Here is a 43,567-nt window from a genome sequence, read left to right as displayed (position 1 = left end):
CCTTCCCCCTTCCCCCTTCCCCTTTCCCGAGAGCGGCGGCCTAATCGAGCAGGCGCGACAAAGCAGGCGGAAGCCCCGCGTTGGGCTTGCGCGGCGGGCGGGCGAAGCTGCCCTCGCGCGCGCTGCCGGCTTGCAGCGCCACCAGCGATTCGCAATGCCGCACGGCGCTGCTGACGCCGTCCACCACCGGTACCGGAATACGGCCCTTGAGCGAGCGGGCCAGTCCGGCCAGCGGCGCGCCGGCCACGATGATCACGTCAGCGCCGTCCTCGCGCACAGCTTGCAGCGCGAGTTCTTCCAGACGTGCCGAGTGGTCTTCCTGCACGCTGCCAATATCGCGCAGCGGTTCCTGTAATGAGCGGATGCTGGCCAACCGGTCGCCCAGGCCATTGGCCGCCACGCATTCGCGATACCACGCCTGAATGCGGTGTGAAATTGCGATGATGGAGAAACGCTGCCCCAACAGGCAGGCGCTGGCCAGCGCGGCTTCCGTCATGCCTACCACGGGTACGTCGAACAACTCCTTCAGACCGGCCAGGCCGGGGTCGCCAAACGCGGCCACGATCAGGCCGTCGAACTGGCCCGCGTGCTCGGCGGCGGCGCAGGCGGTGGCGTAGCCACCCACCAGCGCTTCGAAGCGCGTCTCGATATAGGCCACGCCGAACGGGGCGGTTGCCATCGTGATGCGGGTGTCCGGCGACGCGGTGCGCTTGGCTTCGGCGTGAATCAGGTCGGTGACCGACTCACTGATATTCGGATTGACGATGAGCAGGTTCATGGCGAATCAGATCTCGGGTTGTCCAGCTTCGAGGAACTTGCCGCGTCCAGCCGCAGGCTCCAGGTACTCGCCATTACGCACGATCAGTTCGCCGCGCGAGAAGGTAGTCATCGGCCAGCCGGTGACCTCGATGCCTTCATACGGCGTGTAGTCCACCGCGTGGTGCAGGTTGGCGTTGGCGATGCGCACCTTGCGCGTGGGGTCCCAGAGCACGATGTCCGCATCGGCGCCGACAGCAATCGTGCCCTTGCGCGGGTAGAGCCCGTAGATCTTGGCGGGGCGGTACGACGTGAGTTCCACGAATTGGTGCAGCGAGAGCTTGCCGCGCGCCACGCCGTCGAACAGCAACGGCAGGCGGGTTTCGATGCCCGGCACGCCATTGGGGATGTGGTCGAACGGCTGTGCCGTGCCGCCCAGCTTTTTGCCTTCCGGATCGTCGTAGTTGAACGGCGCATGGTCCGACGAGAACACGCTGAACACACCATTGGTCAGCGCACGCCAGACGGCGGCCTGGTTCTCCGGGTCGCGTGGCGGCGGGCTGCAAACGCACTTCGCGCCTTCGTAGCCGTCGTCGCCGCCCATGCCCATGTCCTCGGCGGTCAGGTACAGGTACTGCGGGCAGGTTTCCGCCAGTATCTTCATGCCACGACCCTGCGCCCAGCGGATCTGCTCGATGGCTTCCTTGCCGGAGACGTGCACGATCAGGATCGGCACGTCCACCAGTTCCGCGAACGTGATGGCGCGATGCGTGGCCTCGCGTTCGACGGCATCGGGGCGCGCCAGCGCGTGGAAGCGCGGCGCGATGCGGCCTTGCCCCACGAGCTTGTCGGTCAGCCACGAGATGCAGTCGGCATTCTCGGCGTGCACCATGACCAGCGCATTGTTCTGCCGCGCCACGTCGAGCACGGACAGCATCTCGCGGTCCGACAGCTTGAGGTCGTCATAGGTCATGTAGACCTTGAAGGAGCTATAGCCCTGGCGGATCAGTGACGGCAGTTCGTCCTCCAGCACGGCGGGGGTGGGGTCCGCCACGATCAGGTGGAACGCGTAGTCGATCACGGCGCGGCCATCGGCGCGACGGTGATAGTCGTCCACGGCCGCCTTGAGCGAAGCGCCTTTCTCCTGCGCGGCGAACGGGATCACAGTGGTCGTGCCGCCGCACGCGGCCGCGCGCGTGCCGGTGAAGAAGTCATCGGCCATGCGCATGCCGTCGGGCATCGGCTGGTCCAGGTGGCAGTGGCCGTCTACGCCGCCGGGCAAGGCCAGCAGGCCGGTGGCGTCGACTTCGCTGGCAGCCGGCGGCAGGTCGTGGCCAAGTGCCACGATGCGGCCGCCGCGCACGCCAATGTCGCAACGGTAGCGGTCGGAGGCGGTGACCACGTCGGCATTGCGGATCACCAGGTCGAGATTGTTGTCTGCGGGCATGGTCGTCACTCCGAGGGGTTGCCGGTCATTCGACTTCGCGGAACAGGCGGCCCCAGCCCTGCAGCGCGCGGGTATCAACACCGGCCAGACGCAGCGACTTCCACACCACGGTGGCGATCGTGTCGTAGACCGGGATGCCGGTCTCGGCCTCGAGCGCTTCCACCAGATGCGCGGCACGCAGGTTGGTGCAGAACGTGGTGATGGCCTGTGGCTTTTCGGCGGCCAGCTCGCGCACCATCTTGCGGACGGTGTCCTCGTCCACTTCGGCGAAGCTGTAGTTCACATGCAATCCCAGGTGGCGCTCCGTCGAACAGTCGAAACCGCTGCGCTGGTAGTTGGCGACGATGCGCTCCTGCACATCGTGCAGGTACGGCGTGGCCAGGCCGAAGCGGCGTGCGCCGGTCTTTTCCAGGATTTCGTTCAGGGCCAGCACCGAGGTGGTGGCGGGGATGCCCGTGGCCTCGGTGATCTGGCGGCACAGCGCTTCATCCTTGTCGAAGCCGAGCCAGCCCGACGACGTGCCGTTCCACGCGATGACGTCCACGCGGGCATCGGCCAGCAGGCGAGCGGCAGCAAGGATCTTCTCCAGATCGAACTGGCCGAGCGCCTGATCGCGCAGGGAAATCTCGGTCACGGTGAAGCGCGAAAAATGCGCGCTGACATTGGGCAGGCCGCTGACCATCGCGCTGGTGATGGGTTCGAGCGCGGTGTTGGAGGACGGCGTGAGCATGCCGAGGCGAATCTGTCTGGTCATGATGGGTATTACTCAGGAGTTCAAACGGGCGCCGTCCGCAGGGGCGACGCCTCTGTATTCGTGTGGAATTCGGGGTTCCAGCGCTGCGGCGGTACCGTCAGACCGGAATTTTCTTTTCGTAGTCGATGTTGGTCGACGCCAGCAGCAGGCCGATGCCGCAGGCGGCAAAGAACATCAGTGCCAGGAAGTACGAGCCGGTGGCCTGGACGATCAGGCCGACGATGATCGGCACGCTGATGCCGGCGATGTTGCCGCCCAGGTTCATCACGCCGCCGAGGAAGCCCACCTTGTTGCGGGTGCCCAGCATCGACGGGACGGACCAGAACAGGCCGCACCAGCGCAGGAAGAACAGGGTGGAGGACAGCAGCACCACGACCGCTACGGGGTCGGTGACGTAGGCGACCGAGAAGATCGACACCGTGGCCACCACCGCGGCGATGCCGAACAGTGTGCGCATCACCACGTTCGGGCGTCCGCCGGCTTCTTTCCACTTGTCGGCGATCCAGCCGCCGAGCAGCTCGCCGACGAATCCGGCGAAGAAGATGATGAAGCTCGCGCCGCCCATCTGCTTCAGGTCGAAGCCGCGGGCCTTGCTCAGGTAGGTGGGCATCCAGGTCAGCAGGCCGTAGAACACGGCGTTGAAGCACATCCAGCTGATGGCCATGCACCAGACCGAGCGGTACTTGAAGAAGTCCAGCGAGCGGCCGCTCAGGTTGGTCGGCTCCTCGCTGTGCTCCAGGGCAAGCGCGTCCTCGATATGACGGGCTTCTTGTTCATTCACGCCGAGGTGTTCGCGTGGCGAGTTGCGGATGTACCACCATGCCACGAAGCCGGCCAGAACCGTGCCAACGCCGGCCACCACGAACGACAGGCGCCACGAGCCCAGTTCGCTGATCAGCCCGGCAATGATGAGCGAGCCGAGCGCCGCGCCCAGCGGCGCGCCGCCGTCGAGCAGCGTGGCGCCACGGCCGCGTTCGTTCTTCGTCATCCAGATGGCATTGAGTTTGCCGCCGGCCGGGTAGATCGGGGCTTCCGCAGCGCCGAGCCCCAGCCGCGTCAGCAGCAGCGAGGTGGCATTGGTGCAGACCGCTGCCAGCGCCTGGAACGCGCCCCAGAACACGGTAGCCGTAGCGATCACGATGCGCGGCTTGTACTTGTCGGCCAGCATGCCGCCCGGCACCTGCATGACGGCATAGGTCCAGAAGAACGAACTCAGGATCAGCCCCTGCATGGCGGGACTCAGGTCGAATTCCTTCGCGATCAGCGGCATGGCCACCGACAGCGATGCGCGGTCGATGTAGTTGATCGCCACGAGCAGCAGCATCATCAGGAAGATCTTCCATCGCACGCTGCTGCGGGGAACCGCGAGCGAGGCTGCGGCGGGGCTTGTGGATTGCATGACGGGTGTCTCCTTGTCCTTGATGCCTTCGATGAGGCGTTTGGTTTAGTGTGTCGCGCAACTGGACGCAGTATAGGATACGTAATCTGTAATTACAACATCTGTAAGTCATTGATTTATATAGACGACGAATGCACAGATTAGGTGTGTGGTAGCCTCCTGATGGTGCAAATTCCCCAACCTGGTGATGTCTGTGACACAAGCGCTTCCCAAAACCGCCCGGCTCCGCACGCTGGGCATGTCCGCCGAGATCGCGGCGCGGTTGCGCACGATGATTCAGGAAGGCGAGCTGCCGCCGGGCGTGCGGATCGACGAGAAGGCCTTCTGCGAGGCCTTCGATGTGTCGAAGACGCCGTTGCGTGAAGCACTGAAGGTGCTGGTGGCCGAGGGGCTGGTCCTGCATCGCCAGTACATCGGCTATCGCGTTGCGCCGCTCGATCTCGACGAACTGCGCGCCACATTCGAGACGTTGCATGGGCTGGAGGCACATGCCGGGGACCTGGCGGCGCAGCGGCTCAGCGATGCGGCCGTGACCAAGATCGAACGTCGCCATCAGGCCATGATCGACGCGCACGACGCCGGACGCCGCACCGACTACTTCCGCATTAACCAGGAAATCCACCAGCTCATCATCGACGGTGCCGGCAACGCCGTGCTGGCCGGCATCTATGCGATGCTGATGAGCAAGGTCCACCGCGCCCGTGGCGCGGCCAACGCGGATATGCTGCGCTGGCAGGAATCGCATACCGAGCACGAGGAGATCATCGCGGCGCTGCGCGAGCCGGGGCGTCCGCGTCTGGCCGACGTGCTGCGACGGCATTCCGAGAACACCGCGAAGGAAGTGTTGCGCGTGGTCGAGCAGACGCTGGCCGAGCCTGCGGCGCGCGCGGCGGGTGGCGGGCGACGCTGACAGGCACTGACGATTTCTCTCCGGGCCTGAGGGACCTGCCGTTTTTCCGATGGATCAACATTGCTCTTCAGGAATAGTGAAGACGGCTTCACCATTTGTGGCTGGCTCCGCCGCCTGGCGGTACCTATAGTCCACGCCAGCGCGGCTTTCCCCAACCGCGACGACAATGGAGACATAAAACATGATCAGGACATGGGTCGGCGCGTGTGCTGCGGTTGTGACGCTGTTCGCCTCGACCGCTCAGGCCGAGGACATCCGCGTGATGACATCGGGCGGATTCACGGCTGCCTACAAGATCCTGGGTCCGAAGTTCGCCGGGGAGAGCGGCAACACGCTGGAGACGACGCTTGGGCCGTCGATGGGGCAATCACCGGAAGCCATTCCGAACCGGCTGGCGCGCGGCGAGCAGGCCGACGTGGTGATCATGGTCGGCTACGCGCTCGACGATCTGATCAAGAAGGGCGTGGTCGATCCGAAGTCGCGCGTCGAACTGGCCGATTCGCGCATCGGCATGGTAGTGCGGCAGGGCGAGGTGGTGCCCGATATCCGTACCGTGGACGCGCTGCGTCACGCGCTGATGCAGGCGAAGTCGATTGCCTATTCCGATAGTGCCAGCGGCGTGTACGTTCAGCGCGAGCTGTTCAAGCGGCTCGGTGAGCCAGAGGCACTGAGCGCCAAGGCGAAGAAGATCGAGAAGACCCCTGTGGCCTCGGTCGTCGCCAATGGCGAGTACGAGATCGGTTTCCAGCAGGTGAGCGAGCTGTTGCCGGTGTCTGGTGTGAGTTTCGCCGGACGCATCCCCGAGGACGTGCAGTCGATCACGCGTTTCGCCGGCGGGATTCCTGTCAACGCTGCACACCCCGCGCTGGCAAAGGCATTGCTCGACTACATGGCTGCGCCGGCCGCCCAGACGGTTGTGAAGGAGACGGGCCTCGATTCCGTCCCCCACTAGGTTTTTCGGAGACTGCAGTACTGCCCCGGGGCCGGCGTTTGCCGGCCCTTTTTCATTGGGTGTGGATCTGGGCGATCACCACGAGGATGACCGCCGCATTGCCGGGCTGCTGGAAATGCGAGGAGATCGTCCGCGCATGGCCAGCCCTTGCGCCCAGCACATCCACGAGCAGATCGGAGGCGCCATCTATGACCGCCGGCTGCTGCAGCCAGCCTTCCGCGCTGGCGACATGGCCCTCCACCCGCACGATGTGATCCAGGCGGTCGAAGCCACCCAGGTACGCGTGGATCTGGGCCAGTACGTTGAGCGCGGCCAGCACGGCGGCTTGCCGGCCTTCTTCCAGGGTCAGGTCCCTGCCGACCTGCCCCTGCCAGACGACCTTGCCGTCGGCCAGCGGCAATTGTCCAGAAATAAAGAGCAGATTGCCTGCCTGGCTGACGGCGGTGTAGTTGCCCAAAGGCCTGGGCGGATCGGGCAGCATCAGGCTGCGCGCCGCGAGCCGTTGCTGCGCGAGGGTATCGAACGAGTTGGCATGCATCATGAGCTGGCTCCGGTGTTGATCACGGGGCGATGACGGTTGGGGCAGGGGCCTCCGTCGCTCGCAAGGGGCGCGGCGACGGCGGCACAAGACCATTCAGCGGCCGGCGCTGTAGCCGCCGTCTACTGCCAGCACGGTGCCGGATACGAAGTCTGCCTTGGCGAGGTAGAGCACGGCGGCGTTGATCTCGTCGATGCGGGCGATGCGGCCCAGTGGATGCAGGCGACCCAGCGCGTCGTGAGTTTCCGCTGCGTGCATCGGGGTATCCGTCACGCCGGGCGCGACCGCATTCACGGTGACGCCGAACGGCGCCAGTTCCAGCGCCAGGGCCCGGGTGGCCTGATTGAGACCGCCCTTGAGTGCCACGGCCAGCAGAGCCGGCACGCCGGCGTGCGGCTGCAGCGCGATCGATGCGGTGATGTTGATGATCTTGCCTTGCCGGCGCTCGCTCATGTGCCGCGCGGCTTCCTGCGAGGGATACAGCGTGCCCTTCAGGTTGGTCGCGATCTGTAGCTCGATTTCTTCGGGCGTGAACTGCACGAAAGGTTTGGCGGTGAAGATACCGGCGTTGTTGACCAGCACGTCGACATGACCGAAGCGCGCAACGGCCTGCGCGAAGACTTCGCGTGCTGTGTCCGGGAGCCCAATGTCGCCAGCCACGCCAACGAAGCGCTCGCCGGCGCCCAACTGCGCGGCCGTGGCTTGCAGGCGTTCCTGCGAGCGGCCGGTGCCGACCACGTTGTACCCGTCCTTCAGAAAGGCCTCGGCCAGACCCAGGCCGATGCCGCTGGTGGCGCCAGTGATGATGACGGTGGGATGTGTGTTGCTCATGATGTGCTCCAGAGAGATAGGTGACGGGGACCGGCGTCGCGTTTGCAGTGCCGCCTCCGGTTGAACACACTCTATTCCGGCATCAGAGAGCAAAAAACGGGGTTGTGTACACTTGTCCTGTTACATGAGGTAATAAATATGCATAGGCACTTCGACGACGTCCTGCTCGGCAGCATCGAACTGTTTTGCCTCGCGGCCGAAGCAGGGAGCTTCACCGCCGCAGCCAACACCGCCGGGGTCACGCCGGCGGCCGTAAGCCGCTCGATCTCGCGGCTGGAGAAGCGCCTGGGCGTGCGCCTTTTTGTGCGGTCCACGCGCAGCATCCGGCTGACCGAGGGCGGCAGGAGCTACTTTGAGCAATGTCGTGGCGCGCTCAACCAGTTGATCGAGGCCGAGCGCAAAGTCACGGGCGAGCAGGTTCAGCCTTCGGGCACCCTGCGTATCAGCGCGCCGACGACTTACGGGCACTACCGGCTGCTGCCCTTGCTGCCCGTCTTGCGCGAGCGGTTCCCTCTCCTCAGGTTCGAGATCCAGATCGGCAACCGCAATATCGATTTCCACGAGGAGAACTTCGACGTGGCGATCCGGTTCCGCGCGCAGCCGGATTCGACAATGGTCTCGCGGCATCTGGAGGATGCGGAACTGGTGGTGGTGGCAAGCCCTGGATATCTGAAGCGGGCCGGACGGCCGCAGGCGCTCGAGGATCTGCAGCGGCACGAGTGCATTCAGTTCGATCTGCCCAGCAGTGGCCGGCCGATTGCGTGGCTGTTCATGGATGGCGGCCGTGAACGGGAGGTGCTGGCCACGGAAAGCCATTATCTGTGCTCCGAGGACGTGCTTGCCGGCGTCACCCTGGCCAAGTCCGGTGCCGGTCTGTTCCAAACCTACCGCTTTATCGTCGAACGGGACTTGGTCGACGGCACGCTGGTCGAGGTCCTGCAGCCATTTGCCGGCCGGTCACGGCCGGTCAGTCTGATGTACCCGCACGGGCGCCTGCTGCCGTCGCGGGTCCGGGTGTTCGTGGATTTTCTGATGGAGCATGCGGCGGCCCTGGCAAGTGCGCGGGGGGCGGGGAAGCCTGCCCGGGGCTAGCGAATGAGCGAATGGCCGGGCGGCGGCTGTTTCGCAAGTGGCCGTGAAAAAAAGAGTCGGCCGAACCTTCTCACCCTCCTTTCTTAGGGAAATCGTCTCTATCTTGTAACGAGGTCAACCGATAATATTTCAAGACGTTACGAAATATTACGAGACCAGGCCTGCGTTCCCCACATCACATTTCAATGAGACGGGCCGGCTCGAAAGCCTCAGCGCATGTATCGCATGAGGCCAGGGTTGAATCCGCGCACGCCAAGCCCGAGCCAGGGCGGTGTGTGCCATACAAGGGGAGCAGTCAGTCGTGCATGAACCAGTGTCGTACTTGCAGGGGCTCGTCCACGTCCGTGCGGGGGGGCTTGTTGACCTTTATCCGGCGTATTACCTGCGATATCTCGCCTCCGTGGCGTCGATATCTGCCTTCTGTTATCCGGCGGGCAGCCGCAAGTGGCTGACGCGGCGTGCCAAGCTGATTGCGCTGTCGGCCGTGCGGGCCGGTTCGGCCCGGTCGTGGCTGCGCGCCGCAGCGTCGTCGCCGCTGCTGCAGCGGGTGGTGGTGGCGCGGCCGTTGATGCTGGAGAAGCCATTCCGGCCGCTTGGCGCGCTGGGTCTGGGCTTTGGTGACCGGGCGAGGTTGGTGGTGGACCACTACGTGCTGGCCGAAGCCGCACTGCCCGTTTGCGTCTGCGATCGAATCTATCTGTCCGGCGGACTCCGGTGGATGTCCGAGGATGGGCGCTACGAGCTTCGCCTGGCCGATTCCGGCCCAAATCCCAAGGAAGGCGAGCTGGCTTTCTACTGGACCGATATCGAGACCGGGGTTTGCCTGACGCAGCTGAGCTTCTATCTCAGGCGTGGCGACCACGGTCCGGAAATCTATGTCGGCGGCCTGCAGGGGCCGATGGGCGAGCAGAGCCGTGAATGGATTCGCCTTGCCACCAAGGCCAGCGAAGGCCTGCGGCCCAAGGATGTCGTGATGGAGGCGTTGCTGGCGTTCGCCGCACACGTTGGCGCCCGGCGTGTGGTGGGGGTGTCCCGCGCCAATCACGTCAGCCGGCAGCGCAACACGCCGCGTGAAATCCTGGCGGACTACGAAGGCTTTTGGGCGGAGTACCACGGCACGTCGCTTGCGGATGGCAACGTCGATGTGCCGATCTGCCAGCCACAACGCGATATTGCGGAGATTCCTTCCAAGAAGCGGTCGGCCTGGCGCCGCAAGCAGGCATTTGCCGAAGCGGTGCGCGCGACGGTGGCGGACTGGCTGCGTGCCGACGCGGTCCCCGCCGGCAACGATCCCCAACTTCCTGTTGCCGCAGCTGTCGCTGCCTGATCGCGTATGGAAGAATCTGGTCGTGGTAAACCCTAGTAGTCTAGCTACCTAGACTTTTAATAGAGTCCGATATCGACTTGGCGCGCCGGCTGAATGCCGGCGCGTTTCGTATGCCGGACGCCAACGACCTCCTCTCTCGCAGCCGCGAACCTGTCTATCTACAGCTGGCCACGATCTTTCGACGACAGATCGAAAGCGGCGCGTGGCGGCCAGGTGAACAGATTCCTTCCCTCGAAGCGCTCTGCCGTCAGTACGGCGTGGCGCGCATGACCATGCACAACGCCCTTTCCCGCCTGGACGAGGAAGGGCTGGTCGAGCGCTCGCGTGGCCGGGGGACGTTCGTCAAGGCGGGCGGCCGTGAATGCCGGCGAATGGCGTTGCCGATCAACTGGAACCAGGCCGTGGCCGTGGGCGACAAGCTGTCCACGGAGGCCATCGTCGAATCCACCGCCGATGTGCCGCTGCCTGATGACCTGGGCATGCCCTGCGACGGCCGTCGCGCCGATGCCTACCATTTCCTGCACCGCGCTCATCGCACCGATGGAAGACCGTTCGCCGTGGGCGAGGTCTATATCGCCGCCGATGTCTTCGCGCGCGACCCCGAGGCTTTCCGCCACGGCGCGTCGGTGCCGGTGCTCGACCGATTTCCCGGCCTCAAGGTCAATGCCGCGCGGCAGCGGCTGTCGATCGTTCCGGCCGGTGCCGAATCCGCCAGCGCGCTCGAACTGGCCGTGGGCGCCCCCGTGGCCGAACTGCGGCGTTTTGCCTGCGTCGACGACGTGATCGTTTATTACGCGCGGATTGAATTCCCGACCGAGTATGTCTGCCTGGATTTCGATCTGCTCGCCCCCCATTCCTGACAACACCCACCCAATACGGAACCTGCAATGGAGACTCAAGACACGATGAATGGCGCGGAAAGCCTGGTGAAGACGCTGCTGGCTTGCGGCGTCGATACCTGCTTTGCCAACCCCGGCACCAGCGAAATGCATTTCGTGGCGGCGCTGGACCGGATTCCCGGCATGAAATGCGTGCTGGGCCTGTTCGAAGGCGTGGTCACTGGCGCGGCCGATGGCTACGCGCGCATGGCCGACAAGCCGGCCGCCACGCTGCTGCACTGCGGCCCGGGGCTGGCCAACGGCCTGGCCAATCTGCACAACGCGCGCCGCGCGCAGACGCCGGTCATCAATATCATCGGCGATCAGGCCACGTATCACCGCCCGCTCGACGCGCCGCTGACCGCGGATACCGAAGGTTGGGCGCGCCCTGTTTCCGTCTGGACGCGTACCGCTACCCATGCGGCGTCGGTTGGTGCCGATGCCGCCGCGGCGGTGCAGGCCGCGACTTCCGCACCGGGTGGCGTGGCAAGCCTGATCTTGCCATCGGATGTTTGCTGGGATGCGGGTGGCAAGGTGGCCGCGCCGCTGCCGGCGCTGGCCGTGCCGAAGGTGTCGCCCGATGCCGTGCAGAACGCCGCGCGCGTGCTGCGCAGCGGCCAGCCCACGCTGATCGTGCTGGCGGGCAACGCCTTGCGCGCTGGCGCTCTGGCTGATGCGCACCGGATTGCCGCCGCCACCGACGCGCGACTGATCACGCCGATGTCGAATTCGCGCGTGACACGTGGACGTGGCCATCTGGCTGTTGACCGTATTCCGTACTCCGGTGACGTGGCACGCCAGAAGCTGGCGGGTATCCGTAATGTGATCCTGGTCGGCGCGCCCGCACCGGTGACGTTCTTCGCCTATCCGGGCAAGTCGCCGCGTCCGTACCCCGAGGATGCCGTCATCCACGTGCTGGCCCGGCCCGAAGAGGATCTGGGCGAGGCATTGGCCCGCCTGTCGGACGAACTGGGCGCGCGTAATGCTCCGCTGCCGGCCTCGGCCCATATCACGGCGGAGCCGGCAAAGGGTGCGGTGACATCCGAGGCGGTGGCGCAGACGCTGACCGCGCTGTTGCCAGAACAGGCCGTAGTGGTGGAAGAGAGTGTGAGCTTCGGCCGCGCGTTCTATCCCGGCACGGTCCATGCCACGCCGCACGACTGGCTGCAACTGACCGGCGGCGCCATCGGCGCTGGCCTGCCGCTGGCCACGGGCGCTGCAATCGCGGCACCGGACCGCCGCGTGGTGGCGTTGCAGGCCGATGGATCGGGCATGTACACGCTGCAGTCGCTGTGGACCATGGCGCGTGAAAAGCTTGACGTGACGATCGTGCTGCTGGCCAATCGCAAGTACGCGATCCTGCTGGGCGAGCTGGCTGGTGTGGGTGCCAATCCTGGCAAGACCGCGCTGGATATGCTCGACCTCGGCAATCCGGATCTGGACTGGGTCAAGATGGCCAACGGTATGGGCGTGGAAGCTGCGCGTGCGGAGAACATGGAGACGTTCGCCGACCTGTTCCGCATGGCCAACCAGCGCAAGGGCCCGTTCCTGATCGAGCTGGTGATCTGAGGGGCATTCCTCGCAGATTGACGGCGCCCCTCTCCCGCTTGGCGGGAGAGGGGCGCTAACCTTCCTTCAACCTTCCACTTCCGCCCAGCCAGCCATTGCCTGGCCGCCGGCATCGTCGCCGGTCCACAGAATCACCTTCCCGGGTGTCTCCGCATCGTCCATACCACCGACGGTGACCGTATCCAGATGGAACAGCGGCGCAAGCCCGCGGAAGCCGAAGCGCTTCACGCGCGCGTCGGGGCGCTCGTGCCGCAGCAGTTCAAGCATCAGCATCGCCTGCATCGGTCCATGCACGATCAGGCCCGGGTAGCCCTCCACGTCGCGCACGTAGTCGAGATCGTAGTGAATGCGGTGGCCGTTGAACGTGAGCGCCGAATAGCGGAACAGCAGCACCGGATCGGCCTTGAGTGACCGGCCGAACTGCGCGGTGTGCGCCAGTCGCGGACGCGGCGGTTGCGGCTGGCCGCGCTCGGGCATGGCGCGATAGACGATGTCATGACGCTCGTTCAGCGCGGTTTCGCCGTTGACGCTGAGCTCATGATCGACGGTCACGAACCAGAGTTCGCCGGTGCGGCCAGACTTGTGCTGGACATCGGTGATGGTCGATGTCTTCGTCACGGTTTCGCCCACGCGCAGGCCGCGTTTGAACGTCACTTCGCTACCGGCCCACATGCGGCGCGGCAACGGTACCGGCGGGAGGAAGCCGCCAAGCGCGGGATGTCCGTCCACGCCGATTTCGTGCTGCGGCGCGCGCGGCAGGAAATAGAGCCAGTGCCACAGCGGTGGCAGCGGCTGGCTGACGAGCGCGTCACCATCCAGGTCGAAGGTGGCCGCCAGCCCTTGCACCGGTTCCGCGGCGAGCGTTTCGGTGCGGGATTCGGTGCGGCCGATCCACTCGCGCAGTTCTTCGAGGGTAGGGGTGGTCATGTGGATCTCGCAGGCTCTCGTGGTAATCAGCGGGCGGCGGGCAGCCAGTCGTTGACGTTGGCTTCGCGGTCGAGCTGCCAGACGCGCGCAATGATCGCGCGCATCTCGGCTTCGGTCGCGCCGTGGCGGAACGCGCCGAGCTGGATGGCCTTCGCCTCGAGTTCGGGACGCGACAGCGTGTTGTCGGGGTCACCCTTGGGCACGTCGACACGCGCCTGCAGCGTACGGCCGTCAGTGGTGCGCACCGTCACGCGGCCGATCCACTGGCGCGGATAGGCGGTGTTGATTTCCTCGTCGAGTTCCATCGTGACCTTGTCGCGGAACGCCGAGACCTGCGCATCCTTCAGCGAATGCTGCTCGAACTCGCCCAGGCCGGCATGGGCGTGCACGGCGACCAGGCCGAGCACCGTGCCCATCGAGAACTTGGCCTGATGGATCGTTGCCGGGTTGACCACCGGGCCAAGCACGTCGATCGCGCCCTGATGGACGTGCGCCGTGACGGCGGCGATCTGGTCGGCTTGCAGTCCTTCGCGCAGCATCAGCGCCTTCAGCGCGTCCGCGGCCGGATGCGTGTGGCGGCACGAGGCGAAGAACTTGAACGACGTTTCCGCCGTGGCCCAGCGCGTGCCGAGGCCATCAGTCAGCGCCGCCGGATTGGCGTCGCTGGACATCCCCGCTGCCATGCCCTGCGCGCCTTCCAGGATCTGGCGCGCGCCGGTGAAACCCGCGCGTGCCAGCCAGGCGGACTGCAGGCCATCGGCGGCGGCCTTGGCCGTGTGCAGTTGCTTCGAATCCGCGGCGTCGCGCAGGAATTCCCACAGGCCAGCGGCCTGTGTGCCCGCGGAACCCAGTGCCTGGTTGATACCTTCGGCATCGAGTCCGTACAGCTTGGCTACTGCCGCCGCAGCGGCCAGCGTGCCGACGGTGCCGGTGGTGTGGAACACGCGGTAGTGCGAGCGGCCCATGAACTCGCCGATGCGGATGCCTGCTTCGTAGCCGGCGATCGAGGCCAGCAGCACTTCCGCGCCGGTTTTGCCTTCCGCCTGCGCGGCGGCAACTACGGCCGGGAACACCACCGCGGCGGGGTGGAGCACCGAGCCGTTGTGGACGTCATCCTGCTCGACCACGTGTGACGAGGCGCCGTTGATCAGCGCGGCGAAATAGGGCGATGTGCGACGGCGGTCGACGAAGACCTCGGCCTGGCCGGTGGCCGGGCCCATCGCGGCGGCGAACTCCTGGATGCGTCGCACGGCGGGCGCGTCCTTGCCGGCGATGGCCGATGCGATCCAGTCGAGGAACAGATCCTTGGTGCGCTCGATGACGGGCGACGGCACATCGGCGAGCGTGAACCGCGCGAGAAACTCGCAGAGCTGGCGGGTCGGATAGCGGGTATCGATGTCGGACATGGTGGGTATCAGAACGAGCGGGGCAGTTCGAGAACGTGTTCGGCGACGAACGACAGGATCAGGTTGGTCGAGATCGGCGCCACCTGGTACAGGCGCGTTTCACGGAACTTGCGCTCGATGTCGTACTCGGCGGCAAAGCCGAATCCACCGTGCGTCTGCAGGCAGACGTTGGCCGCTTCCCATGAAGCATCGGCGGCCAGCAGCTTCGCCATGTTGGCTTCCTTGCCGCAGGGCTTGCCTGCATCGAACAACTGGGCGGCCTTGTAACGCATCAGGCTGGCGGCTTCCACATTGACGAATGAACGCGCGATCGGGAACTGCACGCCCTGGTTCTGGCCAATCGGGCGATCGAACACGATCCGCTCGCGAGCGTAGCTGCTGGCGCGTTCGACGAACCAGTAGCCATCGCCGATGCATTCGGCGGCGATCAGGATACGTTCGGCGTTCAGGCCGTCGAGGATGTACTTGAGTCCCTTGCCTTCCTCGCCAATCAGGTTTTCCGCCGGGATTTCGAGGTTGTCGAAGAACAGCTCATTGGTTTCGTGGTTGACCATGTTGCGGATCGGCTGGACCGTCAGGCCGTTGCCAATCGCTTCGCGCAGGTCGACGACGAACACCGACAGACCTTCGGACTTCTTCTTCACCTGGTCCAGCGGCGTGGTGCGCGCCAGCAGCAGCATCAGGTCGGAATGCTGGACGCGCGAGATCCAGACCTTCTGGCCGTTGATCACGTACTTGTCGCCGCGCCGCACGGCCGTGGTCTTGAGCTTGGTGGTATCGGTGCCGGTGGTCGGTTCGGTCACGGCCATCGACTGCATGCGCAACTCGCCTGAGGCGATGCCGGGCAGCCAGCGCTGCTTCTGCGCGTCGGAGCCGTGGCGCAGCAGGCAGCCCATCACGTACATCTGACCGTGGCACGCCCCCGAGTTGCCGCCGTTGCGGTTGATCTCCTCCATGATCACGGAGGCCGCGGTCAGCGGCAGGCCGGAGCCACCGTATGCCTCGGGAATCAGCGCGGACAGCCAGCCGGCGTGGGTCAGCGCCTGGACGAACTCCTCCGGAAATGCGCTGTGTTCCTCGATGCGTTGCCAATAGGCCGAATCGAATTGCTTGCAGAGGTCACGTACGGCCTCGCGGATTTCCGGGTAAATCAGGTCTTGGTCCTGTGCAGCATGCATGGCAATGTCCGTCAGTATCGAGTAGGCGCATTATTCCCGACCGGTCGGAGCAGTGACATTCGCATTTGCGGAAGCGCGGCTTCGGTTCCGGCTTAGGGATGTCCCAGGGGTGTGACGGGGGGCGCGGACTGGCGCGGATGCGGGTTATCCCGCGACTTTTTCATGCCCTCGCCCCCCCTTCGGCAATGCCGAATTGTGCCGCCGGGTCAGTGGATTCACCCTGCGCGCTACTCGAATCCCAGAAACCAGACGCGTATGACACGCGCATTCAGGAGACAGCGTATGACCTCATTCCCGCAGTTGCCAGCGATCGGTACCAGCAAGTGGCGAGGCATGACGTGGGCGGCACTCGCGCTAGCAGCCGTGGCGGTGGCCGTTCCCGGCCAGGGCCGCGCGAACGATGCCTACCCGTCCAAGCCCATCGTGATGGTCGTGCCGTTCGCGGCAGGTGGCCCGACTGATGTCGTGGCGCGCTCGGTGGCGGCGGCGATGTCCAAGACGCTGGGCCAGAGCGTGGTGGTGGAGAACCGTCTGGGTGCCGGCGGCACGGTGTCCGCCGCGTACGTGGCCAAGGCCGCGCCGGACGGCTACACGATCCTGATTCACCATAACGGCATGGCCACCGCGCCGGCGCTCTACTCGAAGCTGCCGTACAAGCCGCTGACCGACTTCAGCTTCGTGGGCCAGGTGGCGGATGTGCCGATGACGCTGCTGGGACGCCACGACCTGCCGCCCAACAACCTGCCCGAGCTGGTGACCTACATCCAGAAGAACCAGAACAAGGTGAACCTGGCCAATGCGGGCCTTGGCGCGGTGTCGCAGCTGTGCGGGATGCTGTTCCAGAAGGCGATCGGCGTGGATGTGCAGACGATTCCATACCAGGGCACCGCGCCGGCGATGACTGCGCTGCTGGGTGGTCAGGTGGATGTGCTGTGCGACCAGACCACGCAGACGCTTACCCATATCAAGGCTGATAAGGTCAAGCTGTACGGCGTGACCACGGCTGAGCGCATTCCCGCGCTACCGAACGCGCCGACGCTGCGCGAAGGCGGCCTGAAGGGCTTCGAGGTCAAGGTCTGGCACGGGATCTACGCGCCCAAGGGCACGCCGCCTGCCGTGATCAACAAGCTCAACGGCGCGTTGCGCGCGGCGCTGAAGGACCCGGCCGTTGCGGCGCGTATGCAGGATCTGGGCGCGGTGATCGTGCCCGAGGACAAGCAGACGCCGGAAGGGCTGCGCACGTGGCTGGCCTCGGAGATCGACAAGTGGTCGCCGATCATCAAGGCCGCTGGCGTGAAGGCGGATTGAGGAGGATTGAGGCGGACTGAGGCGGGTAGCGCCAATTGTTTTGTCCCCTCGCCCGCATGGCGGGAGAGGGGGAAAACACCTACACCGGCTCCCGGGCCGCATCCACCAGATACTGGATCAGCGTTTCCGCGAACTGGGGCAGTTCCCGTCCCGGCCGGCGCACGAGTTGCAGCTCGCGCCGCGCCCAGTCGTCTTCCAGCCGGATGAAACGCAGTACCTTGCGGCTGGCGTAGCGCCGCGCGCAACTGTTCGGCACGATGGCGATGCCGGCGCCGGCTTCCACCATGCGGCACACCGCGTCGAAGCTGCCCACCTGGATGCGCAGGCTGATCCGTTTGCCCATGCCGCTGGCGATGCGGTCCAGGAATGACTGGATCGCCGACGACTGATTCAGCCCCACAAAGCGGCAACTATCGAGCAGTTCGGCGAACCGCAGTGTCTTGAAGGCTGGCAGCGGATGGTTGACAGGGGCGATCACGATCAACTCGTCGCTGCAAAGCTGCATCGTGTCCAGGTCGGCGGTGGCGACTTCTCCCGCGACGATACCGAGGTCTGCCGCCCCGTTGCCGATGGCCGAGACGATGTCGGCCGAGAGGTGCTCCTCCAGCTCGATGTCGACGTCCGGGTTCTCCGACAGGAAGCGCGACAGCGCGTGGGCCAGGAACGAGTTGGTGGCCGTGGTGTTGGCCAGCAGGCGCACGCGGCCCTTGACGCCCTTGGCATAGGGGCGCAGGTCCGAATGCAGGCATTCGAGTTCCCGGAACACCTCGCGCGCGTGGCGCAGCAGGGCGTCGCCCGCCGGTGTGAGGCGTACGCCTTTCACCTGGCGGATCAGCAACTGGGTCTGAAACGCCTCTTCAAGCTGCTTGATGCGGGCGCTGGCTGCGGGCAGCGAGAGAAAGCTGCGCTCGGCCGCGCGTGTGATGTTCTCTGTTTCTCCCACGTTTAGAAACAGCCGCAAATCGGTCAGGTCGTAGTGCATGGCTTCGGCGGGCACGAAGCCCACTTTTGTGATTCATGAATTCCAAAGTTTCGGCCGCCAATTTATCGTATCCAGCTCTGCAATAAAACGGGCAGGCTTCCCTGTCCGTGCAGACAGCAAGCCAATGGAGGATACGATGAGCGGAATGATGGAAGGCAAGGTAGTGGTGGTAACGGGCGCCGGTGGCGGCATCGGACGAGGCATCGCCCTGGGCATGGCGGCGGCCGGTGCGCGTGTGGTGGTCAATGACCTGGGCGTGTCGATGACCGGCGAAGGCGGCGATGCCGGCCCCGCGCAGCGCGTAGTCGAGGAAATCCGCGCGGCCGGCGGCCAGGCCGTGGCCAATACCGATTCCGTTTCGACCTGGGCTGGCGGCAACGCCATCGTGCAATGCGCGCTCGACACCTTCGGCCGCATCGACGCCGTGGTCAACAACGCCGGCAACCTGCGCGATCGCATGTTCTTCAAGATGAACGAGGAAGAATGGCGCTCGGTGATCGACGTGCACCTTCACGGCACCTTCTTCGTCAGCCGTGCGGCAGCCAACTATTTCAAGGATCAGGAGAGCGGCGCCTACGTCAACATGACGTCGACGTCGGGGCTGATCGGCAACCTGGGGCAGGCCAACTACTCCGCGGCCAAGCTGGGCATCGCCGCGCTGTCCAAATCAATCGCGCTGGACATGGCCCGTTTCAATGTGCGTTCGAACTGCATCGCGCCGTTCGCCTGGAGCCGCATGACCAGCTCGATCCCGGCCGAGACGCCTGCGGAGAAGGAGCGCGTGGCCCGCCTGCAGAAGATGGAAGCCGGCAAGATCGCTCCGGTGGCCGTGTTCCTGGCCAGCGACGCGGCCAAGGACGTGAACGCCCAGATCTTCGCGGTGCGTGCCAACGAAATCATGCTGATGAGCCAGTCGCGCCCGGTGCGCTCGGTCCATACCGGCGAAGGCTGGACGCCGGAGACCGTCGCGGAGATCGCCATGCCCGCGATGCGCGGCAGCTTCTTCAAGCTCGACCGCTCGCCCGACGTCATCAACTGGGACCCGATCTGACCGAGTCCCGAGGCCGGCCCGGATCCAATTCAGGCTGATCCCGGGGCCGGCCAGCCTTCCGCTTTCCGTCGATGCTGCATTGCAGCGCGACGCGTCCATACATGCGTGCCCGATGTGGCACGCATTCTGCTCACTCCTTCATCGTTAATGCCGGCGTCAGGGCGCGCGCACTTGGGAAGTGCGTGACGATTGCTGCTGGTGATAGCGAAAACACTGAACAGGTGCATACGCGCGATGCGCCGATATGTCGCACGTCTCTTGCCGGCGTCGGTTAGCACTCATCATTCGAAAGTGCTAATGCGGAAAACGTTGAACGAAAGACGCAGCGGTATGTCGCAGCGATAATCGTCAACGCGTTGCGAGGCGGCGATGATCGTGACCCTGCTGGCCGCGTGGACATGGTCTTGCTGTGCGCGCAATCATTGCTCGCGATGTGTCTGACGCGCGCGATGGGTGCGTTGCACGAAGGCGTGCGAAGGCATTGTTGTGTCGATGCCGAACGCGTTGCGCGAAGGTATTGGTCGTAACGATATTGGGTGGGCGAGTTACACACCGCGTCGTGCACATAGTGCGGGAAAGGTGTAAGGTGTGTCACAAGCATGGTCAATGGCCCGTCGCTGCGGAATAGGACGACGAGGTGTCCGGTAATAGTGAGCATGACGATGACGTACAACGCCATCACCGGACAGACGATATCTATCGTCAACTCGCGGTCCACGTTCGCCGTTATTTGACTATGATGAAGTAAAGATTTCGCAACATGGCAGCTCCGCCATGCCGGGGTGGTGGAAGGCAAGATTGCCGCGAAGTCTTTCGGGGGGAGCAGCACTGCCTTCGCCTCGGAGTGTTTCTCAGACGGGAGTGAGGTATGGACATTTTTGGCCACTACGCCACACGCTTCGAGGCACGCAAGGAAGAGGAATACAGCATCCAGGAATACCTGGAGATCTGCAAGAAGGATCCTACTGCCTACGCGACCGCTGCCGAGCGAATGCTCTCCGCGATCGGACAGCCCGAGCTGGTGGACACCCACCACGATCCGCGCCTGTCCCGGCTTTTTTTCAACAAGGTCATACGGGTCTACCCGGCGTTCCGCGACTTCTATGGCATGGAGGACACGATCGAGCAGATCGTCTCGTTCTTCAAGCACGCAGCGCAGGGCCTGGAAGAACGCAAGCAGATCCTGTATCTGCTCGGGCCACCCGGAGGCGGCAAGTCGTCGCTCGCCGAGAAACTCAAGGCGCTGATGGAGGAGATCCCCATCTACGCGCTCAAGGGCTCACCGATCCATGAATCGCCGCTCGGGCTGTTTTCAGCCGATGAGGACGGCAAGATCATGGAGGAAGACTATGGCATTCCGGTCCGCTACCTGAATACCATTCCGTCGCCGTGGGCAGTCAAACGACTAAACGAATTCAATGGCGACATCACCAAGTTCCGCGTGGTGAAGCTGCGCCCGTCGGTGCTGGCGCAGATCGCGATTTCCAAGACCGAGCCGGGCGATGAAAACAACCAGGACATCTCGTCGCTGGTGGGCAAGGTCGATATCCGCAAGCTCGAGGATTTTCCGCAGGATGACCCGGATGCCTATTCGTATTCCGGTGGCCTTTGCCTGGCCAACCGCGGTCTGCTCGAGTTCGTGGAAATGTTCAAGGCGCCGATCAAGGTGCTGCACCCGTTGCTGACCGCCACGCAGGAAGGCAACTACAAGGGTACCGAGGGCTTCGGCGCGATTCCGTTCGATGGCGTCATCCTCGCGCACTCGAACGAAGCGGAATGGACCACCTTCAAGGCCGACAAGAACAACGAAGCCTTCCTGGACCGGATCTATATCGTCAAGGTGCCGTACTGCCTGCGTGTCTCCGACGAGGTAAAGATCTACGACAAGCTGCTGCGCAGCAGTTCGCTCTCGGCCGCGCCGTGCTCGCCGAACACGCTGAAGATGATGGCGCAGTTCGCGGTGCTCACGCGGATCAAGGAACCGGAGAACTCGAACATCTTCTCGAAGATGCGCGTCTACGACGGCGAAAGCCTCAAGGACGTGGATCCGAAGGCCAAGTCGTACCAGGAGTATCGCGACTATGCCGGCATCGACGAAGGCATGAACGGGTTATCCACGCGTTTCGCGTTCAAGGTGCTTTCCAAGGTGTTCAACTTCGACAACACCGAAGTGGCTGCCAATCCGGTGCATCTGCTCTATGTGCTCGAACAGCAGATCGAGCGCGAGCAGTTCCCGCCGGAGCAGGAAGCCAAGTTGATGTCGTATATCAAGGAGTATCTGACCACGCCGTATGTGGAGTTCATCGGCAAGGAGATCCAGACCGCTTATCTGGAGTCGTATTCCGAGTACGGGCAGAACATCTTCGATCGCTACGTGGTGTTCGCCGATCTGTGGATACAGGACCAGGAGTATCGCGACCCCAATACCGGCGAGATCCTGGACCGCAACGCGCTGAACGACGAACTCGAGAAGGTGGAAAAACCGGCGGGTATCTCGAACCCGAAGGACTTCCGTAACGAGATCGTCAACTTCGTGCTGCGGGCGCGTGCCAACAATGGTGGCAAGAACCCGGTCTGGACCAGCTACGAAAAGCTGCGGATGGTGATCGAAAAGCGCATGTTCTCCACTACCGAGGATCTGCTGCCGGTGATCTCGTTCAATGCGAAATCGTCGCGGGAAGATCAGGACAAGCACGAAAACTTCATCAACCGCATGGTCGAGAAAGGATATACACCCAAGCAGGTTCGACTTTTGGTGGAGTGGTATCTGCGCGTCAGGAAGTCGTCGTAGTCCACCGGACGCGGTCCCCGGAGCCGCCGAGACACCTGGGCGGCTCCCGATCCTGACGCTCTGGTTTGGCGTCTCAACAAGACGGGCGAGCGGCTTATGGCTACGGTCATCGATCGGCGGGAGAACGGCGGCAACAAGAGCGCCGTCAATCAGCAACGCTTCATCAAACGCTACCGCGAGCAGATCAGGCAAGCGGTGGCGAAGGCGGTGTCCGGTCGGAAGATCATGGACATCGAACAGAGCGGGCAGGTGTCCATTCCGGTCAAGGACATCTCCGAGCCGATCTTTCATCACGGCCAGGGTGGCCGGCGCGAGTGGATTCACCCGGGCAACAAGAAGTTCGTCAGGGGCGACAGCTTCGACCGCCAGCAACAGGGTGGCGGTGGTGGTGGGTCTCGCGCCAGCGATAGTGGCGAGGGCGAGGACGACTTCGTCTTCACGCTGTCGCGCGAGGATTTTCTGAACTTCTTCTTCGAGGACATGGCGCTGCCAGACCTGGCCAAGCGTCACCTCGCCAAGATCGCCGAAGTGCGCAAGGTGCGCGCCGGCTTCTCGATCGACGGCACACCATCGAATCTTTCGATCCTGCGCACGATGCGCAGTTCGCTCGGGAGGCGCATTGCCTTGTCGAGCCCCTATCTCAAGCGCCTGCGCGAACTCGAGCTCGAATACAACGACGAAGTCGAGAAGGATCCGTACTCCGAGAAGGCCGAGGCGCTGATGGAGAAGATGCGCCATCTGCGCGCCCAGGTGGATCGGGTGCCGTTCATCGAGAAGCTGGATCTGCGCTACAACAATCGCGTGCTCAAGAAGCGTCCGCAGGCGCAGGCGGTGATGTTCTGTCTGATGGACGTGTCGGGCTCGATGGATGAAAGCCGCAAGGATCTGGCCAAGCGCTTCTTCATGCTGCTCTACCTGTTCCTGAAGCGGAACTACGAGCGCATCGACGTGGTGTTCATCCGCCATCACACGGTGGCCAAGGAAGTCGACGAGGAGGACTTCTTCCATTCGCGCGAGTCCGGTGGTACCGTGGTCTCGAGCGCGCTCAAGCTGATGGTCGAGGTGATTCACGATCGCTATCCGCCGAGCCAATGGAACATCTACTGCGCCCAGGCGTCCGATGGTGACAACTGGGCCGGCGATTCGGAGCTTTGCGGGCGCCTGTTGCGCGAGTCGATCCTGCCGCTTGTGCAGTATTACGCCTACGTGGAGGTGGCTTCGGAAGAACCGCAGAATCTCTGGGAGGAGTACCTCACGGTGAAGGGCGAGTTCGAGCACTTCGCGATGCAGCGGATCATCGGTGCCGACGAGATCTATCCCGTGTTGCACGACCTCTTTCAGAAGCGGGCCGCGTGGCCCGGCAGGTAGCTGACCGGTAACGTCGCCGGGAATACTGGGGAAGCCTATGGCCTATCTATCGACGGGCTCGGAGTGGACTTTCGAGCTCATCCAGCGCTACGACCGCGAAATCGCCCGCATTGCCGGAGATTTCGGCCTCGACACCTACCCGAACCAGATCGAAATCATCACCGCCGAGCAGATGCTGGATGCCTATGCATCGTCAGGTCTGCCGGTCGGCTACAACCATTGGTCGTACGGCAAGCACTTCCTGGCCTCGGAACGCGGATACCAGCGCGGGTACATGGGGCTGGCCTACGAAATCGTGATCAACTCCAATCCATGCATCGCGTACCTGATGGAGGAGAACACGATGCCGATGCAGGCGCTGACCATCGCGCACGCCTGCTATGGCCACAATTCGTTTTTCAAGGGCAACTACCTGTTCCGCACCTGGACCAACGCGGACGCCATCATCGACTACCTGCTGTTCGCCAAGAACTACGTGGCGGAATGCGAGCAGCGTTATGGCGAGCAGGAAGTGGAGTTGCTGCTGGATTCCTGCCACGCGCTGCAGAACTACGGCGTGGACCGCTACAAGCGGCCCAAGAAGCTGTCGATCACCGAGGAGCAGGCCCGTCAGGCCGAACGCGAGAGCTACCTGCAGATGCAGGTCAACGACTTGTGGCGCACACTGCCCAAGCATCGGCCGCACGCGCTGCGGCAGGAAGAAGAGGCACTTGAGCTGGAGGTGACCTTCCCGCCGGAGCCGCAGGAGAACCTGCTTTACTTCATCGAGAAGAACGCGCCAAAGCTGCAGCCGTGGCAGCGTGAAATCGTGCGCATCGTGCGCAAGATCGCGCAGTATTTCTATCCTCAGCGCCAGACCAAGGTCATGAACGAAGGCTGGGCCACGTTCTGGCACTACACCATCATCCATCAGCTCTATGAGGAAAAGCTCGTTAATGACGCGTTCATGCTCGAGCTGTTGCAGGCGCATACCAACGTCATCTATCAGCCGCCGTACCACAGCCAGTATTACAGTGGCCTGAACCCGTACACCCTGGGTTTCCTGATGTTCCAGGACATTCGCCGCATGTGCGAAAACCCGACCGAGGAAGACCGACGCTGGGCGCCCGAGATAGCGGGCAGCGACTGGCGCCAGACGCTCGACTTCGCCATGCGCAACTTCAAGGACGAGAGCTTCCTGCTGCAGTTCCTGTCGCCGCGCGTGATCCGCGAACTCAAGCTGTTCTCGGTGCTTGACGACGACCGCGAAGGGAAGTTGCGCGTGACGGCCATCCACGACGACGAAGGCTATCGCGAGATTCGCCATCTGCTGGCCAATCAGTACGACCTGTCGAACATGGAGCCGAACATCCAGGTGACGAATGTGGATGTCGGTGGAGACCGCTCTCTCACGCTGCGTCACCTGCAGAATGACCGCAGGCCGCTGGCGCAGAATTTCGACGAGGTGGTGCGACACGTGACGCGGCTATGGGGCTTCACGGTGAGGCTCGAAGTGGCCTACGAGGATGGACGGCGCGAACTCAAGTACGAGTGCAAGCCTGAACGCCGCCATCAACCCCAGCGTCGCGCTGCCTGAAAGACGAAAGCGCCCGGAGGCTTAGCGCCTCCGGCGCGTATCGCGCGGCCGGGCCGTCGAGGACACCCCTGCGCGTTCCAGATCGACACCCGGCAGCAGGTGCAGCAATCGCACCAGTTCCGACTGGCGATGCGTGCCGGTCTTGCGCAGCGTATCCCGGATATGCACCCGCACGGTGTGCGGCGAAAGGAACTCGCGTTCAGCGATCTCCGTGAGCGTTTCGCCCGCGGCCAGGCGAATGGCGATGATGCTTTCCTTGCGCGACAGACCGAACAACGAGGTCAGCACGCCCGCGTCGAGCACGGATCGGGACTCGGAGTTGCCCAGCAACATCATCGCCATCGGCAGTTGCCACGGGCCTTCCACCGGTTGGCGCGATACCAGTGGCATGACGATGATGGGCACCGGTTGCCCGCCCGATGTGATGTGCATCCACGAGCCAGCGGCTGTGCCATTGCGGCCGCCATGCACTGCGGACTCAAGCAGCCCCGCCAGTACTGATTGCATCGATTCCGCGCGGGCGCGCAGCACGCCGTTGTCGAGGGCTAGATTGGTGTCCGCCTGGACCAGTGCTTCGGCCCAGCTATTGGCGTAGCGCACCCGCATGTCGGCTTGCAGAACCATGACGCCGAAGTCGAGCGTGTCGAGGCTGGCCAGGCCCAGCGATGCCAGGCCACTCAGTTCGAAATTGCGATGCTGCATGCGGGCCGCCCGCGCCCAGTGGGGCATGACCTGGGCCACGCGTTGCTGGCAATGCGCGAGTGCGTCGCACGATGCCGGAGTGGCGCTCATCAGCACGCACACGTCGCTGGTGTCGAACAGTCGGATGCCTTGCGCGAGGCCGCTGCAGTCATAAATGGAGGTGGCTGCCGCTGGTTCTGGCTCGGCCAGCATGGCGGTGGCGCCATCGGCGGACACCGTGGCACATGCCCATGTCGCGCCTGCGGGTGTCAGGTGCGCGGGCAGGGCACGCATGTTGTCAGGCATGCTGCCTGCGCTCGTGAAGCAGCCGTGCGGGGTCACGCCGAGGCGCGCGCGCGCCGCGAGCTTGTCCCATATCAGATAGCTTGGGCTGCCGGTGCCGGTGTAGCGGGAAAAGAGATCCAGGGCGGCAGGCATGGCCGCGACGTCCATGGCGGACTCATAGATGCAATCGACCAGACGATGGAATACGTCGTCGGTAGACGGGTGTTCGCCCATATTGATTTTCCCCCGGTGGCAAACGCCTGTTTCCTCAAGTCCGCTGCGTCGAGGCGCGGTCCTTTTATGTCTTTGTATGCAACTTCCGGCGATGACCCTGATGCATATCGCCGTACTGCCATTTCACCATGATCATGCATAACCGCGAGGCTGGAACATCCCGCCTTGGGAGGGGAGAGTCCCGCGCCGCGCCTGCGTTTCAGGGTTTCTGCACAAGGTGCGCGAACCTTCACGCAGGCATCATGGAAGCTCGCGAGATAGTAATGCCGTGACCACCGTATTTCAAAATTTTCCGGTCAAATGTATTGGAGTGCCATTGCACAAATGAGACACCCCTATGCGGGCGCGCCCCTATGCTCACATTGGCAGCGCCGTCAGGCCGGCTTGCCAGCTTTTCGGGTGACGAGATCGGCGCCTGCGCCAGCCGCGGCGGCTGTCGCGATCTCTTCCTCAGTGCCGCCGCCATCCACCTGCACCGTCACGAACGGTACGGCCAGTCGAATGCCGTTGGCGTCGAAGTTGCGCTTGAGCCGGACGTTGAAGGCCCGCGTGATTTCGTACTGGGTGAGCGGCCGTGTCTTGAACTGGGCCAGAACGACCTGACCGGTGGGGTCGAAGCGGTCGAGCCCCAGGATGTCCAGACCGGACAGCAAATTGCGGCTGTAGCGATGGTCGCGCGCCACCTCGGCGCCGGTTTCGCGCACGAGTTCCAATGCCCGCTCGAAGTCGCTCTGATAGGCAATCGAGATGTTGAAGACGGCGAAGGCATAGCCGCGCGACAGGTTCTTGACGGCCTTGATCTGGCTGTATGGCAGCGTGTGCACGGCGCCCTTGCCGTCGCGCAGTCGCACGGTCCGGATCGTCATGGCCTCGACTACGCCGACATGGTCCGGCAACTCGATCGAATCGCCGATGGCGATCGTATCCTCGACGACGATGAACAAACCGGTGATCAAATCCTGCACCAGCGTTTGCGCACCAAAGCCGATGGCCAGCCCGACCACCCCTGCGCCGGCGAGCAGCGGCGTGACATTGACGCCAAGGTTGGCCAGCACCGCGATCATCGCCACCACGAGCACGCTCACGAATGACGCATTACGCACGAGGGGCAGGATGGTCTTGGCGCGCAGGCTGGGCTGCGCGGCGCGGCCGTGCGTGGGGGAAAGCGTCTGGGTGATGGCCGTGTCGATCAGCAGCCAGGCCAGCCATGCCAGCAGCACCACGCCGACCACCCCGAGCAGCGACTCGGTGATGTGACGGCCGGCGGCGGTCGATTGGGCAATTCGTATCAGCGAGGTCTGCCAGATACGCGCGTTGAGTTCCAGGAATGTGATCCAGATCACCACGCGGATCAGCGCCGCGCCAAAGCGGCCAAAGCGCTGGACGTACGCGGAGCGCCGCCGATCGCGCAGGCGCGGAGCGCGCACAGTTGCCTTGGGTGATCGGCCCACCACGAGCGTCAACAGCGTGGCGGTCACGAACAATGCCACCGTGATGACCGCGCGCCGCAGGAATTCGTCGGCATGGCCGGTGGCCATGATCGTGCCGATGACCGATGCCGCGACCACGGCGAGCACGGGCAGATACCACGCATCACCCGCCAGGCGCAGCAGATCCATCATCGCGGGGTATTCCTGCCGAACCGCAAACGGTCGAAATGAGATCAACTGGCCGATGGCGCGGCGAAACCGCACGGCAAACACGCCAATCAGGATCGCGGCGAGGATATTGGACAGCGTGCTGATCAACGCCGCCAGGTTGAGGCCAAGCGCGGCGATCACACGCGGATCGCTGTTGACCTCTCCCAGTGCGGCCAGTGAGCCGGTGATGAACAGCAGGATCGGTGAATGGGTAATCAGGTCACGCACGGCGTGCGCGCGATGCGCGGACTGAAACAGCGTGAAGATGACCTGGCAGACCGCCGACATCACGGCGCCGGCCACGATCGCGTAGGCCACCAGAACGGCGCCCACACTGGCGGGCGTGCGACCGAACACCTGATAGGCGAGCAGCACCGTCAGGCCGAATGCGACGATCCACGGTCCGATGCCGCGCACGAAGTACAGGCTGACATCGATCCAGGAAGGTACCCGCGGGAGTTGATGGTCTCTGGGCCGCCGCAACCGGTTCTGGCGCAGTCGCCGTGCCAGTTCCCGCAGCAGCCACCCGGTCATGGCCCACCCGGCAAACACGGTGCCGAATTCGGTCCAGGAGACGATGGCCTTGCGGGTGTTCTTGATCGTCAGGGCATCGTGCAGTTCTTCTCGGGCGAACTCCATTCGCCACTTCCAGTAATGCACTGCACCGCTATTTTTGTGTGGCGCGTTGTCCATTTCCTGAATGGCCTGCGCAACGGCGCCGATCAGACCGGGGGAGGGTGCGCTGGCGCCAGCGGCCGACGCTCCCGCCGCCGCCTCTGCCGCCGATGCATCGAGGCCAGTACGCACTGCCTGCAATTGCTTCACCAAAGCCTGTCGTTCGCCCTCGTTCTGCAAGGTATTGATGACCTGATCGAGCGATTGCGCCAGAGGCGCGCTGGCGGGGGGTGCCGAAGCGGGTTGGGCGTTGGCCTTCTGCGCCACTGCGGCGAGCGACAGTCCGGCGCTTTGCGCGGCACCGGCCAGGAACATCGCCATCAGGATGCCGGCAAGCCAAGTGAAAACTGGAACGCGTAGTCGTGAGCGCTGCATGGACGGTTGGGGCGTGGCAGGGGGGATTGCCGCGATAGGAGCACCTGTATGCGCGTCACTGTAGCGCATCGGCACGCGAAGCACGCGTGCGAGTGGGGTGTCGGGCGCATCGCGTGGTGTCCGCTTTTTATTCAAAATATTTGATCAATTCGTCCGGAATCTGACTGCATCAGCCTTGGCATCGAATTCTATAGTTCAGCACATGGACGGCGCGACAAACAAAAAATCGAACGTTCAGCAGGATTCAAAACAGCTAAACAAATTCACATATTTGGAGAGAATCATGACCCGGACCATCGCCCTCAAGCTCGCTTCCACCCTCGTGCTTTCGCTTGCAGCCCTTGGCGCAGCCCAGGCAGGCACGGTACCCGCCGACAAGTATGGCTATGAGTTCCGCACCGGAGAGACTGCGGGGACCCGGGTGCCCGCCGACAAGTATGGCTACGAATTCCGCACGCACGACACATTCACCGATGGCGCCCGCGCTGGGAAGTTCGACGCATTCACCGATGGCGCCCGCAAGGTGGCAGGGCTGGACAAGGCCGGTGTGTCGGCGGAGCCGGCCCGGTCATTCGACCCGTACCTGGACGGCGCTCGCGCATGACCGGTGTCACGCGTTCCGAACGAGGCGTTACGTAACCCGTAACGCCTTTTTCATTGGGGCAGCGGCCAGACGGGGATCACGGGAGGGGCATCGACCGCCCGACTGAAGTAGGGTGGCGAAACCCGGAACGTCCATTTGGCGCGGGATTCAGACGGGGCGATTGAAACGCGGGTTCGCATCTACCTGATCGGGCTGGAGATTGGCACGTGGTTTGCAGAAAGGAGAATGCAGACGCGCTTCAAACACAGCGTCCCGATGTCAAACAGGAGATCGCCATGTTCCAGAATACCTTTGCTCAAGCCGATGCCGTGATCGTGCACGATGCCGCCATTGCCGCGGCCATCGACGCCGCCATGCTGCGCCGCCGCGACGAGTACGTGGGCCAGCCGATGGCATGGAAGGTCTTCTGCGAAGCGTCGCATGTCGCCACGCTCTGCGAGCCGCTTCGCATGGCGTTTATCAATCGCGTGGCCAATGAGCGTGGCGCCGACATCGCGCTGCGCCTGAAGACCAAGGCCGAGGCGATCCGCGCGGCGGCAATTGCAGAGCTGGTCTGAACATCGTTACCATGGCCGCTCCATCTTCCGGAGCCGTTCATGCCACCCCTCGATACGCTGTTGCCGTTTCTCGGCATCGCCGTCCTGCTCAGTCTTGCGCCGGGACCTGACAATATCTTCGTGTTGTTGCTGTCAGCGATGCATGGCACGCGCGCCGGCCTGACCGTGGTGTTGGGGCTTTGCACGGGACTGCTGGTTCACACGGCGGTGGTGGCGGTGGGCCTGGCCGCGTTGCTGGCGGCATCGGCGGTGGCGTTCACCGTGTTGAAGATCGCCGGCGCGCTGTATCTCGTCTATCTGGCGTGGCAGGCGTTCCGCGCTCCCGTGGGCGAACTTTCTTCTTCCCAGATGCAGGTGAAGACCGGCAAGCACATGTACCTGCGTGGGGTGATCATGAACCTGACCAACCCCAAGGTCGTGATCTTCTTCCTGGCATTCCTGCCGCAGTTCGTCAGCCCGGATCGGGGCCCGGTGGCCCCTCAGATCATGGTGCTTGGCTTCGTGTTCATCCTTGCCACGCTGCTGGTCTTTGGCTCGATCGCCTGGTTCTCGGGCGCGTTCGGCCGCGTGCTGATGCGCTCCGCGCGGATGCAACGCGCGGTGAACTGGTTCGCCGGGAGCGTGTTCCTGGCGCTCGCCGGCAGGCTGGCGCTGTCTCAGCGGTAAGGGATCGGCCCCGTCCGGGGCAGGTGCTCACGCGAAGGTGATCGCGGGGCGCCGCTCCGGCAGTTCCAGGTGCGGCACGTTGTTGAAGCTCAGCAGGCGCTGCGTGCCGCGTCCGACGATCAACTCGCAGAAGCCGGTGTTGCGGAACTGCAGGTTAAGTTCGATGGCGGTCTGCGTCGGCGCGCCGAGCAGGTCGGCCACCGCACGGCCAATGGCGCCGCCCGAACTGACCACCAGCAATGCGTCCTCCCGCGAGGCGCCTTCGGTCGCATGGGCGAGAGCGGCCTGCATTCGCTGTCCAAACTCGGCCCAGGTTTCCGGCATGCCGGTCAACTGATCCTGCGTCCAGGCCGCGAATGCGGCGCGGAACGTGCGCCAGTAATCCTGGTAGTCCCCATTCTGATGGGCGCGATGATCCGCGCCCTTGGTGAAGCTGCGGTACAGCGATTCGCCGTCGTATTCATTCAGGCCTGGGTGCGATGCCACAGGCAAGTCGCTGACGCCCATGCCGGCCAGGATCTCGCTGGCCGTGTCCTGCTGGCGCACGAGTGTGCCAGCCACCACGCGGCGAAACTGCACACCGCGGTCGCGAAAATATTCGCCCAGCCAGCGTGACTGCTGGCGGCCCGTATCGGACAGGCAGTCGTAGTTGGCGGCCCCGAACGAGGCTTGTCCGTGGCGGACCAGAAATAGCGTTGCCATGAAGTGCGGGCGGCGATGCGCCCGAAAGAGTCTGCATTGCAGCGATTCTAGATGGGGCCGGCTGGCGAGCCTAGCAAGCCTCGCCGAAATTCATGTCGGCCATCTTTTTGCTGCATTTCGCCAGATTTCGCTGCGCTGCCGGCACAATGCCGGCAGTCAGGTCTGGTCAGATCAGGTCAGTCGAGCGTCACACCGGTATCCGCCGTCAGTTTGAGCACCACTGGCAGATAGGCCTTGTACGCGCGCTCGGCTTCGGCCGGGGTATTGCCGATCGGTTCCGCGCCCATCTCGTCGATCTTCGCGCTCAGTTCTGGTGACTTCACCAGCGCGCTGACCTCGCGGCCCAGCCGTTCGATGATCGCATCCGGCGTCTTTGCCGGCGCCAGCAGCGTAGTCGGGCCAACGATCTTGTAGGCGGCATCGCTGTAGCCGGCCTCCGTGAACGTCGGCACATCCGGCAATGCCTTCGCGCGGGTGGTGCCCGCCACGGCCAGCGGTCGGAGCTTGCCGACCGCAATGTACTGGCGCAGCGTGGTCACGGATCCGATCGTCAGGTTGACCTGTCCGGCGAGCAGGTCGGTCACCATCGGCCCTTCGCCGCGATAGGGAACGTGCAGGATATCGACCCCGTAGGTCTTGTCCATGTACGCCTGGATCGTGTGCGGTTGCGTGCCCGGACCCCAGGAGCCCATGCGCAGCTTGCCCGGTTCCTTCTTCGCGTAGGCAATCAGCTCGGTCACGGTCTTCACCGGCACGGCCGAATTGACGGCCAGCACCGTGCGGGCCATGGCCACATCGGAGATGGGCCGCAGTTCGGTGCGCGGGTCGTATGGGAGCTTCTTGTACAGCGCGATATTGGCCGTGATCGGACCCGGAATCGTCATCAGCAGGGTGTAGCCGTCAGCCGGCGACTTGGCGACAAAGTCCGTGCCGATGATGCCGCCCGCGCCACCCCGGTTTTCGACCACCACCGGCTGCCCGAGGCGCTTGCCAAGGCCTTCGGCCAATTGCCGGGCCACTGTGTCAGTCAATCCGCCGGCCGGATACGGCACGATCATCCGGATCGGCTTGGACGGATAGTCCCCCTGCGCGAACGCAGCCAGCGGCAGCAGCGCCGCCGCGGCGCATGCAGCGTGCATGATCCACCGTCGTCGTGGCGGAATGGTTTGCTTCATGGTGTGTCTCCTCGTTTTGATGCCCGGTCCCTGTCGGGACATACCGCTATGGTTGCGGCTGATGCGGGCGGTGGATTGGGTGAAGCGAGGGAAAAATCCTGGGGGCTGGCTTGTCAGCTTTCCAGCCCGAGATAGCAGGCGACCATGCGCGTCATCTCGCCGGACAGGCGCTCGTCGTCGAGCCGAAGCGGGCCCGGATTGTTGAGCACGGCATTGACGAGCATGCCGAACACCATCTGCATGGCGAAACGCACGCGGACTTCGTTGGCTTCGGCCGGACCCGGCAGCCGGGGGGTAAGCAGCGCCACCAGCCGTTCGACGATTTCCTCGCCGTTCTTCTGGTGCGGCAGCCATTCTTCCGGGCGCGTGGACGAATGCTTGAGCGACGCGCGAATCACGCCGCGATTGTTGTGGCAGCCATTGACCAGGAAGCGCATGGTCTTCTCGACGATCTGCCGCGCCGGTACTTCGCCCCAGCGATGCTCGGCCATGTAGCGGGCCACCGAGGCGTCTGACTCTTCCATCACCAGCGTGCGCAGCGCGTCGAAGAACGCCATCTTGTCGCGAAAGCGCCCGTAGAACGCCCCGACGGAAACCTGGCAGGCCGCCGCGATCTGCGCGACCGATACCGCTGCGAAGTCACGTTCCGCCAGCAGCTTGCGGCCGGCGGCAAGCAAGGCCTGCTCGGTCTCGCGCGCGCGGCGCTGTCGCGGCGGTTGCAGGATCGACGTCGTGTCTACCCTCGGGAAGGGGGAAGAGGCGGGCGATGCACTTGCGATGGGGCTTTGCATGGCAGATTTCCGTATTCGAATTCGTATTCGGTTTTGAACCTTATGTGCCGCTAACACGCACCGTCAAGATAGGGATTACGATTTCCAATATTTGGAAATTCATTCCGCTCTTTGACATACAACGAGGTCGCCGACCACACTGGAAAACAGGAGACAAGATGCAAATGAACACGCCAGTCGAACAATTCATTGCAGAGCGCCGGCGCGAAGACCCTTCGTTCGGCGGGCTGCTGGCCAAGGGTTTCGCGCTGCTTCGCTGCTTTATCGACGACCCTCGCCCATTGGGCAACGGAGAGCTGGCGCAGCGGCTGCAGTTGCCGCGGGCCACGGTATCGCGCATCTGCCGCACGTTGTTCGAACTCGGCTACCTCGACTGGGAACCGAAGCTGGACAAGTACTTCGTCAGCGCCCAGGTGCTGGCGCTGGGCTATCCCTACATGGCCGGCCTGCAGGTCCGCCACCTGGCGCGACCGCTGATGCAGGCGCTGGCCAATCAGGTCGAAGGCGCGGTGTCGATGGGCGTGGCCTACCAGCTCGACGTGACTTACCTGGAATCGTGCACGCACATGGAAGGCACGCCGGCACGGCCAGCGATTGGCGCGGTGCGGTCGGTGCTGACGACCGCGATGGGGCGCGCGTACCTGTGCACGCTGTCGAAGACCGAATTCGAGAAACTGATGACCACGGCGCGTGCAGAGCGGCCCGAGGAGTACGCCGCCTGTTACGACACCTTGTGCCACTGCATCGCCCACTATCCGAAGCGCGGATTCACGCTCAACGAAGGTGATGCGGGAGCGGATGTACATGGCGTGGGGGTGTATTCGCGCGTGGTGTACATGAATCGGCCGCTGCTGTTCAACTGCGCCATCCCAGGGATGCGCGTCAAGCGGGGCTCGATGGAGAAGCGCGTGGCGCCGTTGCTGCGCGAGATGGTGCGATCAATAGAAAACATGGCTGGCGTGGGACGCTAGGCCGCCGGTAGGTGGGACCGGACCTTCCCGCCAGGCTGAACGCGTCGCGGCACGTATCGCGCGCGTCATCAATGGAGACAACATGCAGGATCTGCAACCCTTGCTGCGCCCGCGCTCGATCGCGGTGATCGGCGCGTCGACGCAACCAGAGAAAGTCGGCGGCATGCCGATTCGCCTGTTGGGCGAACTCGGCTACGCCGGCCGCGTGTTCCCGGTGAACCCCGGGGCCGACACCGTGCAGGGCCTGCGCGCGTTTCCGACCGTCGAAGCCATTGGCGAGCCGGTGGACCTGGCGATCGTCGCCGTCCCGGCGCCGGCCGCGCCCGACGTGATGGCGCAGCTCGGCCGCGCGGGAACGCGTGCCGCGGTGGTCTTCACTTCGGGCTTTGCCGAGGTCGCCAACGGCAGCGGGTTGCAGCACGCGCTGGCTACGCAGGCTAGGACGCATGGGGTGCAACTCCTCGGGCCGAACTGCCTGGGCGCGATGAACCTTGGCGAGCGCATGTTCGCCACGTTCTCGCCGATTCCACTGACAGGCGTGCCGCCAGTTGGCGGCGTGGGGCTTGTCAGCCAGAGCGGTGCGTTCGGTGCCTACGCATTCGCGCTGGCGCGCGAGGCGGGTTTGGGTTTGAGCCACTGGGTCACCACGGGTAACGAGGCGGGACTGCAGGTGGCCGACGTCATTGAATGGCTCGCGCACGATCCGCAGACGCAGGTGATCCTGGCCTATATCGAGGGTGCGCGCGACGGGATGCGCCTGCGTCAGGCACTGGCGGCGGCCCGCGCGGCGGGCAAGCCGGTGGTGATCGCCAAGGTCGGCACCACGGCCGCCGGCGCCAGCGCCGCGCAATCGCATACGGCCAGCCTGGCCGGCGAGGACGCCGTGTACCAGGCCGTGTTTGACGAATACGGCGTGCATCGCGCGCATACCCTGGAAGCATTTTTCCGGCTTGGCTACACGCTGGCGCGAGGCAGGCGGCCGGCACGCTGGCATTCGCCCACGGGCATGGCGGCGGACGCCGTGGCGCCGGTGGCGATCGTGACCGTTTCCGGTGGTGTCGGCATCATGATGGCGGATAGCGCCGAGTCGCAAGGGCTGCCCCTGCCACCGATGCCCGATGCCGCGGCCGCGGCGCTGCGCGAGGCTGTGCCGTTTGCCAGCACCTCGAATCCAATCGACGTGACCGGACAAGTCGTCGCGCAGCCAAAAGTGCTTGCTGACGCGCTGGCAGGTGTGGCGCGCAGCGGCGCATATGGCAGCGTGGCGGCATTCCTGGCCGGTGGCGGGAACGCGCCGAGGGTGTGGAGCTTGCTGGAACAAACCGTTGATGATCTGGCGAACGATCCGCAAGCCGCGCCGCTGATGATTGCCGGCGTGATCTCCGATGACAAGCGTGCATGGCTCGAGGCGCGCGGCTGCCTGGTGTTCCGCGAGCCGGCGCACACCATCGAGGCTGTGGCCGCGCTTGCCAAGGCTGCCGCGATGACCGAATCCGCGCAATCCCCGGCCGCCCCGGCGCAGCTGCCGTCCGTGCCCGACCTGCCAGCCGACGCAAAGGCGCTGTCTGAAGCCGACGCGATGGCACTGTTGTTGCAGGCTGGCGTTCCCGTGGCACCGCACGGTCTGGCTCGCGATGCCGACGAAGCGGTACGTGTGGCGGAGGCGATCGGCTATCCGGTAGTGGTGAAGCTTTGCTCGCCCGACATCTTGCACAAGAGCGATGTGGGCGGGGTGGTGCTCAACCTGTCTGACGCCGACGCGGTGCGTGCCGCGTTCGAGCGCGTCCGTCGCGCTGCCGGCACGGCAAGGTTCGATGGCGCGCTGGTTGCCCGCATGGTGCGCGGCTGGGGCGAAATCATGGTTGGCGTGCGGCGCGACCCGGTGTTCGGGCTGGTTGCGCTGGCCGGTATCGGCGGCACGGCCGTCGAGATCTTCCGCCAGATGTCCTTCGGACTGGCACCCGTTTCACGCGAACGCGCGCGGGCCATGCTGACGCAGAGTCGCGCCGCCGCGTTGTGCGCCGGCCATCGGGGGCATCCGCCGCTCGATCTCGATGCGGTGGCCGATGTCATCGTGAACGTGTCGCGTGCCGCGGATGCCATCGGCGAGCGGCTGGACACACTGGAAATCAATCCGTTCATCGTGAGCGCGGACGGGCTGGTTGCAGCCGATGCGGTGATTACGCTGCGCTGATCGACACAGACAACCACTCATAACAAATACAGGAGACAGGTTATGCGATCGAAGCTTCGCAGGGCGCTGCTCGGCATGACGCTGGTGCTAACGGGCGTGTGCATGACGACCGGCGCCGCCAATGCTGCACGCGCCTATCCCGACAGGCCCATCCGGCTCGTGGTGCCATTCCCCGCGGGTGGCGGCACTGATGTGATCGGCCGGATGCTGGCGGCGCGATTGTCCAACACGCTCAAGACCACGGTCGTGGTGGAGAACGTGGTGGGCGCCACGGGCACGATCGGCACGGCCCAAGTGGCACGCGCCGCACCGGACGGTTACACGCTCGTGCTCGGGATTTCCGCCACGCACGCCATTGCGCCGTCGATCTTCCCCAAGCTGCCGTATGACCCGTTGCGCGATTTCGTGCCGATCGGCCGTATCGCGATTGGCGGCAACGTGCTGGTGGCGAATCCGAGCTTCCCTGCCCATGACCTGCGCGCGCTGATCGCCATGGCGAAGCAGCCTAACGCCGATCTGACCTACGGGTCCTGGGGGCAGGGTTCCGGTGGCCATCTGGCGGGTGAAAGCCTGAACGTGTCCGCTGGCATCCATCTGCGCCATATCCCGTACAAGGGCGTGGCGCCGATGCTGACCGATGTCATGGGCGGGACGCTGCCCGTGGCGATGTCGGACCTGGCGGGCACCTTGCCGCTGATCCGCAGCGGCAAGGTGCGGGCGCTGGCCGTGTCTGGGTCGGAGCGCTCGGTGGCATTGCCCGATGTACCTACGTTTGCCGAGAGCGGCGTCGGGTTTCGGCTCGACAGCTGGTTCGCGTTGTTCGCGCCGTCCCGCACGCCGGCGCCGATTGTCGAACAGCTCGACCGCGCAATGCAGGAAGCCATGCAGGACAGCGGGCTGCAGGCGCAGATCGCCAGCCTCGGCATGCGCTACGCGCCGGTTTCCCGCGCGCAGTTCACCAACCAGATGCGCGAAGACACCCGCACCTGGGCAGCACTTGTGAAGTCGAGTGGCGCCGCGCTCGAATGATCCAGAACGTTCAACCGTGAGAACCCCATGAACCATCCTGCTTCCCCGATGTTCCCCGCGCCCGTCCACACCAGCCCGCAGGAGGCCATGGTTGCCGCCGCGGCGTTGCCGCTGGTGATCTATGGCTATCCGCTGATCGAAACGCTGCGCACCTGCCGCCTGCAGACTTCTGTCGATGCGCCCACGCGCTATGGCCGCGCCCCGATGAACATGCTCTCCGCCAGCGCACGGCAATGGACCCACGAGGACAGGGACATCGTCACACCGGCCAATGACCTGCTGTACTTCTGCGGCTGGCTGAACCTGGCAGATGGTCCGGCAACGATTCGCGTGCCCGCATTGCCGGACGCGGACCGCTACTACGTGATCGAACTGCTGGATGCGCACACGAACAACTTCGCCAACCTTGGGCCGCGCAACGTACCCAAGGAGGGCGCCGATATCGAGATCGTCGGCCCCGGCCAGCGCGGCAGCGGCGGACAGACGGTGGAGTCGCCGACATCGCTCGTCTGGATCATCGGGCGGGTCCTCGTGACCGGCGCCGATGACCTCGCGCGTGCCTATGCGTTCGAACAGGGCTTCCAGATGGTGAAGAGCGCGGGCCCGGCGCAGCCGCCGAGCGTGGCCCAGTGGCAGCAAAGCGACGACGAAGCCATCGACTTCTTCCAGAATCTCTACCGCGCCATGCGCGATTTCCCGCCCACACAGCAGGAACTGGGGCTGTTCACGTTGCTGCGCAAGGTCGGGCTGCGCCTCGAGGATGATCTGGACGTTGGCTCGATGCGCCCGTCGATCGTCAACGGCCTGCGCAGCGCGTACGCGCAAGCCATGGTGCTGATCGAAGCGCATACCCGCAGCCAGGGGCACAAGGCGTGGGGCTACAGCCTGCGACTGGGCACGTATGGTGATGACTGGCTGCTGCGCGCCTGCACGGCGATGAAGGGGCTGGGCGCCTTGCGCGCCGATGAAGCGGTGTACGCCATGGCCGATTTTGATGCCGATGGCGAACGGCTACACGGCAACCAAGCATACGAACTGCGCTTTCCGCCCGGCATGCTGCCGCCGGCCGATGCATTCTGGTCCGTCTCGCTCTATGGCGAGGACCGGTTCTTCACGGCTAATGAACTGGGGCGCTACGCCGTGGGCGATCGCACGCCTGGGCTGCGCAAGGAGCCGGACGGCACGCTGGTGATCCCCATCGGCCATGCCCGACCGGCGGAAGACGCCAACTGGCTGCCCGCCCCGTCGAGCCACTTCTATCTGATCCTGCGCCTCTACCATCCTTCCGAAGCGTTCCGGGCCGGGCAGTACACGATTCCTGCCGTGCGCCGCGTAGGCTGAGCAAGGACACTATTAGAACGACAGGAGACAACGAGACATGACACAGCAAGAGAACACCGCACAGCATCGCGCGCGCGATGCCGTGATCCACACGCTGCCGCTTTACGAGATGGCACGCATGCGCGCCGCCACCTGCCCGCGACGCGATCACACTGGAAGGTTCGCCGGAGACGGGCCCGAATCGACGCTACGCTGGGTCAACCACGTGATTCGCCCTCGCCAGTTGCTTGGCCCGCAGCACCGACAAGTGGTCACGCCGAACAACGACACGCTCTACACCAATGCATGGATCGATTTGTCGCGCGGCCCGGTGGTGCTGGAAGTGCCGGACTTCAACGGGCGCTACTACGTGTTGGGGCTGCTCGATTTCTATACAAATCCGTTTGGCTATATCGGCAGCCGCACGACTGGCACAAGTGCGGGTCGTTTCCTGTTGCACGGGCCGGACTGGCACGGCACGGTACCGGCGGGGATGCAGGCTGTGGCATGCCCGACGAACGCGGTCTGGATGATCGGCCGTCTGCTCGTGGACGGCGAAGCCGACCTGCCCGTGGTGCACGCACTGCAGGATGCCATCGCGCTGCGGCAACTGGACGGCTCGCTGGCGGCGTTCGCATTCGACGTTGCGATGCAACCCGAGGAGCATCTGGGCGACGCGCGACGCTTTGCCGAGGTGGTGAATCGCGTGGTGGGAGAAAACCCGCCGCTGGGTGCGGAGGCCGCCGAGATCGCAGCCTTTGCAGAGGTTGGCATTGGCCATGGCATCGTGCCGACGCCACAGCAGATCGACCTGCTCGACGCCGCCCTGCGTGGCGTGCTGGCGGATCTTGCCAAGCCGCAGCCGTCGGATATGGGCGGCGGTTGGGCAATGTCGGTGGATGTGCGTGAGTCCTTTGGTAGCAATTACCTCCAGCGGGCACTGGTGGCCAGGAACTACATCGGCGCGTTGGGCGTGCAGGAGGCCATGTATGTCATGGCCGACCGTGGTGGCGACGGCGAACCGCTCGACGGCCGTCACGCGTACCGGCTCGATTTCGCCGCCGACAATCTGCCCGATGTCGGCGCATTCTGGTCCCTGACGATGTACGACAAAGGCGATTGCATGCTGGTGCCGAATGACATCTCCCGGTACTCGCTGGGCGATCGCTCGCCATCGCTGACCCGTGGCGCGGACGGCAGCCTGAGCCTCTACCTTTCCGCAATGCCACCGCGTGATGAAGCGCTGCGGGGCAACTGGCTGCCCGCGCCGGCCGGACCGTTCTACGTCGCGCTGCGGTTGTACGTGCCGCAGCCCTCGCACCTGAACCGAACCTATCGCTACCCCGCCATCCAGCGCATGGAGGTGCCAGCATGAACCCTTCGCAATTGACTCGCCGGCGCCTGCTCGGCGCGATGGCGCTGGCGGGTCTGGTGCCGTCGGCCTTCGGGAACGCCTATCCGAGCAAGGCGGTGCGTTTTGTGTCGCCCTACGGGCCGGGCGGATCGAACGATACGTCGGCGCGAATCCTGGCCGAGGTATTGAGCCGCAAGTATGGCCAGCAGGTGGTGGTCGAGAACAAGCCGGGCGCCGGCACGCGCGTGGCGAGCGAATCCGTGGCCCACGCGGCGGCGGATGGCTACACGCTGCTGTGGGCGGCCGCACCGTTCGCGATCAATACCGGCGCAGGCTTGTCGCAACGTTTCGATATCCACAAGGATTTCGTTGCCGTGGGCCCGCGCGTGCTAGGGCCGGTTTTCCTGATCGTCAACGCGAACTCGCCGGTGAAGACCGTGGCGGATTTTGTAAAGGTGGCGAAACAGAAGCCCGACGGGGTGAACTTCGCATCGCCGGGTATCGGCTCGGGGCCGCACCTGACGGCGGAACTGTTCGCATCGCAAGCCGGGTTCAAGGTGGTGAACGTGCACTACCGGGGCGATGCGACGGCCTACACCGAACTGCTGGCCGGGCGCGTCGACGCAACGCTGACCGCCATCACCACGGCGCTGCCCTTTATCCAGGCGGGCAAGCTGCGCGTGATCGCGGTGGCGGCGGAACAGCGCACGCCGGTCTATCAGGATGCGCCCACCTTCGCGGAGCAGGGCGTGCCGGGCGTGGTTGGCTACGGCTGGTTCGGCATCGTCGCGCCGGCAGGCACGCCCGCGCCCATCGTGCGACAACTCAATCAGGATGCCAGTCAGGCATTGAGTGACGCGCAGGTCAGGCAGAAGCTCCTCGCGCTCGGCCTGCAACCCGAACCGGGTAGCAGCGCCGATTTCGCCGCATTTATTGATAGCGAGGTGAAGAAGTGGGGCACGCTGGTGCGCACGCGGGGGCTCGTGCTCGAGTGAGGCGGGTGGCGCCTACTGGTATCCAGATCGTGCTCTGATGCGTTGACGGCCGGTCAGCTGTTGCTGGTAGCGGAGGGCTTCCTTGCCAGTCCTGCACACTGACCTATCAGAGTCTGGGCACAACAGGCACTCCCGCTCCACTCGCCACGGCTGATCTTGCCATCCGCCCCGGCGATGAGCTTGCGCTGGCAATACGCGACCGTGGGGGGCGGCTCGAGCTGCGCGTCGCGCGGACCGCTGCCCGGTGGGCGGGCGGTGGGCATTTCATCGGTCCAGACATAGGCCGTGCCGTCCGGCGCGGCCTGTACGGTCTGTGGCGGCCCCCACTGCGCCTTGGCTTGCTCGACCGGCGCCCCTTTCCAGGAATCGAAGATCCGTTGCATGGTGCCCGCCTCCAGATTGGCGCAGGCAGTGGTCAGCGCGATCGCGGCAGCGGCGATCATGCCGGCGCGGGCAGGGGAACGTCGGGATGGTGCAGGCATGGCGACTCCATCAGGGGCGGCAGTCCTTCCCTCGGAGACTAGGCGAGCCAGGCGCCGGCTGCCAGTGCATTTATGCGTGCTGCCGCACCGTTCGCCAGCCCGTTTGGCTGTTTTAGCTGAAGAGCCCCGGCGTCTGACTGTGCTCCGAGGCGTTTGCCATGCGCTTTCCCGCCGTGCGAGGCACGCGGGCCGCTCTGGGTTCCGGGAGGACCGGAGGCGTCAGCACGAACTCGCGTGTAGATACCAGGGGTACGGCGCTGGCCTTCAGTTCTTCTATGCGCGGGGCCAGGATCTGGTAGGTGTCGATGTCGAAGCGGGCCGGCGCGGCCAGCTGCCGGGCGGCGTCCTCGAGCGTGGGGGCCGAGCCCAGGTAGCACCAGTCTTCGATGATGTGCCAGGGGAAGCAATCGCCGGAAGCTTCACGCCAGGCAATCGCTCCTGCAAACGGCCAGCGCTGGATGGCCATGGAAGCCATTGCTTCCACGGTGCGTTCCCGATGGGCCATCTGGGATTCATCCCCGGTGCAGGCGCCCGCGCATCGGTGCAACTGCCGCGCGAAACAAGGGCTGCCCCGGCGGGTGGTGCCTTCGAGCATCAGTGTCGCCAGGCAAAGCTGGTGTTCATCCGCCAGCGATCGCAGGCGCGCTTGCGCGGCGGCCCGGCTCGGAAATGCACCATATAGTGCGGCGTGTCGACTGAAATCGACGTGCCGATCCGAACGCAGGCGCGGCGCAGGCAGCCCGTCGACCATCTCCCACGAGAATAGCTCGGTGTTCTGGCGCAGCAGGTGGTTGTGCAGCGGGCGCAGTGTCTTGACCAGATGCGCCTCGCTCAGCAGGGCGCCGATTTCTCCTCCGGTCTCGCGCCACTCTACGCGGCGCACGGAGCGGGCCAGCCGCATCTCCCTGGCGTTGCTGTGATCCCCGGCGAAGTGGGCGCGAATGCGCTGGCGCAGATGGATGCTCTTGCCGACGTAGAGCGGCACGTCGTCGTCGCCATAGAAGAGATAGACGCCCGGGCGATCCGGTACATCGTCCAATGCAGTTTCTTCCAGGCCTGCTGGCAGGCTGGCGTGCTTGACCAGCGACGTCACGGCGGATTCGACCAGGTCGACCGAATAGATCTCGTGAATCTTCTGCCAGAACTGCCACAGCAGCTCGGCATCGGCTAGCGCTCGGTGCCGACCCTTCGGCGTCAGGCCGAAGCGGGCGATCAGGGCATCCAGGCCATGGCGCTCGACGGACGGAAAGAGCGACCGGGACAGACGAAGCGTGCAAAGTACGTCCGCACGGAAGGTCACGCCAGCGCGGCGGAACTCGTTCTTCAGGAACCCATAGTCGAAGCGCGCATTGTGGGCGACGAACAGGCGGCCTTGCAGCTTCTCGGCCAGGGCTTCGGCAATCAATGCAAAGGTGGGCTGGCCGCGGACCATATCGTCGGTGATGCCGGTCAGTCCCTGTACGAACGGTGGGATGCTGGTCAGGGGATCGACCAGCGTGTCCCATTCCTGAATGCCGTCGGGGCCGACTTCGACCACACCGATTTCGGTGATGCGGTCTCGCTGCGCGTCCGCCCCGGTTGTTTCCAGATCGACAAATACAATTGGCCGGGCAAGCGCGGCAGCAAGCGCCTGCGCATCGAGCATACCGGGCTCGCGGCTGGCCAGCTTCTCTGGAAGGTAGGTGGGCGGTTCTTGGAGGGTCATGCGGCGATTCTAATAGATAGGAAAATTCTTTTACGAAACCCCTTGCCTTCCGCGGTGGGGTCATCTAATATTCGCCCCCTCGCAACACGAAA

The 43,567-nt window shown here is 64.5% G+C and carries 37 protein-coding genes; 20 read left to right on the top strand and 17 right to left on the bottom strand.

Annotation, left to right across the window (positions count from 1 at the left end; translation table 11 throughout):
• Positions 1–40: 40 nt before the first annotated feature.
• The 4 genes from B2246_RS10240 to B2246_RS10225 form a co-directional block, all read right to left on the bottom strand.
• The gene (locus B2246_RS10240) at positions 41–778 is read right to left on the bottom strand and encodes an aspartate/glutamate racemase family protein (RefSeq protein ID WP_035884511.1); all 738 of its coding nucleotides are present in this window, start codon (positions 776–778) and stop codon (positions 41–43) included.
• 6 nt (positions 779–784) lie between these two features.
• Positions 785–2,203, bottom strand: coding sequence for a dihydropyrimidinase (gene hydA, locus B2246_RS10235; protein ID WP_024568965.1), 1,419 nt, complete (start codon positions 2,201–2,203; stop codon positions 785–787).
• Positions 2,204–2,228: 25 nt separating this feature from the next.
• Positions 2,229–2,957, bottom strand: a complete 729-nt coding sequence (locus B2246_RS10230) for a maleate cis-trans isomerase family protein (protein ID WP_186426044.1) — start codon at positions 2,955–2,957, stop codon at positions 2,229–2,231.
• 97 nt (positions 2,958–3,054) lie between these two features.
• Complete coding sequence (locus tag B2246_RS10225) at positions 3,055–4,356, bottom strand: MFS transporter (RefSeq protein ID WP_017511596.1); 1,302 nt, start codon at positions 4,354–4,356, stop codon at positions 3,055–3,057.
• 187 nt (positions 4,357–4,543) lie between these two features.
• On the opposite strand from B2246_RS10225, the gene B2246_RS10220 reads away from it, so the two are divergent.
• On the top strand, positions 4,544–5,266 hold the full coding sequence (locus tag B2246_RS10220) for a GntR family transcriptional regulator (protein WP_186426043.1): 723 nt from the start codon (positions 4,544–4,546) through the stop codon (positions 5,264–5,266).
• A gap of 181 nt (positions 5,267–5,447) precedes the next feature.
• Positions 5,448–6,218: a substrate-binding domain-containing protein gene (locus B2246_RS10215; RefSeq protein ID WP_008646997.1), complete on the top strand. Its 771-nt coding sequence runs from the start codon at positions 5,448–5,450 to the stop codon at positions 6,216–6,218.
• A gap of 52 nt (positions 6,219–6,270) precedes the next feature.
• Here B2246_RS10215 and B2246_RS10210 read toward each other — a convergent pair whose 3' ends face one another.
• Both B2246_RS10210 and B2246_RS10205 read right to left on the bottom strand, forming a co-directional pair.
• A complete protein-coding gene (locus B2246_RS10210) occupies positions 6,271–6,759 on the bottom strand; it encodes a RidA family protein (protein ID WP_411860099.1) in 489 nt (162 codons plus the stop codon).
• 93 nt (positions 6,760–6,852) lie between these two features.
• Positions 6,853–7,587: an SDR family NAD(P)-dependent oxidoreductase gene (locus B2246_RS10205; RefSeq protein ID WP_286880258.1), complete on the bottom strand. Its 735-nt coding sequence runs from the start codon at positions 7,585–7,587 to the stop codon at positions 6,853–6,855.
• Between the two features lie 138 nt (positions 7,588–7,725).
• Between B2246_RS10205 and B2246_RS10200 the strand changes: the two genes are divergently transcribed.
• From B2246_RS10200 to B2246_RS10185, 4 genes are all read left to right on the top strand, one after another.
• Positions 7,726–8,679 (top strand): LysR family transcriptional regulator, encoded by a 954-nt coding sequence (locus B2246_RS10200; RefSeq protein ID WP_008647000.1) that lies wholly within the window; start codon positions 7,726–7,728, stop codon positions 8,677–8,679.
• A 400-nt stretch (positions 8,680–9,079) separates the two neighbouring features.
• Complete coding sequence (locus B2246_RS10195) at positions 9,080–10,006, top strand: VirK/YbjX family protein (RefSeq protein WP_008647002.1); 927 nt, start codon at positions 9,080–9,082, stop codon at positions 10,004–10,006.
• A 110-nt stretch (positions 10,007–10,116) separates the two neighbouring features.
• Positions 10,117–10,866, top strand: a complete 750-nt coding sequence (locus B2246_RS10190; protein WP_011518410.1) for a GntR family transcriptional regulator — start codon at positions 10,117–10,119, stop codon at positions 10,864–10,866.
• Between the two features lie 45 nt (positions 10,867–10,911).
• Positions 10,912–12,453 carry an acetolactate synthase large subunit gene (locus tag B2246_RS10185; RefSeq protein ID WP_286880437.1) on the top strand — a complete coding sequence of 514 codons (1,542 nt, stop codon included), beginning with the start codon at positions 10,912–10,914 and terminating at the stop codon, positions 12,451–12,453.
• 66 nt (positions 12,454–12,519) lie between these two features.
• Here the strand turns inward: B2246_RS10185 and B2246_RS10180 are convergent, their stop codons facing one another.
• From B2246_RS10180 to B2246_RS10170, 3 genes are read right to left on the bottom strand one after another with little or no spacing between them, the layout of a single operon-like run.
• Positions 12,520–13,380 (bottom strand): FAS1-like dehydratase domain-containing protein, encoded by an 861-nt coding sequence (locus B2246_RS10180; protein WP_186426040.1) that lies wholly within the window; start codon positions 13,378–13,380, stop codon positions 12,520–12,522.
• Positions 13,381–13,406: 26 nt separating this feature from the next.
• The gene (locus B2246_RS10175) at positions 13,407–14,786 is read right to left on the bottom strand and encodes an MmgE/PrpD family protein (protein WP_008647010.1); all 1,380 of its coding nucleotides are present in this window, start codon (positions 14,784–14,786) and stop codon (positions 13,407–13,409) included.
• Positions 14,787–14,794: 8 nt separating this feature from the next.
• A complete protein-coding gene (locus B2246_RS10170) occupies positions 14,795–15,964 on the bottom strand; it encodes an acyl-CoA dehydrogenase family protein (protein WP_008647012.1) in 1,170 nt (389 codons plus the stop codon).
• Positions 15,965–16,246: 282 nt separating this feature from the next.
• Here B2246_RS10170 and B2246_RS10165 point away from each other — a divergent pair, with 282 nt between their 5' ends.
• The gene (locus B2246_RS10165) at positions 16,247–17,272 is read left to right on the top strand and encodes a tripartite tricarboxylate transporter substrate-binding protein (protein WP_008647013.1); all 1,026 of its coding nucleotides are present in this window, start codon (positions 16,247–16,249) and stop codon (positions 17,270–17,272) included.
• Between the two features lie 79 nt (positions 17,273–17,351).
• Here B2246_RS10165 and B2246_RS10160 read toward each other — a convergent pair whose 3' ends face one another.
• A complete protein-coding gene (locus tag B2246_RS10160; RefSeq protein ID WP_008647015.1) occupies positions 17,352–18,254 on the bottom strand; it encodes a LysR family transcriptional regulator in 903 nt (300 codons plus the stop codon).
• 136 nt (positions 18,255–18,390) lie between these two features.
• On the opposite strand from B2246_RS10160, the gene B2246_RS10155 reads away from it, so the two are divergent.
• From B2246_RS10155 to B2246_RS10140, 4 genes are all read left to right on the top strand, one after another.
• Complete coding sequence (locus B2246_RS10155; protein WP_008647017.1) at positions 18,391–19,305, top strand: SDR family NAD(P)-dependent oxidoreductase; 915 nt, start codon at positions 18,391–18,393, stop codon at positions 19,303–19,305.
• Between the two features lie 868 nt (positions 19,306–20,173).
• Positions 20,174–22,096, top strand: coding sequence for a PrkA family serine protein kinase (locus tag B2246_RS10150; RefSeq protein ID WP_008647020.1), 1,923 nt, complete (start codon positions 20,174–20,176; stop codon positions 22,094–22,096).
• Positions 22,097–22,192: 96 nt separating this feature from the next.
• Positions 22,193–23,464, top strand: coding sequence for a YeaH/YhbH family protein (locus B2246_RS10145; protein ID WP_017514448.1), 1,272 nt, complete (start codon positions 22,193–22,195; stop codon positions 23,462–23,464).
• A gap of 37 nt (positions 23,465–23,501) precedes the next feature.
• The gene (locus B2246_RS10140; protein WP_008647022.1) at positions 23,502–25,040 is read left to right on the top strand and encodes a SpoVR family protein; all 1,539 of its coding nucleotides are present in this window, start codon (positions 23,502–23,504) and stop codon (positions 25,038–25,040) included.
• 21 nt (positions 25,041–25,061) lie between these two features.
• Here B2246_RS10140 and B2246_RS10135 read toward each other — a convergent pair whose 3' ends face one another.
• Both B2246_RS10135 and B2246_RS10130 read right to left on the bottom strand, forming a co-directional pair.
• On the bottom strand, positions 25,062–26,240 hold the full coding sequence (locus tag B2246_RS10135; RefSeq protein WP_286880253.1) for a helix-turn-helix transcriptional regulator: 1,179 nt from the start codon (positions 26,238–26,240) through the stop codon (positions 25,062–25,064).
• Positions 26,241–26,614: 374 nt separating this feature from the next.
• Positions 26,615–28,876 (bottom strand): mechanosensitive ion channel family protein, encoded by a 2,262-nt coding sequence (locus B2246_RS10130; protein ID WP_008647026.1) that lies wholly within the window; start codon positions 28,874–28,876, stop codon positions 26,615–26,617.
• Between the two features lie 337 nt (positions 28,877–29,213).
• On the opposite strand from B2246_RS10130, the gene B2246_RS10125 reads away from it, so the two are divergent.
• From B2246_RS10125 to B2246_RS10115, 3 genes are all read left to right on the top strand, one after another.
• On the top strand, positions 29,214–29,534 hold the full coding sequence (locus B2246_RS10125) for a hypothetical protein (RefSeq protein ID WP_035884518.1): 321 nt from the start codon (positions 29,214–29,216) through the stop codon (positions 29,532–29,534).
• A 275-nt stretch (positions 29,535–29,809) separates the two neighbouring features.
• On the top strand, positions 29,810–30,091 hold the full coding sequence (locus tag B2246_RS10120; RefSeq protein ID WP_008647029.1) for a DUF7696 family protein: 282 nt from the start codon (positions 29,810–29,812) through the stop codon (positions 30,089–30,091).
• A 39-nt stretch (positions 30,092–30,130) separates the two neighbouring features.
• On the top strand, positions 30,131–30,757 hold the full coding sequence (locus B2246_RS10115; protein WP_008647030.1) for a LysE family translocator: 627 nt from the start codon (positions 30,131–30,133) through the stop codon (positions 30,755–30,757).
• 27 nt (positions 30,758–30,784) lie between these two features.
• Here the strand turns inward: B2246_RS10115 and B2246_RS10110 are convergent, their stop codons facing one another.
• The 3 genes from B2246_RS10110 to B2246_RS10100 form a co-directional block, all read right to left on the bottom strand.
• On the bottom strand, positions 30,785–31,459 hold the full coding sequence (locus tag B2246_RS10110) for a histidine phosphatase family protein (RefSeq protein ID WP_008647031.1): 675 nt from the start codon (positions 31,457–31,459) through the stop codon (positions 30,785–30,787).
• A 176-nt stretch (positions 31,460–31,635) separates the two neighbouring features.
• Positions 31,636–32,634 (bottom strand): Bug family tripartite tricarboxylate transporter substrate binding protein, encoded by a 999-nt coding sequence (locus B2246_RS10105; RefSeq protein WP_286880247.1) that lies wholly within the window; start codon positions 32,632–32,634, stop codon positions 31,636–31,638.
• Between the two features lie 113 nt (positions 32,635–32,747).
• Positions 32,748–33,425 (bottom strand): TetR/AcrR family transcriptional regulator, encoded by a 678-nt coding sequence (locus tag B2246_RS10100; protein ID WP_035884520.1) that lies wholly within the window; start codon positions 33,423–33,425, stop codon positions 32,748–32,750.
• Positions 33,426–33,589: 164 nt separating this feature from the next.
• Here B2246_RS10100 and B2246_RS10095 point away from each other — a divergent pair, with 164 nt between their 5' ends.
• The 6 genes from B2246_RS10095 (at position 33,590) to B2246_RS10070 (ending at position 41,288) form a co-directional block, all read left to right on the top strand.
• Positions 33,590–34,396: an IclR family transcriptional regulator gene (locus B2246_RS10095; RefSeq protein WP_008647034.1), complete on the top strand. Its 807-nt coding sequence runs from the start codon at positions 33,590–33,592 to the stop codon at positions 34,394–34,396.
• 82 nt (positions 34,397–34,478) lie between these two features.
• A complete protein-coding gene (locus B2246_RS10090; RefSeq protein WP_286880243.1) occupies positions 34,479–36,590 on the top strand; it encodes an acetate--CoA ligase family protein in 2,112 nt (703 codons plus the stop codon).
• 42 nt (positions 36,591–36,632) lie between these two features.
• The gene (locus tag B2246_RS10085; RefSeq protein WP_008648374.1) at positions 36,633–37,619 is read left to right on the top strand and encodes a Bug family tripartite tricarboxylate transporter substrate binding protein; all 987 of its coding nucleotides are present in this window, start codon (positions 36,633–36,635) and stop codon (positions 37,617–37,619) included.
• A 27-nt stretch (positions 37,620–37,646) separates the two neighbouring features.
• On the top strand, positions 37,647–38,960 hold the full coding sequence (locus tag B2246_RS10080) for a DUF1254 domain-containing protein (protein ID WP_286880241.1): 1,314 nt from the start codon (positions 37,647–37,649) through the stop codon (positions 38,958–38,960).
• 37 nt (positions 38,961–38,997) lie between these two features.
• Positions 38,998–40,314, top strand: a complete 1,317-nt coding sequence (locus B2246_RS10075) for a DUF1254 domain-containing protein (RefSeq protein ID WP_286880239.1) — start codon at positions 38,998–39,000, stop codon at positions 40,312–40,314.
• Positions 40,311–41,288 (top strand): Bug family tripartite tricarboxylate transporter substrate binding protein, encoded by a 978-nt coding sequence (locus tag B2246_RS10070; protein ID WP_286880237.1) that lies wholly within the window; start codon positions 40,311–40,313, stop codon positions 41,286–41,288. Before B2246_RS10075 ends, B2246_RS10070 begins: the two co-directional genes overlap by 4 nt.
• Before the next feature lie 53 nt (positions 41,289–41,341).
• On the opposite strand, the gene B2246_RS10065 is transcribed toward B2246_RS10070, so the two are convergent.
• A complete protein-coding gene (locus tag B2246_RS10065; protein WP_035884526.1) occupies positions 41,342–41,770 on the bottom strand; it encodes a hypothetical protein in 429 nt (142 codons plus the stop codon).
• 112 nt (positions 41,771–41,882) lie between these two features.
• Positions 41,883–43,475, bottom strand: a complete 1,593-nt coding sequence (locus tag B2246_RS10060; RefSeq protein ID WP_008648380.1) for a 3'-5' exonuclease family protein — start codon at positions 43,473–43,475, stop codon at positions 41,883–41,885.
• Between the last annotated feature and the right edge of the window lie 92 nt (positions 43,476–43,567).

This window comes from Cupriavidus sp. UBA2010, assembly GCF_002335265.1.
Classification (GTDB): Bacteria; Pseudomonadota; Gammaproteobacteria; order Burkholderiales; family Burkholderiaceae; genus Cupriavidus; species Cupriavidus metallidurans.
The sequence above is the reverse complement of the archived record's forward strand: the minus strand, read 5'-3'. Positions and strand labels throughout refer to the sequence as shown.

Excerpts from the sequence above, each read along its gene's own strand:
- B2246_RS10090 (WP_286880243.1), top strand. The coding sequence starts at position 34,479 with ATGCAGGATCTGCAACCCTTGCTGCGCCCGCGCTCGATCGCGGTGATC.
- B2246_RS10165 (WP_008647013.1), top strand. The coding sequence starts at position 16,247 with ATGACCTCATTCCCGCAGTTGCCAGCGATCGGTACCAGCAAGTGGCGA.
- B2246_RS10125 (WP_035884518.1), top strand. The coding sequence starts at position 29,214 with ATGACCCGGACCATCGCCCTCAAGCTCGCTTCCACCCTCGTGCTTTCG.
- B2246_RS10160 (WP_008647015.1), bottom strand. The coding sequence starts at position 18,254 with ATGCACTACGACCTGACCGATTTGCGGCTGTTTCTAAACGTGGGAGAA.
- B2246_RS10060 (WP_008648380.1), bottom strand. The coding sequence starts at position 43,475 with ATGACCCTCCAAGAACCGCCCACCTACCTTCCAGAGAAGCTGGCCAGC.
- B2246_RS10115 (WP_008647030.1), top strand. The coding sequence starts at position 30,131 with ATGCCACCCCTCGATACGCTGTTGCCGTTTCTCGGCATCGCCGTCCTG.
- B2246_RS10080 (WP_286880241.1), top strand. The coding sequence starts at position 37,647 with ATGAACCATCCTGCTTCCCCGATGTTCCCCGCGCCCGTCCACACCAGC.
- B2246_RS10155 (WP_008647017.1), top strand. The coding sequence starts at position 18,391 with ATGAGCGGAATGATGGAAGGCAAGGTAGTGGTGGTAACGGGCGCCGGT.
- B2246_RS10215 (WP_008646997.1), top strand. The coding sequence starts at position 5,448 with ATGATCAGGACATGGGTCGGCGCGTGTGCTGCGGTTGTGACGCTGTTC.
- B2246_RS10240 (WP_035884511.1), bottom strand. The coding sequence starts at position 778 with ATGAACCTGCTCATCGTCAATCCGAATATCAGTGAGTCGGTCACCGAC.
- B2246_RS10175 (WP_008647010.1), bottom strand. The coding sequence starts at position 14,786 with ATGTCCGACATCGATACCCGCTATCCGACCCGCCAGCTCTGCGAGTTT.
- B2246_RS10095 (WP_008647034.1), top strand. The coding sequence starts at position 33,590 with ATGAACACGCCAGTCGAACAATTCATTGCAGAGCGCCGGCGCGAAGAC.
- B2246_RS10105 (WP_286880247.1), bottom strand. The coding sequence starts at position 32,634 with ATGAAGCAAACCATTCCGCCACGACGACGGTGGATCATGCACGCTGCA.
- B2246_RS10225 (WP_017511596.1), bottom strand. The coding sequence starts at position 4,356 with ATGCAATCCACAAGCCCCGCCGCAGCCTCGCTCGCGGTTCCCCGCAGC.
- B2246_RS10185 (WP_286880437.1), top strand. The coding sequence starts at position 10,912 with ATGAATGGCGCGGAAAGCCTGGTGAAGACGCTGCTGGCTTGCGGCGTC.
- B2246_RS10170 (WP_008647012.1), bottom strand. The coding sequence starts at position 15,964 with ATGCATGCTGCACAGGACCAAGACCTGATTTACCCGGAAATCCGCGAG.
- B2246_RS10085 (WP_008648374.1), top strand. The coding sequence starts at position 36,633 with ATGCGATCGAAGCTTCGCAGGGCGCTGCTCGGCATGACGCTGGTGCTA.
- B2246_RS10190 (WP_011518410.1), top strand. The coding sequence starts at position 10,117 with ATGCCGGACGCCAACGACCTCCTCTCTCGCAGCCGCGAACCTGTCTAT.
- B2246_RS10180 (WP_186426040.1), bottom strand. The coding sequence starts at position 13,380 with ATGACCACCCCTACCCTCGAAGAACTGCGCGAGTGGATCGGCCGCACC.
- B2246_RS10220 (WP_186426043.1), top strand. The coding sequence starts at position 4,544 with ATGTCTGTGACACAAGCGCTTCCCAAAACCGCCCGGCTCCGCACGCTG.
- B2246_RS10200 (WP_008647000.1), top strand. The coding sequence starts at position 7,726 with ATGCATAGGCACTTCGACGACGTCCTGCTCGGCAGCATCGAACTGTTT.
- B2246_RS10065 (WP_035884526.1), bottom strand. The coding sequence starts at position 41,770 with ATGCCTGCACCATCCCGACGTTCCCCTGCCCGCGCCGGCATGATCGCC.
- B2246_RS10130 (WP_008647026.1), bottom strand. The coding sequence starts at position 28,876 with ATGGCGATGTTCCTGGCCGGTGCCGCGCAAAGCGCCGGACTGTCGCTC.
- B2246_RS10100 (WP_035884520.1), bottom strand. The coding sequence starts at position 33,425 with ATGCAAAGCCCCATCGCAAGTGCATCGCCCGCCTCTTCCCCCTTCCCG.
- B2246_RS10120 (WP_008647029.1), top strand. The coding sequence starts at position 29,810 with ATGTTCCAGAATACCTTTGCTCAAGCCGATGCCGTGATCGTGCACGAT.
- B2246_RS10205 (WP_286880258.1), bottom strand. The coding sequence starts at position 7,587 with ATGAGCAACACACATCCCACCGTCATCATCACTGGCGCCACCAGCGGC.
- B2246_RS10210 (WP_411860099.1), bottom strand. The coding sequence starts at position 6,759 with ATGATGCATGCCAACTCGTTCGATACCCTCGCGCAGCAACGGCTCGCG.
- B2246_RS10230 (WP_186426044.1), bottom strand. The coding sequence starts at position 2,957 with ATGACCAGACAGATTCGCCTCGGCATGCTCACGCCGTCCTCCAACACC.
- hydA (WP_024568965.1), bottom strand. The coding sequence starts at position 2,203 with ATGCCCGCAGACAACAATCTCGACCTGGTGATCCGCAATGCCGACGTG.
- B2246_RS10110 (WP_008647031.1), bottom strand. The coding sequence starts at position 31,459 with ATGGCAACGCTATTTCTGGTCCGCCACGGACAAGCCTCGTTCGGGGCC.
- B2246_RS10075 (WP_286880239.1), top strand. The coding sequence starts at position 38,998 with ATGACACAGCAAGAGAACACCGCACAGCATCGCGCGCGCGATGCCGTG.
- B2246_RS10150 (WP_008647020.1), top strand. The coding sequence starts at position 20,174 with ATGGACATTTTTGGCCACTACGCCACACGCTTCGAGGCACGCAAGGAA.
- B2246_RS10070 (WP_286880237.1), top strand. The coding sequence starts at position 40,311 with ATGAACCCTTCGCAATTGACTCGCCGGCGCCTGCTCGGCGCGATGGCG.
- B2246_RS10145 (WP_017514448.1), top strand. The coding sequence starts at position 22,193 with ATGGCTACGGTCATCGATCGGCGGGAGAACGGCGGCAACAAGAGCGCC.
- B2246_RS10140 (WP_008647022.1), top strand. The coding sequence starts at position 23,502 with ATGGCCTATCTATCGACGGGCTCGGAGTGGACTTTCGAGCTCATCCAG.
- B2246_RS10135 (WP_286880253.1), bottom strand. The coding sequence starts at position 26,240 with ATGGGCGAACACCCGTCTACCGACGACGTATTCCATCGTCTGGTCGAT.